This window comes from Brevibacillus thermoruber 423 (assembly GCF_000454065.1).
Taxonomy (GTDB): domain Bacteria; phylum Bacillota; class Bacilli; order Brevibacillales; family Brevibacillaceae; genus Brevibacillus; species Brevibacillus thermoruber.
Genome location: NZ_KE695649.1, coordinates 1 through 56442, shown reverse-complemented (window position 1 = coordinate 56442; position 56442 = coordinate 1). Strand labels below are relative to the sequence as shown.

60 protein-coding genes, 4 tRNA genes and 1 other RNA gene (1 of these 65 only partly in view) are annotated in these 56442 nt (G+C 54.3%); 20 read left to right on the top strand and 45 right to left on the bottom strand.

Annotated features, from left to right (window positions below; translation table 11 throughout):
• From M516_RS22745 to M516_RS0105175, 11 genes are all read right to left on the bottom strand, one after another.
• On the bottom strand, positions 1-963 hold the 5' portion of the coding sequence (locus tag M516_RS22745) for a DNA cytosine methyltransferase (protein ID WP_035288983.1). Its footprint begins 204 nt before the window's first position; only the first 963 of its 1167 coding nucleotides appear in the window; it begins with the start codon at positions 961-963; its stop codon lies off the left edge, out of view.
• A gap of 197 nt (positions 964-1160) precedes the next feature.
• Positions 1161-2765, bottom strand: coding sequence for a recombinase family protein (locus tag M516_RS0105225; RefSeq protein ID WP_029098185.1), 1605 nt, complete (start codon positions 2763-2765; stop codon positions 1161-1163).
• An 89-nt stretch (positions 2766-2854) separates the two neighbouring features.
• Complete coding sequence (locus M516_RS0105220; protein ID WP_029098184.1) at positions 2855-3694, bottom strand: recombinase family protein; 840 nt, start codon at positions 3692-3694, stop codon at positions 2855-2857.
• 290 nt (positions 3695-3984) lie between these two features.
• Positions 3985-4818, bottom strand: a complete 834-nt coding sequence (locus M516_RS0105215) for a hypothetical protein (protein ID WP_029098183.1) — start codon at positions 4816-4818, stop codon at positions 3985-3987.
• Complete coding sequence (locus tag M516_RS0105210) at positions 4815-5705, bottom strand: hypothetical protein (protein WP_029098182.1); 891 nt, start codon at positions 5703-5705, stop codon at positions 4815-4817. The genes M516_RS0105215 and M516_RS0105210 overlap by 4 nt, the downstream gene beginning before the upstream one ends.
• Before the next feature lie 133 nt (positions 5706-5838).
• Positions 5839-6435 carry a JAB domain-containing protein gene (locus M516_RS0105205; RefSeq protein WP_003392950.1) on the bottom strand — a complete coding sequence of 199 codons (597 nt, stop codon included), beginning with the start codon at positions 6433-6435 and terminating at the stop codon, positions 5839-5841.
• Positions 6436-6457: 22 nt separating this feature from the next.
• Entirely contained in the window at positions 6458-7075 is a 618-nt protein-coding gene (radC, locus tag M516_RS0105200) for a RadC family protein (RefSeq protein ID WP_029098181.1), read from the bottom strand.
• A gap of 107 nt (positions 7076-7182) precedes the next feature.
• Complete coding sequence (locus M516_RS0105195; protein ID WP_029098180.1) at positions 7183-7368, bottom strand: hypothetical protein; 186 nt, start codon at positions 7366-7368, stop codon at positions 7183-7185.
• A gap of 261 nt (positions 7369-7629) precedes the next feature.
• The gene (locus tag M516_RS0105185) at positions 7630-7869 is read right to left on the bottom strand and encodes a hypothetical protein (RefSeq protein ID WP_029098178.1); all 240 of its coding nucleotides are present in this window, start codon (positions 7867-7869) and stop codon (positions 7630-7632) included.
• A 133-nt stretch (positions 7870-8002) separates the two neighbouring features.
• Entirely contained in the window at positions 8003-8497 is a 495-nt protein-coding gene (locus M516_RS0105180) for an antirestriction protein ArdA (RefSeq protein WP_029098177.1), read from the bottom strand.
• A gap of 323 nt (positions 8498-8820) precedes the next feature.
• A complete protein-coding gene (locus tag M516_RS0105175; RefSeq protein WP_029098176.1) occupies positions 8821-9183 on the bottom strand; it encodes a helix-turn-helix domain-containing protein in 363 nt (120 codons plus the stop codon).
• 154 nt (positions 9184-9337) lie between these two features.
• Here M516_RS0105175 and M516_RS0105170 point away from each other — a divergent pair, with 154 nt between their 5' ends.
• From M516_RS0105170 to M516_RS0105155, 4 genes are all read left to right on the top strand, one after another.
• Entirely contained in the window at positions 9338-10627 is a 1290-nt protein-coding gene (locus tag M516_RS0105170) for a flagellin N-terminal helical domain-containing protein (RefSeq protein ID WP_029098175.1), read from the top strand.
• A 27-nt stretch (positions 10628-10654) separates the two neighbouring features.
• On the top strand, positions 10655-11314 hold the full coding sequence (locus tag M516_RS0105165; RefSeq protein ID WP_029098174.1) for a zinc ribbon domain-containing protein: 660 nt from the start codon (positions 10655-10657) through the stop codon (positions 11312-11314).
• A 69-nt stretch (positions 11315-11383) separates the two neighbouring features.
• Positions 11384-12706, top strand: coding sequence for a hypothetical protein (locus tag M516_RS0105160; RefSeq protein WP_029098173.1), 1323 nt, complete (start codon positions 11384-11386; stop codon positions 12704-12706).
• A complete protein-coding gene (locus M516_RS0105155) occupies positions 12703-13569 on the top strand; it encodes a hypothetical protein (RefSeq protein ID WP_029098172.1) in 867 nt (288 codons plus the stop codon). Before M516_RS0105160 ends, M516_RS0105155 begins: the two co-directional genes overlap by 4 nt.
• A 262-nt stretch (positions 13570-13831) precedes the next feature.
• Here the strand turns inward: M516_RS0105155 and M516_RS24590 are convergent, their stop codons facing one another.
• Entirely contained in the window at positions 13832-14092 is a 261-nt protein-coding gene (locus tag M516_RS24590; protein WP_081656450.1) for a PDDEXK family nuclease, read from the bottom strand.
• Between the two features lie 426 nt (positions 14093-14518).
• Between M516_RS24590 and M516_RS0105145 the strand changes: the two genes are divergently transcribed.
• The gene (locus tag M516_RS0105145; protein ID WP_029098171.1) at positions 14519-15349 is read left to right on the top strand and encodes a DUF5677 domain-containing protein; all 831 of its coding nucleotides are present in this window, start codon (positions 14519-14521) and stop codon (positions 15347-15349) included.
• A gap of 506 nt (positions 15350-15855) precedes the next feature.
• Here the strand turns inward: M516_RS0105145 and ssrA are convergent.
• The 4 genes from ssrA to secG all read right to left on the bottom strand — a co-directional run bounded on the left by ssrA (position 15856) and on the right by secG (position 19927).
• Positions 15856-16212: a transfer-messenger RNA gene (gene ssrA / locus M516_RS24585) on the bottom strand.
• A gap of 303 nt (positions 16213-16515) precedes the next feature.
• The gene (smpB, locus tag M516_RS0105140; RefSeq protein ID WP_029098170.1) at positions 16516-16989 is read right to left on the bottom strand and encodes an SsrA-binding protein SmpB; all 474 of its coding nucleotides are present in this window, start codon (positions 16987-16989) and stop codon (positions 16516-16518) included.
• A gap of 97 nt (positions 16990-17086) precedes the next feature.
• Complete coding sequence (rnr, locus tag M516_RS0105135; protein WP_029098169.1) at positions 17087-19543, bottom strand: ribonuclease R; 2457 nt, start codon at positions 19541-19543, stop codon at positions 17087-17089.
• A gap of 141 nt (positions 19544-19684) precedes the next feature.
• Complete coding sequence (gene secG, locus M516_RS0105130) at positions 19685-19927, bottom strand: preprotein translocase subunit SecG (protein ID WP_029098168.1); 243 nt, start codon at positions 19925-19927, stop codon at positions 19685-19687.
• 216 nt (positions 19928-20143) lie between these two features.
• Here secG and M516_RS0105125 point away from each other — a divergent pair, with 216 nt between their 5' ends.
• The 3 genes from M516_RS0105125 (at position 20144) to M516_RS0105115 (ending at position 22113) form a co-directional block, all read left to right on the top strand.
• Positions 20144-20539 (top strand): YqzM family protein, encoded by a 396-nt coding sequence (locus M516_RS0105125; RefSeq protein ID WP_029098167.1) that lies wholly within the window; start codon positions 20144-20146, stop codon positions 20537-20539.
• Between the two features lie 77 nt (positions 20540-20616).
• Positions 20617-21354, top strand: coding sequence for an ABC transporter ATP-binding protein (locus M516_RS0105120; RefSeq protein WP_029098166.1), 738 nt, complete (start codon positions 20617-20619; stop codon positions 21352-21354).
• A 12-nt stretch (positions 21355-21366) separates the two neighbouring features.
• Positions 21367-22113 (top strand): ABC transporter permease, encoded by a 747-nt coding sequence (locus M516_RS0105115; protein WP_029098165.1) that lies wholly within the window; start codon positions 21367-21369, stop codon positions 22111-22113.
• Between the two features lie 284 nt (positions 22114-22397).
• Here M516_RS0105115 and M516_RS0105110 read toward each other — a convergent pair whose 3' ends face one another.
• From M516_RS0105110 to M516_RS0105095, 4 genes are all read right to left on the bottom strand, one after another.
• The gene (locus M516_RS0105110; RefSeq protein WP_029098164.1) at positions 22398-23054 is read right to left on the bottom strand and encodes an ABC transporter ATP-binding protein; all 657 of its coding nucleotides are present in this window, start codon (positions 23052-23054) and stop codon (positions 22398-22400) included.
• Positions 23051-24703 (bottom strand): ABC transporter permease, encoded by a 1653-nt coding sequence (locus tag M516_RS0105105; RefSeq protein ID WP_035288971.1) that lies wholly within the window; start codon positions 24701-24703, stop codon positions 23051-23053. Before M516_RS0105105 ends, M516_RS0105110 begins: the two co-directional genes overlap by 4 nt.
• 2 nt (positions 24704-24705) lie before the next feature.
• Positions 24706-25803 (bottom strand): Fe(3+) ABC transporter substrate-binding protein, encoded by a 1098-nt coding sequence (locus tag M516_RS0105100; protein WP_029098162.1) that lies wholly within the window; start codon positions 25801-25803, stop codon positions 24706-24708.
• Positions 25804-26016: 213 nt separating this feature from the next.
• The gene (locus M516_RS0105095) at positions 26017-27021 is read right to left on the bottom strand and encodes an ABC transporter substrate-binding protein (protein WP_029098161.1); all 1005 of its coding nucleotides are present in this window, start codon (positions 27019-27021) and stop codon (positions 26017-26019) included.
• Positions 27022-27117: 96 nt separating this feature from the next.
• Between M516_RS0105095 and M516_RS25435 the strand changes: the two genes are divergently transcribed.
• From M516_RS25435 to M516_RS0105075, 5 genes are all read left to right on the top strand, one after another.
• Complete coding sequence (locus tag M516_RS25435) at positions 27118-27258, top strand: hypothetical protein (RefSeq protein ID WP_193746940.1); 141 nt, start codon at positions 27118-27120, stop codon at positions 27256-27258.
• A gap of 195 nt (positions 27259-27453) precedes the next feature.
• Entirely contained in the window at positions 27454-28464 is a 1011-nt protein-coding gene (locus M516_RS0105090; RefSeq protein WP_029098160.1) for a FecCD family ABC transporter permease, read from the top strand.
• Positions 28461-29498 (top strand): FecCD family ABC transporter permease, encoded by a 1038-nt coding sequence (locus M516_RS0105085; protein ID WP_029098159.1) that lies wholly within the window; start codon positions 28461-28463, stop codon positions 29496-29498. The genes M516_RS0105090 and M516_RS0105085 overlap by 4 nt, the downstream gene beginning before the upstream one ends.
• 20 nt (positions 29499-29518) lie before the next feature.
• A complete protein-coding gene (locus M516_RS0105080; RefSeq protein ID WP_029098158.1) occupies positions 29519-30343 on the top strand; it encodes an ABC transporter ATP-binding protein in 825 nt (274 codons plus the stop codon).
• Between the two features lie 119 nt (positions 30344-30462).
• On the top strand, positions 30463-30648 hold the full coding sequence (locus M516_RS0105075) for a DUF4083 family protein (protein ID WP_238550937.1): 186 nt from the start codon (positions 30463-30465) through the stop codon (positions 30646-30648).
• Between the two features lie 64 nt (positions 30649-30712).
• Here the strand turns inward: M516_RS0105075 and eno are convergent, their stop codons facing one another.
• The 9 genes from eno to rpoN all read right to left on the bottom strand — a co-directional run bounded on the left by eno (position 30713) and on the right by rpoN (position 40988).
• A complete protein-coding gene (eno, locus tag M516_RS0105070; protein ID WP_029098156.1) occupies positions 30713-31999 on the bottom strand; it encodes a phosphopyruvate hydratase in 1287 nt (428 codons plus the stop codon).
• A 110-nt stretch (positions 32000-32109) separates the two neighbouring features.
• Positions 32110-33651, bottom strand: coding sequence for a 2,3-bisphosphoglycerate-independent phosphoglycerate mutase (gene gpmI / locus M516_RS0105065; RefSeq protein ID WP_029098155.1), 1542 nt, complete (start codon positions 33649-33651; stop codon positions 32110-32112).
• A gap of 13 nt (positions 33652-33664) precedes the next feature.
• A complete protein-coding gene (tpiA, locus tag M516_RS0105060; protein WP_029098154.1) occupies positions 33665-34432 on the bottom strand; it encodes a triose-phosphate isomerase in 768 nt (255 codons plus the stop codon).
• A 14-nt stretch (positions 34433-34446) separates the two neighbouring features.
• Positions 34447-35631, bottom strand: a complete 1185-nt coding sequence (locus M516_RS0105055) for a phosphoglycerate kinase (RefSeq protein WP_029098153.1) — start codon at positions 35629-35631, stop codon at positions 34447-34449.
• Positions 35632-35732: 101 nt separating this feature from the next.
• Positions 35733-36737, bottom strand: coding sequence for a type I glyceraldehyde-3-phosphate dehydrogenase (gap, locus tag M516_RS0105050; RefSeq protein ID WP_029098152.1), 1005 nt, complete (start codon positions 36735-36737; stop codon positions 35733-35735).
• A 31-nt stretch (positions 36738-36768) separates the two neighbouring features.
• Positions 36769-38121: a Na+/H+ antiporter NhaC family protein gene (locus tag M516_RS0105045; protein WP_029098151.1), complete on the bottom strand. Its 1353-nt coding sequence runs from the start codon at positions 38119-38121 to the stop codon at positions 36769-36771.
• 24 nt (positions 38122-38145) lie between these two features.
• Positions 38146-39165, bottom strand: a complete 1020-nt coding sequence (locus M516_RS0105040; RefSeq protein ID WP_029098150.1) for a sugar-binding transcriptional regulator — start codon at positions 39163-39165, stop codon at positions 38146-38148.
• Between the two features lie 173 nt (positions 39166-39338).
• Positions 39339-39608 (bottom strand): glutaredoxin family protein, encoded by a 270-nt coding sequence (locus M516_RS0105035; protein ID WP_029098149.1) that lies wholly within the window; start codon positions 39606-39608, stop codon positions 39339-39341.
• A gap of 3 nt (positions 39609-39611) precedes the next feature.
• The gene (rpoN, locus tag M516_RS0105030; RefSeq protein ID WP_029098148.1) at positions 39612-40988 is read right to left on the bottom strand and encodes an RNA polymerase factor sigma-54; all 1377 of its coding nucleotides are present in this window, start codon (positions 40986-40988) and stop codon (positions 39612-39614) included.
• Positions 40989-41262: 274 nt separating this feature from the next.
• On the opposite strand from rpoN, the gene M516_RS0105025 reads away from it, so the two are divergent.
• Together M516_RS0105025 and M516_RS0105015 are read left to right on the top strand one after the other, a co-directional pair.
• Positions 41263-41340: transfer RNA gene (locus tag M516_RS0105025), tRNA-Arg, on the top strand.
• A 253-nt stretch (positions 41341-41593) separates the two neighbouring features.
• Complete coding sequence (locus M516_RS0105015; protein WP_029098147.1) at positions 41594-41983, top strand: AAA-type ATPase lid domain-containing protein; 390 nt, start codon at positions 41594-41596, stop codon at positions 41981-41983.
• Positions 41984-42058: 75 nt separating this feature from the next.
• Here M516_RS0105015 and M516_RS26120 read toward each other — a convergent pair whose 3' ends face one another.
• From M516_RS26120 to M516_RS0104995, 3 genes are all read right to left on the bottom strand, one after another.
• On the bottom strand, positions 42059-42184 hold the full coding sequence (locus tag M516_RS26120; RefSeq protein WP_255309701.1) for a hypothetical protein: 126 nt from the start codon (positions 42182-42184) through the stop codon (positions 42059-42061).
• Positions 42185-42254: 70 nt separating this feature from the next.
• The gene (locus tag M516_RS0105005; RefSeq protein WP_029098146.1) at positions 42255-43469 is read right to left on the bottom strand and encodes a branched-chain amino acid ABC transporter substrate-binding protein; all 1215 of its coding nucleotides are present in this window, start codon (positions 43467-43469) and stop codon (positions 42255-42257) included.
• Positions 43470-43863: 394 nt separating this feature from the next.
• Complete coding sequence (locus M516_RS0104995) at positions 43864-44325, bottom strand: copper amine oxidase N-terminal domain-containing protein (protein WP_029098145.1); 462 nt, start codon at positions 44323-44325, stop codon at positions 43864-43866.
• Between the two features lie 212 nt (positions 44326-44537).
• On the opposite strand from M516_RS0104995, the gene M516_RS0104990 reads away from it, so the two are divergent.
• The 5 genes from M516_RS0104990 to clpP all read left to right on the top strand — a co-directional run bounded on the left by M516_RS0104990 (position 44538) and on the right by clpP (position 47890).
• Positions 44538-44759: a hypothetical protein gene (locus tag M516_RS0104990; RefSeq protein ID WP_029098144.1), complete on the top strand. Its 222-nt coding sequence runs from the start codon at positions 44538-44540 to the stop codon at positions 44757-44759.
• A gap of 123 nt (positions 44760-44882) precedes the next feature.
• Positions 44883-45488: an RNA polymerase sigma factor gene (locus M516_RS0104985; protein WP_029098143.1), complete on the top strand. Its 606-nt coding sequence runs from the start codon at positions 44883-44885 to the stop codon at positions 45486-45488.
• A complete protein-coding gene (locus tag M516_RS0104980; RefSeq protein WP_029098142.1) occupies positions 45475-46035 on the top strand; it encodes a zf-HC2 domain-containing protein in 561 nt (186 codons plus the stop codon). The genes M516_RS0104985 and M516_RS0104980 overlap by 14 nt, the downstream gene beginning before the upstream one ends.
• Positions 46035-47174, top strand: a complete 1140-nt coding sequence (locus M516_RS0104975; RefSeq protein WP_035288960.1) for a bactofilin family protein — start codon at positions 46035-46037, stop codon at positions 47172-47174. Before M516_RS0104980 ends, M516_RS0104975 begins: the two co-directional genes overlap by 1 nt.
• 119 nt (positions 47175-47293) lie before the next feature.
• Complete coding sequence (gene clpP / locus M516_RS0104970) at positions 47294-47890, top strand: ATP-dependent Clp endopeptidase proteolytic subunit ClpP (protein ID WP_029098140.1); 597 nt, start codon at positions 47294-47296, stop codon at positions 47888-47890.
• A 115-nt stretch (positions 47891-48005) separates the two neighbouring features.
• On the opposite strand, the gene M516_RS0104965 is transcribed toward clpP, so the two are convergent.
• The 13 genes from M516_RS0104965 to M516_RS0104905 all read right to left on the bottom strand — a co-directional run bounded on the left by M516_RS0104965 (position 48006) and on the right by M516_RS0104905 (position 56359).
• Complete coding sequence (locus M516_RS0104965; RefSeq protein ID WP_029098139.1) at positions 48006-48239, bottom strand: hypothetical protein; 234 nt, start codon at positions 48237-48239, stop codon at positions 48006-48008.
• A gap of 153 nt (positions 48240-48392) precedes the next feature.
• A complete protein-coding gene (locus tag M516_RS0104960; RefSeq protein ID WP_029098138.1) occupies positions 48393-48572 on the bottom strand; it encodes an H-type small acid-soluble spore protein in 180 nt (59 codons plus the stop codon).
• Between the two features lie 24 nt (positions 48573-48596).
• Entirely contained in the window at positions 48597-48770 is a 174-nt protein-coding gene (locus M516_RS25430; RefSeq protein ID WP_176703301.1) for a hypothetical protein, read from the bottom strand.
• Between the two features lie 187 nt (positions 48771-48957).
• Positions 48958-49515, bottom strand: a complete 558-nt coding sequence (locus tag M516_RS0104950; RefSeq protein WP_029098137.1) for an AAA family ATPase — start codon at positions 49513-49515, stop codon at positions 48958-48960.
• A 194-nt stretch (positions 49516-49709) separates the two neighbouring features.
• Positions 49710-49967, bottom strand: coding sequence for an HPr family phosphocarrier protein (locus M516_RS0104945; RefSeq protein ID WP_029098136.1), 258 nt, complete (start codon positions 49965-49967; stop codon positions 49710-49712).
• Between the two features lie 51 nt (positions 49968-50018).
• A complete protein-coding gene (whiA, locus tag M516_RS0104940; protein WP_029098135.1) occupies positions 50019-50969 on the bottom strand; it encodes a DNA-binding protein WhiA in 951 nt (316 codons plus the stop codon).
• A 6-nt stretch (positions 50970-50975) separates the two neighbouring features.
• A complete protein-coding gene (locus tag M516_RS0104935; RefSeq protein ID WP_029098134.1) occupies positions 50976-51986 on the bottom strand; it encodes a gluconeogenesis factor YvcK family protein in 1011 nt (336 codons plus the stop codon).
• A 74-nt stretch (positions 51987-52060) separates the two neighbouring features.
• Positions 52061-52942: an RNase adapter RapZ gene (gene rapZ, locus M516_RS0104930; protein ID WP_029098133.1), complete on the bottom strand. Its 882-nt coding sequence runs from the start codon at positions 52940-52942 to the stop codon at positions 52061-52063.
• Positions 52943-53177: 235 nt separating this feature from the next.
• Entirely contained in the window at positions 53178-54137 is a 960-nt protein-coding gene (gene trxB / locus M516_RS0104925) for a thioredoxin-disulfide reductase (RefSeq protein ID WP_029098132.1), read from the bottom strand.
• A 75-nt stretch (positions 54138-54212) separates the two neighbouring features.
• Complete coding sequence (locus tag M516_RS0104920; protein ID WP_029098131.1) at positions 54213-55946, bottom strand: tetratricopeptide repeat protein; 1734 nt, start codon at positions 55944-55946, stop codon at positions 54213-54215.
• 177 nt (positions 55947-56123) lie between these two features.
• A tRNA-Gly gene (locus tag M516_RS0104915) sits at positions 56124-56199 on the bottom strand.
• A gap of 2 nt (positions 56200-56201) precedes the next feature.
• Positions 56202-56277: transfer RNA gene (locus tag M516_RS0104910), tRNA-Lys, on the bottom strand.
• 6 nt (positions 56278-56283) lie between these two features.
• Positions 56284-56359: transfer RNA gene (locus tag M516_RS0104905), tRNA-Phe, on the bottom strand.
• Positions 56360-56442: the final 83 nt, after the last annotated feature.

Below are 56442 nucleotides of genomic sequence, written 5' to 3'. Positions count from 1 at the left end.
CATTTCATAAATAGCTTTAACAGAACGTCCATAAAATATAAAATCATCAGGAAAACTCTGAATTCTCGCTATTTCCCTTGCTGACAAAACACGATTCTCTATTGGATGCCAGACACCAGCATTCTCCGGCTTAAATGCCGCAGTAATAGTTCCGGCAATCTCATTGCGGTGAAATCGTCTATAAAAATTCGGCCAACGATATTTTGCCATGTTATCACGGATTTTTTTCAGTCGATCAGGTAGCAGTTCATATGGGATATCTTTCCACGAGCCACCTTCGGGAACTAAACTACCTAGAGCTATAGCTTGCGGGTTCAGACGCAACAGTTGGTCTTGGTTAGGTGTATTTTCTGGTATATCTTTAATACAATTTCCGATAGATAAGTCGAGGCCGTCTATTGGTGCAGGAAACTGGAATTTACCCAATTGATGTTCTAAGGAGACGCCAACAATTATTACCCTTAATCTATTCTGTGGTACTCCATAATCCGAAGCGTTTACTAATTTAAAATGAACTTCGTATCCCATCCCTTTCAGCTCTTCACAGATTTCTTGGATCAAATAACCCTTATCTGTTTTAATAGAGAGTAATCCTCTCACATTTTCCATCATAACAATTTTTGGACGAAGTTCACTAACATACTTCAGAGTAGACTTATATAGGGTTCCCCGTTCCTCATTGGTTCCCTTTCTATTACCAGCATTCGAAAATGGTTGGCATGGAAAGCCTGCTAGTAAAACGTCTAAGTTTTTAATATCAGGGACAGGAATATCGTTAATATCACCTTCAATTATCGGGCCAATATTTTTGGAGTATGTTTCACATGCATCTGGATTTATATCGTTGGCCCAAACAATCTCAAATCCTGCTTTATGAAAGCCTAAATCCATTCCACCACAACCACTAAACATGCTAAGTACAGTATAGCGTTGTTTGGAAATGTCTCGAGTGTTTTTAACCATAATTCTGCCTCCCCATATCAATATAGTTTAACACATTATTCTATTTGAGTGGGATCCTGATCTTCAGTTTCAGTATACCAAACGTATGTTCCTATACGAAAGTTCTCTTATCAAATGAAGGTGGTTAAATTTGAGTATGTCTTGTAATAAAGAAAATTCGAGGGAGTGAACAACTCCCCCGAATCTGTGTCTTAATTTCAGCATTTCCATTCAGCAACAATCATCTTTTGATACAACACTTGCTCGCCATACTTAAGATGCATTGTTATCTGCACCATCTTTGTCTCCCTTTGAATCATCACACTAGAGACAAATTTGCCGACATACTCATTAAGCAGTTGAGGATTCGGCACCTCTTCATTAAGCAAGTTTATCAGGTTTCTGATATCATGCTTAATTGATTCAATAGCAGTTTCGGGAAGAGTCAGCTCTTGATACAAATTCTTCTTGTGAGCATACTCAGCTTCCTTCTCTTTCAACTCTGCCTGCATTTCAGTGATGACATCCGCATAGTACGCTTTTCCACCACCTGTTTGAAGTTCGTGCCGCATTTGCTCAATCCTCTTCTTCAGAAAACTGATTTCCGTTTCCAATCCTGTTAATGACGCGGCAATGTGTTTATTTGAGTCTCTATGGTACTGGTGAATTTCCCTTTCAATCTGGTCATCAAAAGTCAGTCGGAGCAATGCACTTCGTAGTTTATTAGCAACGATTTTCTCTATCTGTTCTTTCCGCCAACCAACGTAAGGGCAAAAATCCTTACCTTTTCGCATATACCCACCGCAGATGTAATACTTTTGTCCGCCGTATTTCCTGGTTGTCGATGTCGAATGGCCGACCATCCGTGAGTTGCATTTGTCGCAGTAAAAGATTCCCCTGAGCCAGAATGGAGAGTTAGGCTTCGTTTGGAACGGCTTATGCGTTTCACCCCCGCCGTTGTTCCTTTCTTTCGCTCTCTTTTGGCATAGATTAAACAACTCCTCAGTGATGATGGCCGGATGTGCATTTTCGGTTACGATCCATTCAGAGCGGTCTTTCCACTTCTTCCCCTTCGTTTGATAGTCTTGTTTGTTCCACACTTTCCGGCCAATATACGATTCATTGAAGATAATAGCCCGAATTGTGCTTGCCGACCATTTCCCGCCTTTCTGTGTGGGTACTCCTTTCTCATTAAGTGTATTGGCGATTTTCTTGTACCCTGAACCTTCGTAAGCATACTGATGGAAAATCCAACGAACAATATCAATCTCTTCCCGCGGGCCGAGTACCCATACCGCTTTTGTTTTGCTGGCTCCCAACGCAATATGTTCGGTACGGTATCCGTAGGGAGGTGTACCGCCGTTGTTGTATCCTTGCTTCGCGTTTTGCGTCATTCCCTTTTTGACCTCAGATGCAAGATTCGCGTTGTAGAATTCACTGATTACCTCAAGCATCCCTTCCAAAAGCAAATCCTGTGGAGTTTCCGCCTCTGTCTGTTCGGTAACGGATATCACCTTAACGCCGCACTTGTTAAGTAACGCTTTGTAGATAACGTGATCATCCCGTTTACGCGAAAAGCGATCAAACTTGTGAACTACAATGGCATCAAAAGGTCTGTTTGGCCTCTTCGCTAATGCGATCATTTTCTGAAACTCAGGACGATTATCAGTCTTTGCTGACTTCGCCTTCTCAATGTACTCACCAACTATGATCCAGCCTTTCTCCTGACAATATTGCTGGATGGCTTTCAATTGAGCGGGAATAGACAATTCCTTTTCTGCTTGACGCTCCGACGATACACGAACATAAGCGACTACTTTCATTGATCAACCTCTCCTTGTATGTTGATTTTTGGGCATAAAAAAAGCAGGTACACCTTTGTTTGGCATACCTGCATGAAAACGATATTTGGTTACTTGCATAACTTACGTGTCATTAGGGATGATTGAGCGGCGTTCCAGAGATCCTGATCAATAATGGCTGGATGACTCTTCTCGGTAACAATCCACTTGCCTTGATCATTTATACGACCGTCAGACCTCTTATTCCACACTCGCCGACCGAGATACGCTTCGTTGCTTAGAATGGACAATACGGTTGAAGGACTCCACTTTTTCCCTTGAGGATACGATCGCTGGTTCAACAAACGTGCGATTTTCTTTCCTCCCATGCCCTCAGCAGCCATGCTGAAGATCTTTTTAACCGTCTGCACCTCATCTTCTGGCCCAAGTTCGTAAGTCACTCTGTTACCGATCTTTCGTAAACGATATCCATAGGGAGCACGCCCACCGCAGTGAAAACCTTGGGTTGCGTTTTCTCTCAACCCCTTCAGTGTCTCATGCTTCAGGTTGACGTTATAAAACTCGCTGATAACCTCCAGCATTCCTTCAAGCAAGACACCATGTGGGGTTTCAGGGTCTGTTGGTTCCGTTGCGGAAAGCACAACAATACCCTGCTTTTTTAGCAGGGCTTTGTATATAATATGATCTTCACGTCTGCGGCAGAAGCGGTCAAACTTGTGCACGAGAATCGCGTCGAACAGTTTGCCAGGCTTTTGAGCCAAAGCAATCATTCTTTGAAAAGCAGGGCGATCCGCCGTCTTCGCCGATTTTGCTTCGTCTACGAATTCTTCAACGATATTCCATCCTTTTGCATCAGCGTAGGCCTTCAACGCCTCTCTCTGTGCCGGAATGGACAATTCACGGTTGGCTTGTTGTTCTGACGAAACTCTGAGATATGTTGCAACATTCATACTGACTACTCCTTTCCGGTATCCTTTCATCTTTAATTTGGAAGAGATACGACAGACTGAACAAGCATATGTCTTCACCTCCTCTCTACTGCTCAACGCCTCTCACCGTTGATTGATTTATTCGCTGTAAATAAAAAAGCACTCATCACATTGGTTAATGTGACAAGTGCGATAGATAGTATCATCTAGCATTCAGTAATCTCTATTAAATGTTCATACTTTGGTCTACATCAAAGAGCGATTTAACCTTAGAGCCTCAAGGATTTTACTGCTCTCGGTCGTGTATACACCTATTGTAAGACAATCAATGTACTACTCTGTTGATGCCCTTGTACTGGTTGTTTGTACAAATGAATAGCGTTTACCTCCTCCTCGTTAACTCCGAGATTCCAAAGGATCGGCAAATAAACCCTAGCCATGTTATCGATGTCCATACCCGCAACCTTTCCACCGATGAACGTCATATTCACCTGAAGGGGGCCGCCAACTCCTGAAAGTTGCATTCCATCGTTCTGTAGGGTCTCCGCCACGTCTTTTTGCAAATCCCAATTGTATGGCTCCCAACGTGTGTCATTGTCGAAGTCGATTAAAAGCGGCTCTTCCTTCGGGACAATATAAATAGGAACATCAGAAAAACTAACCACAGGTGAACCTGTATTCGCACTCAATGGATAAATCCTAACTGACAGATTATCCAAAGGTTGCGTAGAACGACTTTGAACATTTTGGGGCCCGGCGTTTGTGATGCAACATTCATAAATACTGCGGTCATTCCCGATAATCTCTTTGTTGACTCCATCAACAACCGATTTCATTACTTCGATTAATGGCAACTCCTTCTTCGGCCTTCTGGAAACAACATCAATTTCAACACGATACCTTTCAGCAGGAAGCGGGGGAAGCATACCCATCCTCTTCAATTCCGCACGTAACAGCATTGCGACCTTTGCCTGAAAATCCATCATTTGAATGGATTGTAGAATCCCTTCTTCCTTTGTTGAATCGTATTCAATCGACTGAGAATGAGGCTCCCCCAAAATCTCTATTGTAGATGATCCATCATGAAGAAACTCAACTATTTCGGTTGCCACCTTTACTTTCAACTTCCTCCATGTTGTCGTCATATTTCCATATACCCCTTTTTAGATTTCATAACATCGGTTTCGACTTGATGAAGAATTAAATGGGTCGGGCGTAACACAATTCGTTCAACGACTTTTGCATTTGAATTCGGTTGATATGTTCCTACATCACCCGTGTATATCCCTTCCTCAAACCAACACCTAACTGGTATAAATAAACCATCCTTTATCAAAGAAATAACCGTTCTCGATATCACTGTGGTTGAACCTTTTAACGCATAACAGAAGCCTGGATTAAGATCAACTTTACCTTGCTGATCGATTTGCACGATTCTCGGATCGATTCCCCCGTAAAATTCAAGCCAACAATATGCGTACAGTAGCAAAATTGTTTTCAGCTTAGTGATTGTCCACTGACGTTTGGCAAGGGTTGTGTCAGCCAGCATTTTTTCTGTTAATACTGTTTTTGGCACCATAATGTAGCCTTTGTTATGTGCTTTTAACTCATCAAAATCAAAGTTCAGTTCATGACAAGAATAGAATTTTTGTTGACCATAGTGGTAATCTGGAGCGACAAGAATAGTGGAGCGGAACCACTGCTGTTTTCCACTAACACGTTTAATAAAACCTTCTCGCTCAAGCCAGGCTAATGCATTCTGAACCTTCCTTGAATACTTCGGTCTATGTGCAGTTGGCAAGTTATACTTCAGATCCTTGTGAATTGTATCAATGCATCGATATGTCTTTTTGGATGTGTAGTCAAAATGTTTACACAAATATAGATAGATAACAAAAGCGTCACGGTCTTTAAAATCACCATATACCTCGCTTAATATCTGTCTTTGAAAAGGGAACCACGATGGAGAAAGAATAAACTTATTCCTCGCACCGGTGTTTCTGAAATAGCTCTGAAAGTTAGGTATCTGCACAGCAACTTCCTCCAGTCAATTCCTATACTTTAATTTAAACAGAACAGACTCAACATGACCACATCAGGCCTACTAGTCGTTATGGGAATGGGAGCCAGTTACCTTATAACGACTCCCATACCACCAATTCTTCTTATACCCACCCCTTTTCTTTGAAACTAAGATACTCTGAACCTGTCATATGAAGAATATCCAAAATCGATATGCCACACACATCCCCGGCCTCAGTAATTGTTTTAGCCACTGAGATTTGCTCAGTAGTAGGATTAAGGTCGCCCTCCTTTAGGATGTGTACCAGTATCCCTGAAGCGGCGTTCCGCAATATTAGTTCGCGGAAGATAAATCGCTGGCAAGTGGGGATGTCGGCCATCACTTTCTCATCAATAGTAGTTAGGCTCAGGACATGATTCTTAGTCGTTAATGCCAGCAGTACCGCTTGTCCATCGCCGACCATCTCAAACTTTTCCTTGCAATACTGGTAGGCATCTCTAGGCATGCGGATAACGAACCTATCCTGCCTGCCGGGGTTAGAAAGTAAATGTGCAAGTTTCAGGGTAGCATGAAGCTGTTTTCCTTCCGCAGATGAACTGACTATTTCAGATAAATCCTCTTGAGATAGCCCTTTAAGTTGATTCGGGTGATCAAAGTGATGTAACAATGCTTGAATCGTCAACAAGTCGCTCTCCCGTAGTATGTGGGAGCTTACTAGGTTTTTGATGAGTTTCGCCATGCTTTCCGCCTCCTGACTAGATTTACATAAATCCCTGCTCAGCTAAAGAGCAGTACGAATTCATGCCGCAAACAATCGAATCGAGAACTTCCACGCCAATGATTTCTCCTACTTTCTTGAGAGTATTGCTTATGGTTATATCTTCCCTTGATGGAGTAGGATCACCTGAAGGATGGTTGTGCACGAATATTGCCTTCTCTACTTGTGAATGCTTTAACAATGGAAGGAAGGTCTGTCTCGGCGTAACTATTGCCGCATCGATGCTTCCTACGCTGACTACCTTCCAGAATAAAATCCGATTCCGCTTGTCTAAACCGACAACAACAAAGTGTTCTTGAGGTAAATAAATCATCTCAGCCTTGAGAAAGTCGTAAATTTCCTTGGCCGAACGAACAACATGCGGACGAGATATTTCAGTGCAGAGAGTTCGAGCACTAGCTAAAGCGGCCATAATTTTTCTCGCCTTAACTACACCGATGCGAGGAAGGGCTCTCAATTCCTCTTCTGTGGTCTGAAGCAAATCATGGAGTGTTGGAAAGTTGGTCAGCAAAGTGCGAATGGTGTGACTGTCAGGCTTCTCCCGCAAAATCTGTGAAAAGATATCGGCAAGAGCAGGCTTGTTGTCAAATCTATCAATCATCGTCAATTACCTCCGTGAAATGAAAATAAGGAGGGCGGCGAACCCTCCTTGTGTTGTTGAAATGAAATCCTGTACAATACAATCAGCAAAGTTTTTTGGTGTGATCCTTATGGTCGCACCTCTTTTTGTTTTTCTAACTGCTCCAGTTTCATCTCGACTAGCACCAGCTTGACGAGAGTGCGGGCATAAAGCCGCCCCCAAGCGGGACGCAACTCTTTGATACTCCGTAAATGCTTCAACGCCGCCAACAACCACTTTTTCTTCTCATGCAAATCAACACACTTCTCCATCATCCTCACCTCCCTCCAAGGACATAAAAAAATTGCCCTCCTGCCATTAATCAGTGCAGAAGAGCCACTCAGTTCCGTTGTCTTCTCTTTTTCACATACCGCTGTAACTGCTTTGGATAATGCTTTTCAAAGTATCCAATGACAAATCTGGTTGCAACATCCCTCTCAATCTTCCAGAAGCGGATGACGTATGCGTGCAAGACGTGACCGGCCATTCGAATGTCTCCGTTCAGAGCCAACCGATTTAACAACACTACAAGGTCATCAGACAGATTCATTTTGTTCTGTTGCATGTGTTACAGCTCCTTTCTTATTGGTTTCGAGTTCAATCGACCGCAGGATGTCGATCATATCCAATTTAATTTGCAGGGTTTTAAGCTCCTCCCGAACCTGTTGTAGGCTGAACATGTTTCTTGGGTGGTTCATGTCAGAGTTTCTCAGCAACCGTTCCCTGACAAGCAGATCGACCTGTTTCAACTCCAGCCTTTTCAACAAATCCCTCATAGTCATCTCACCTCCTTTCATCGTCCCGTTGTCTTGCAACCCGTCGTTTTCGCTTTTTTCGCAACGACAAATAACCCGCTTTGATTCAAGCAGGCACCATTACACAAATCCTTGTTACAAATAAACGGCGTGATTAAGAATGCGGGCGGACGGCAACTCTCAGCTCGTAATTAATGTGCCAATCATCCATCTTCAAGTCTCTGGCGATACCTTCATAATCGATGTAGCAAACGAGTGAGGAAGGAACGGAACCAAAGCAACCTTCATCGATCATTTCAGCCGCGACATCACATAAGTTGTCCACATCATAATACACACTGTAGTCGCCGCTCTCCAACAGCCGCACAACCTCTTCAACGTTGTCCACGCATTCACAAAGAGCGATAACAACTCTGCTGTCGTATCGAGCCAAAACGGCGGCGGCTTCATTGATCGCAAACACATTGTCATACTCGCTGATGGAGAATGGTGCTTCGTAATCATGAATGGCGTATTCCTCATCTTCGCCCAGAATCTGCTTTAGCCTTTCCTCTAACTCTTCACTTCTCAGCGGCAGCGTTAGCCACTTGCCAACCAATTTACCTTCGTTGTACTTCGCCAGATTGGCAACGTAAATTCTAACCTCCATACAGACTCCCTCCGATTTACCGAATTTTGTTCACCAAAAAAGTCACGCCAATAACCACACTGCTTCTTTCATTCAAAACATCACTGCCTGATCATCCAGATTCACCTCCTCTCAGTGTGGGAAGCATCTCACCTTCCCTGTTCGCTGTCACGATCAGCAGAGCGACAAAAACAAAAAAGGACTGCGATCTACCAATGAATCAGTAGATCACAGTCCATATAGAACCCGGTAGGGCATGAAACGGCAGGCCCCCCTGTTCAAAAATACGGCATGGTGCCGAGAGAAAATGTCTACATTTTTTGCTTATATAGGGCCGCGATTGTTTATCTGTTTTTAGCCTGATCGACGGTATTTATAAAGTCATTTGCGACCCGGTGAATGAATTTGACTTCACTAACATCTCGATCATGCAATAACGCTTGGAGTGATTCAATGACCAAACGCTTTTCAATGAGTTCATTGTCGGTATCGGCGTGCTTGAAGTTAAAAATCTCGATCGGCAAAATCCCTAATGCGTTGATAATCTTCTCTAGTGTCTCTAGTGATATGTTTCGCTCACCACGTTCAATGTCGGAGAGATACGAATATTGAAAACCACATTGATTAGCTAATGCCTCCTGTGTAAGTCCCTTCGATTTTCTGATGTACCGTATTTGCTCCCCGACAAGTTTCAAAAAATCTGACACGCCTATCACCTCTACCACTAGAGTAGAGATTTGATCAGAAACATATTATCTTATCAAAACGTAAATTTACCTTTATTTCTTACCGATAAAGTTAATATAATGAGTTTGTATCTGTGAATTTTTGGTTCGCTAAGGCTTTGGAGGTGACTGTCAGTTGCGGATAAATCATAACGCTACAGCACTGACTTCATTAAATAAACTTCAAAGGAACAATAAAAGTACTGCCATTTCAATTGAAAAACTATCCTCGGGACTCCGCATAAACAAAGCGGCAGATGACGCCGCAGGCCTGTCCATTTCACAAAGAATGAGAGCACGAATTAGAGGTTTGGAACAGGCTGAGCGGAATATACAGGACGGCATTTCTCTTGTACAAACGGCCGAATCGGGTCTCGCCGAGATACAGAATCCGAATCTTCAGAGATTACGAGAGCTTGCCTTGCAAGCGGCCAACGGGACGTTAACTTCGGACGACAGACTACGCATTCAGGAAGAAATCGATCAAATCAAGAACACCATCAATGACATCGCAAACAACACCCACTTCAACGGAATCCACTTACTAAACGTGTCAGATACTCCACCATCGGGACTTACCGTTGTCAATTTGGCCAATGCGGTCAGCATCACCATCTTTGAGCAATCCGGCATCAACACCATCTACGAAGAAACTTTTTCTATCGCCGATCTGGTGAATGGTGTCTACTGGTCTACTCCGGCCCCGCCTCCACAGTCGAGTGAGCCTTATCATTTTTCTGTTGAACTTGCCACCAACACCTTTAAGACACGAGCGGAGACATGGGGATTTGGCAACAATATCACCGCAGTCAGGGTGAACGGACTCACTGGATATCAGGAGACAGAGGTTTACGCAACGAAACTCGTTTCCTACTCCGGTACTCCCTATGTCGGAGTGCCGCCAGAGAATATTCTGGGGAATGACCTGTCCGACTCGCCCAACTTCTCGGATGGAGGCGGCGTATGGACAGAAATCGTTGTTCAATTTGAAGCAACGATAGACCCCAACTCCACCACTCTGCCCAACCAATCCAGAGACGTGATCTTACAGGTTGGCCCTGATGCCGGTGATACATACAAGATCAAGTTAACGGATGCCCGTACCACAGCCCTTGGCATCGATGATATTGCTTTTGATCCGCCCGAGAAAGCGGTAGAAGCGATTGGAAAGATTGACGAGGCAATCAATAAAGTGTCCGCTGAGCGATCAAAGTTTGGTTCGTATCAAAACGCATTGGAACATATTCACAACAACGCATCGAACTACAGGGTCAATCTTACGGCGGCGGAATCAAGAATTACAGATGCTGACATGGCCAAGGAAATGATGGAACTTACGAAGAGCCAAATTCTATCACAAGCATCCCAGGCCATGCTGGCACAAGCAATCCATACCCAGGAAACAGTCATAACCCTGCTTCGATAGTTTATGTAAGAAAGGACGGGCTTTCCCTTGCAACAATTTGTGAGAACCATCAATACCTCCGACGCCTTCAAGATGAAGCTGGAGCAACTGGAACGAGAGTACAGGATTAAACTGGAGAGTATCAACAACGATATCCGGTTAAAAGAGCAGGAACTAGATCGCTATCGAAACGTGGGCATTGGAGGAGAACTGGGCGGCGGGTTTTTGCTCCTGCTTAGCTGGGTCGGGTTTATCATCGGATCACTGGCCTGCCTGATCGGGATCATGATGGCTACCGAAAATTCCAGAAACGATGTTTTGCTCTTTGGAATGATCTTTTGCGTAGTAGGTGTATTTTGCATAATCCTGGGTGCAATTTTTCGCGGAAAAGGGCTTTCTATTCGCAGAACGGCAATGGAGAATCAGAAAGAAGCGACAAAACACTGTGAAGCCATTGAATCTGAACTTGCCAAACTGCGTGAGGAATTGAAACACTTGGAGGATTACTACCAAGCTGAAATGTCTCATCAACGCCAGCTATACGAACGCCATATGCTTAATCAGCAAGAACTGATTGAACAGGAAGTGTCGGCCATTCAACATCATTCGGCATCTACGGCAGACACGAAAGAATGCCCAAAATGTGCCGAGCTTGTAAAGGCAAGGGCAAAGATTTGCCGTTTTTGCGGTCATGAATTCAATGAATAAACACCAGTTAATGAGGGAGTTCCTGTAGCTCCCGTCTTTTGTTTGATGACCATTTTCTGGAGGGATTCGATGGAGTCACATTACTTCTGTAAGAAATGCAACGAATATCACGAGATCGAAAGCCGCATTGGCATGAAACATCTTCCATACAACCTTTCCAAAAATGATCTGACTACCTTCATCAATGTCGCTACGACCATCCCAACATACGAAGTTGTTACCAAGGGAATACCGCATGTCTTTGAAGGGACACATGATTTCGTCCGGGAAGTGAAAATAGCGGAACTGCTTCAGCAAAAATTCCCGAACATGGAAGCCTACAAGACGGTTGACGGCATGAAGGATTGGCTGGTTGATCGTTTGAACGGGAGTGATCAATCTGCGGCGAATGCGTTGAACCGCCTGCAAGGGGATATCGCGGGCGAAGTGGACTTCGTTCGTCAAATGCAAGGCGATCTGCGAAGTCTGTTCACGAAAACGGATTTTGTGCGGAATGTCGATGGAAGAGTTACCAGTAACAATCCCGGCATTGATGTCGTGGAGATGAATCGTCTGACCGGTGATATCGTTAACGAATATCAGGTGAAGACACTACGTTCGCCGGATACTATCGACCAGACATTAAAAGAGTTTTTGCACAACGACCATTACCGCCCCGACATTACACTTGTCGGCCCGCAAGAATTGATCGACCGGGCCAAGGAGATGGGATTGCCGAATCCGACGAAGGTGATGGGCACTCTCGACAGCAACGCAGCCTCGGCGGAAGCGTTGAAAGAGAAGATTCTGAGCGGGGATTTGTCTGTAGGATTTACTCCTGTTGATGTTACGGAAAAACTTCTCGGAGGTGCTGCCATCGGAGCCGCAATCTCCGTTACGGTATCGGGACTCGTCCAGTTCATTCAGTACAAAAACGGGCAAATCTCATGGGAGCAACTGAAGGAGCGGCTAGGGAAAGATGCGTTGAAAGGGAGTATCGCTGGAGGCGTTCTGGCCGGATTGACGTTGTTCATTCCGGGCGGGCTTATCGGACACGGTATTGGCTTCGTGGCCGGAATTACGCTTCGCAGACTGCTTGACAACGCCTTTGGAGAAGGAACTTTCGGTGAAGTTTTGAAGACGGCGAACTCGGTTAAAGCCAACGTGGAGTTGTTGCATCATGGATCAATCTACATCGCCAAGCTGTCCGAAGTGAACGCCGATGTTCTGGAGCGGGCCGTCTCCATCATCAACGATATGGAAGAAGATCGATGGAAAGCGGATGAGATATACACAAAACTGGAGCGGCAACATGGTACCATGACACGAATCGATTACAGTCAAGCCGCCGAAGATATTTTGGATCGGTGCGACGAAATGCGGTTTCGTTTGCTAGGAGGTAAACGTAAATGAACACCATACACCCCCACTCTGCTTCAATCCGTCAACCGCAAGTATCCGTAACTGTTGAAACGGAAGCTCCTGAACATTCACCGGAATCGAATCCAATTCGTGCAGAATACATCAAACGTAGAGAAGTATTTTATCAAGCCAAGAGAGAGTTTGACTTTGCGGTGAAATCCGGTAATAGTGCGGCTGTACGTGCGGCCAGTTCCAAGTTTCAGAAAGCTGAACGTGACTTGTATGCGATGCAAAGTGATTTGAATATTCGACATCACATCGCTGATTTCTTCCATCAAACACCTGATGAAGCATCTTCACCCGGATATAGTGCAGTGAAAGCCGAAGAACCTTCCCTACCAACTCAACAGCAGGTGATTGCGGCGGTAAAACAGAACCCTCGTTTAATTGATCCAACGCAAGTGAGAGCTATTGTACGCAATTCCCTTAATCAATTACTCTCCATTGAACATCGGATCGACAAGATGGAGAATCAAGGGTTCCTTGGGCGTTTATGGGGCGGATTGACCGGCTCCAATCAGCGGGAGATGCTGACTTTAATGCGAGATCTGACATACGCTCAACAGACAACCATCAAACTCGTATTGACGTTGGCAATGGGTCATGCACACAATGTTTCCGTGATCAACGAGATTCTCGATGAATTGGACAAGGCTAAAGGTGTGCATACCCGGACAGCATCACACATTCAGCTTCTTTACGATCAGGTTGTACTTATCAAGGAAATGCAGACAAGGCAACCAGTGTCAAAAACGTCAAACAAGCTGATGAAGGGTATTTTCATAGTAGGTCTCATCTCCGCAACCGTGATTGGTGTGCTCGGATACTTCGTTCTGAAATTTCCACAGTTTTGACACATTCCCATGTACCAAAATGAGCTTTTTGCGGATATATAGTTCACTTTGCGTCAGAAAGGCAGGAAATTATTACTTCAAAGTCTTTTTGCTGGATTTATGCGGTTTGATGCGAGGTACAGAGGGAGAAAACGATAAGAAATTGAATACTTCGCCCAATTGTTTACATGGATAATCCGTAAGAAGTATCTCAATATGGTAAAGTATTTGGAATGGCGAAAATCCCAGGGACAAAAGCGGTATCTAAAGTGATTCGCATTGGTTAATGTATTTCTCTAACCGAGGGGAATTTACACATAAATATGGACTTGATCCCGTGCCAAAAACAAGAATCAATAAAAATTGCAACTTTATATTTCTTTATGGCAAAATCCGTCTTTCTGAGAAGGTTCTGTACATTTTTGCGGTAACGAACGCCGTGGTTCCATAAAGCTCTTGCCACTTTTTTCTCGATTTTTGTCTCCTTAGAGCGAATAGATTGCATATTCTTCCTACGCTGGTCTATAGTTAAAACATCTGTCACATTAATTCACCACCCGACAGAAGCATAACAATTCTGTTGCTTTAGGAATGGGAGTCATTTACCTTGAGTTGATATCGTAGATGGGTATGAACTCAATTTTTGAGGTTCCTGCCAAAGTTATAACCGTTCCATTACAATATATTGTATAAATGAAGAGTATGTAAAATAGTTGTTTCTGTGTTCATAATAATAAATACTCTTTTACAACAGCGAGTCGCAAGGCAAAATTTAAACGGACGTTACGCCATGATCTTGGCCATCTTCGCCTTCCCTTCAGACAACGAGCAAAACCGCTATAGCGACGCATCTCCTGGTGATAAAACCTTGGTGCGAACTCTTTTTGCTGGGTCCAGAACCATTTGTGTTGTTTTAGAACCGTTCAGCATATAACTAACTACGTTTCAAGTCGATATGGGGGATTACATAGTGAGCATTGCATCAAACATGAAAAAGCTTAAAAGAATGTTGAAACAATACATCGAATTGAATAAGACAATTGTTGATGTACAAGCCTTAGCGGTTGTTCCAGCCAAACGAGCAGGTAAGATGCCTGTAAACGAATTAGACATTGAGGAAGACTTCATATTTTTTTGTTTTAGCAAATTTACCAAGACGCTCTTGGCAATCGACAAGCTCATCAAGACCGGGTATTACGAGGATGCCTTAATTCTAACAAGATCTAATTATGAGAACTTTATCAATTCCAAAGCAGTAGTTACTAATCCAGAAATGATATACCATTTAGTTGAATATAAACTTGGCCTTATTGACGAAAAAAGATATAAGTTCGTGGACAGAAAAAAAAGTATCATCGCAAGCGTGGAAACCAATGCCGAGATTGAATACATAAACACTATTTGGAATATTGCGTTAAACGCGAATGAAAAAGATACATACAAACTGGTTTATTCGTACCTCTGCGACATAACGCATTGTAATTTCGTGACTTCGGGATATTACAGAAACGGCACTCAATATTCATATGAACTTAAAAACGAGATTGCACTATATAACGTCTTGCTATGGAACGTCTTTCTAAATATTAAGTTTTACAACGTACTTATCGCTGGAGAAATATTCGAAGTTGAAGAACTAGAAGAAGCCGTTCTCGATTTACTGTTGGACGATATTATTAAATTCGCAAAGATAATCGAGGACGAAATCAAACGTTTCAGAAAAGAATCGAGTGCTGACGATAAAGAGAAGAACGAGTACGAGCGGAAGCTAGACATAATCAAGAAGTCCATGGGGAATTAGGAAGGGAAAAAGCCGGCGTAGCTGCTGATGCAATCATAAGGGAAAACATAGATAACCTCAGAACAACACCGGATATGCCGCATTGGTGGGGCTTTATCACCAGATGAACTAGCGGAAATGATGCTGACGCAGTATGTTTATAAACGTCATGGCAGTTATTATGAAGAAGACACCACCTTAGTATTAGCGTACTGAACATTTGAAAAGCGACCCACAGTTCCATTCTTATTGGTCTGAGGGTTTTATTGTTTGCTGTATTTAATGGCTCTCAGTTTTACCATATCAATAGATACGGAGAACCGTATTATTTTGGATGCTTTTAGCTTTTCCCCTCTCTCATATCGGGTTCGGTTGTCAATGTACATCATGAGAGACACTCTCGCTATTCATAACCAGCACGTCCAACAAACTCAGACATACCAACGCTTTGACACCTCCACGAACCCCACAAAACTCACGTAAAAACACAAAAAGAGCACCTCATGCGGTACTCTCTCTCATGATATTGGTGGAGGCGGGGGGATTCGAACCCCCGTCCGAAAACGGCGACACATAAGCATCTCCGAGCGCAGTCACTCTATTGGGAATTCGGCGGCAAACCTGCGGAGTGACACGCTAGTTTACTGCCTAGCCTGATTGGTCTTCTTCCTTTGGCCCCAGGCGGAGACCTCCGGCGTAGCCCGTTAGAAGTGAGCCCTAATCACGCCACACGGGCCGATGGAGTGTTAGAGCCTCGCTGGTTATTAGGCAGCGAGAGAAAGTTGTTTGTTGCCAGTTATGGCTTTCCGCGTTGTTGACGGGGTCCGCAGCCCCCCGGCTCGCTTCTTATGCTCTACCATTCCCGTCGAATCCAGAACGCCCCCAGGATAGAATGAAAAAGGTGAAAAAAAGTCTAGGCGAAGATGGCAACTGTCCGCACCTAGACTGTCGTTTCGGGGTTCATTGCCTTCTTACTATAGCACACGCGGCATCCAAAACTCAACGTCGATTTGTGCCAGTCCTGCCATCGTGCACCAAGCGCGGGACCTGCGAACAACGGCTTGTCGGCCACCGCTCGGCTGCGGGCAGCGTACCTTGCCTGCGAGTACCCTGCCAGCAGACGCAGCGGCCATTCACAACGATCCGATGCCGCCGCGGGAAACAAGATGAGGTCGTCTCCCGCCTCGTTACACCTTCTGCCGCTCGCGCAGCGCGCGCTCCACTTCCCGCTGGGCGTCGCGCTTCTTGATGTCCTCGCGCTTGTCGTAGTTCTTCTTCCCTTTGACCAGCGCCAGCTCCACCTTGGCCCAGCCGCCCTTGAGGTAGAGGCTGAGCGGCACCAGCGAGTACCCTTTCTCGCGGGTGAGGCCGTTCAGTTTGAGGATTTCCAGACGGTGCAGCAGGAGTTTGCGCGTCCGTTCCGGCTCGTGGTTGTAGCGGTTGCCCTGTTCGTACGGGCTGATGTGCATGTTGTACAGGAGCACTTCGCCGTTGTGAATGCGGGCGAAGCTGTCCTTGAGCTGTACGCGTCCGGCCCGCACCGATTTGATCTCCGTGCCGGTCAGGGCAATGCCGGCTTCGTACACGTCTTCGATGTGATAGTCGTGACGCGCTTTGCGGTTTTGGGCCAGCGTCTTCACACCGGTTTTTGCTTTCGACATGGGAGATCACCTCGCTTGCCTGGTTTCCGGACGGCTGTACAATCCGCCAATATCGTACCTGTTAGTCTAGCAAATTTTGCGCCGTGTGACAAGATGGTTACCGCCGCTTCCGTTTCGCCTGCCCGGCCACGTGTTTCTTTTTCGACTTTTTGGCTCGGATCAGGTCTTCCCAAAACGCCTTTTGCCGGGTCGTCGGCGATTCAGCCGCCTCGTCGAGCGGCACGACGTCGCCCTCGGACGCGTCCGCTTGACCGGCACCGGTCTGCCGGGCCGATTCGGTCTGGCGGCGCTGCTTGCGTTGCTTGCGCAGCACGGCGGGATGGGGCTTTTCCTGCTTGGCGGCGCGTTCTTTGGCGCGCTTGCCTTTGCGCTCGCCGCCGCGCCCGTCGATCACCTTGGGGGTGCGTTCCCGGCCGCGGAAGGTGTTGGGCTTCTTCATCCCGACGATCTCAAAATCGATGGCCCGCTCATCCACGTTGACGTTGGAGACGCGCACCTGCACCACGTCGCCGATGCGGAACTGCTTGCCCGTCCGCTCCCCGATCAGGGCGTACGCCTTTTCGTGGTAATGGTAGTAGTCGTCGGTCAGATAGCTGATGTGCACCAGGCCCTCAATCGTGTTGGGCAGTTCCACGAAGATGCCAAACGACGTGACGCCGGAAATGACGCCTTCGAACTCCTCGCCGATCCGCTCCAGCATGTACTCCGCTTTTTTCAAATCGTCCGTTTCCCGCTCGGCGTCCACGGCGATGCGTTCGCGCTGGGACGCGTGTTCCGCAATGATCGGCATCTGCTCCACCCAATAGGCCAACCGCTTTTCGGACAGCTCGCGGTTCTCCAGCCACTCGTGAATCCGCCGGTGGACGATCAGGTCGGGGTAGCGGCGGATCGGGGAGGTAAAGTGCGTGTAGAAGTCGGTCGCCAGGCCGTAGTGACCCAGGCTTTCCGCGTCGTAGCGCGCCTGCTTCATCGAGCGCAGCATCACCGTGCTGATGATGACCTCCTCCGGCGTCCCTTTCACCTCCTCCAGAAGCTGCTGGAGGGCGCGCGGGTGGACGGAGTTGCCCTTGCCGCGCACGGCGTAGCCGAAGTTGGTGACAAACTCCATGAAGGCCATCAGTTTTTCCGGGTTCGGCTCCTCGTGCACCCGGTACATAAACGGCTGTTTCATCCAGTGGAAGTGCTCCGCCACGGTTTCATTGGCCGCCAGCATGAATTCCTCGATGATCGACTCGGCGATGGATCGCGTGCGGAAGCCGATCTCCGTCGGCGTCCCCTCTTCGTTGACGTAAATTTTCGCCTCGCGGAAGTCAAAGTCGATCGCGCCGCGGTGCATCCGCTTGGCGCGCAGCTTGCGGGCCAACTCCTCCATCAGGCGGAACATCGGCACCAGCTCGCTGTACCTTTCGATCAGCGCTTCGTCGTTCTCTTCCAAAATCTTGCGCACATCCGTGTAGGTCATCCGCTCGTTGGTGCGGATGACGCTGAGGTAGATGTCGTAGGTGACCAGGTTGGCCTCCGCATCCAGCTCCATGTCGCAGGTGATCGTCAGGCGGTCCACCTTGGGGTTGAGGCTGCAGATGCCGTTTGACAGGCGGTGCGGCAGCATGGGAATCACCCGGTCCACGAGATAGACGCTGGTGCCGCGCCGATACGCTTCCTGATCCAGCGCGGAATGTTCCCGGACGTAGTAGCTGACGTCGGCGATGTGGACGCCCAGCAGGTAGTTGCCGTTGGGCAGCTTCTCCAGCGAGACCGCGTCGTCCAGGTCTTTCGCATCCGCGCCGTCGATGGTTACCATCATCCGGTCGCGCAGGTCGCGCCTGCCCTTGATCTCCTCCTCGGAGATTTCGTCCGGCACCGCTTCCGCCTCGGCCAGCACGTCGGCGGGGAACGCTTCCGGCAGGCCATACTTGCGGATGATCGAGAGAATGTCCACGCCCGGGTCGTTTTTGTGCCCGAGGATTTCAATTACTTCGCCTTCCGGGTTGGCGCGTCCTTCCGGGTAGCGGACGATCCTGACGACGACCTTGTGCCCGTCCACCGCCCCGTTGTAGGCCGTTTTCGGGATGAAGATGTCCCTGCCGATCCGTTTCTCATCGGGTATGACGTAGGCGTAGTACGTTTCGTCCTTGAACGTTCCGACCACTTCCGTCACGCCGCGCTCCACGATGCGGATGATCCGCCCCTCCAGGCGGTTGCCGCCCGTTTTCTTTTCCACCCGCACCAGGACCGTATCGCCGTGCATGGCGCCGTTCATGTCGTTGGCATGGACGTAAATGTCGTCCTCTCCGGGCGTGTCAGGGATGACAAACCCGAACCCTTTGGGATGGCTTTGCAGCCGGCCGCGCACCAGGTTCATTTTTTCCGGCACGCCGTAGCGGTTGGTTCGCGTCCGCACGATTTCGCCCCGCTCTTCCAACGCGTTCAGCGTTTTGACCAGTTCTTTAAACGCCTCGGAGTCGGCCAGTCCAAACGCCTCCTCCAGCTCCTTCACGGTCATGGGGTGATACGCCTGTTCCCGCATGAACGCGAGGATGTCCTGTTCTTTCATTCCGTACCCTCCTTTGCCGCGCATACGTTGCCGCGACTTTTCCTCTTCTATGTAGTATTCAGTATTCTCCGATTTCGCCGTAGGCAATCCTAATAGAAAAAAGACAGCAAGTCAAACTTGCTGCCTTTGGCGAGTCGTATGTTACGCACCGCTTCTCAAGAAGTACCCGAGCAGAATGGCAAACACCATGAACAACACGGCAAACACAACCGTCAGTTTGCCGAGCAGGGCGTCAATTCCGCGGGCCTTCTGCTTGCCCATCAGTTGTTCCGCGCCGCCGCCGATCGCACCGGAGAGACCGGCGCTTTTTCCGGACTGCAGCAGCACGACAAGAATTAAGCCAATACTTGCGATCACAAGTAAGATTTTCGCAGCCAATACCATGTGTATTCACCTCAAAGCGAATTTCCCATACGTGAAGAAACCATTACTTCTACTCTACCACAGTTGGATCGGATCAGCAACCCTGGTTGATTGACCGTTTATTATCCAAAAATTGTGTACGTTCTTTGTCTGTTTTTCCGTTTCCTTGCAACTGTCACGATTTTGCCGTAAAATTGCAGTTGTACCGTTATACTTGCCGTAGGAGGTCCTAGTTACATGGCTGGTTCCAACAAAAAAGACATGAATCAAAATGACGTGGTTGACTCCGCGAAGGCCTTTTTTACTTCGTTTGGTATCTTGTTTCTCGTTTTTCTTATTGCTCTTGTCGGTTCCGCCATTTTCCCGCCGAAACACGGCGAAGAGGCCCAAGGTGGCGGAGCGCCAACGGCCAACATTGACGCGGAAGCCGTGTACAAGCAAAACTGTGCATCCTGTCACGGCCAAAATCTGGAAGGAATTGTCGGCCCGAACCTGACCAAAGCAGGCAGCAAGTACAGCGCGGACGATATTGCGAAAATCATCAAGGACGGGAAAGGCGGCATGCCCCCCGGCATCTTGAAAAAACAACCGGAAATCAAAGCAGTTGCCGAGTGGCTGGCTCAGCACAAGTAAATACATAGGCAGCCACGGGCGTTACACACCGGAGACTTCTCCGGTGTTTTCTCATTTCTCGAGAGGAGGAACGGCAGATGGCCCCGCTGCTGGAACTGGAACAACTGGGCAAACGGTCGGCGTCGCAGCCGGACGGCTGGCTGTTTGCCGACCTGTCGGCCGTGGTGGAAGAACCGGCCATCATCCACATCCTGGGGAAGTCGGGACAGGGCAAAAGCACCCTGCTGCGCATCCTGGCCCTGCTCACCCGCCCGGACAGCGGGACCGTCCGGCTGGCGGGAAAACCCCCGGCACAATGGACGCCGGAGCGCTGGCGCATGACGATGAGCTACGTCTCCCAGCATCCGGTCATGCTGCCGGGCAGCGTGGAGGACAACCTGCGGACGGTCAGCCGCCTGCACCAGCGCCCCTTTCCCGCCGATCGGGCCCGGGAATGGATGGAGCAGCTGGGACTGGGCGGACTGGATTGGGCCAAACCGGCCGACCAGCTCTCCGGCGGGGAAAAACAGCGCGTGGCGTTGGTCCGCTCGCTGCTGCTGCAGCCGGCCGTACTGCTGCTGGACGAAGTGACCGCCTCGCTGGATGCGCTCAGCAAACAGGCGACCGAGCGGCTGCTGGCCGACCTGCACCGCCGTGAGGGCACCACGCTCATCTGGATTACGCACGACTGGGAGCAGGCGCGCTCCGTCGGCCAGCGGGTCTGGTTCATGGCAGACGGCCGGCTGCTGGAGGATGCGCCGAGCGATCGTTTTTTTAACGCTCCCCGCACCGAGGAGGCGCGCCGGTTCTTGGCCGCCGCCATTCAAGAGGGATAGGAGGAGATGGGAATGTCATCGATGTCGCTGTGGCTGTCGTTCTCGTTTGTCCTGATCGCGCTGCTGCTTTCCCTCTGGCAGAAGCTCGGCCTGGAAAAGGAGATCGCCGTCAGCACGGTCCGCTGTGCCGTCCAACTGCTGGTAATCGGGTACGTGCTGCAGGCTGTGTTTCACGCCGACCACCCCGTCTATCTGGCGCTGGTGCTCGTCATGATGATCGCCGTCGCCTCCTGGAACGCCTCGCGCCGGGGGGACCGGCTGCCGGGGGTGTACTGGCGCATCACCGCCGCGCTGACGATAACGGCGACGGTGACGATGGGGCTGCTGCTGCTGTTCCGTTTGGTGGAACCCACACCGCAGTACCTGATCCCGATCTCCGGCATGATCATCGGCAATGCCATGATGGTCAGCGGCCTGTTTCTCAATCACATGAAGCGTGAAACGGAAACCGCCCGCGGCGAGATTGAGGCTTTGCTCTGCCTGGGCGCAAACAAGCGGCAGGCGATTCACGACGTGTTGAAACGGGCGGTAACGGCCAGCATGATCCCCACCTTCGACACGATGAAAACGATCGGGCTGGTGCAGCTTCCCGGCACCATGACCGGCATGATCATCGCCGGGGCCAATCCGATCGATGCCGTCCGCTACCAGATTCTGATCATGTTCGCGTTTTCCTCGTCTGCGGCTATTTCGGCCGTGTTGGTCAGCCTGCTTTGCTACCGGCTCTGGTTTACTCGCGAATCCATGCTGCGTCCGTGACGCGTTCAAACGATGCTGCCCTCCTTGCGACGGCAGCTTTTTTTCTACGGCTGACCAATTAACGAACGTTTTCCGCGTGTGGAAGGTATTCTTCAGGAAGCGAATTTACCTAAAGAAAAATCCCCACCAAGTCTACAGCAAAAGAGTTTACTCTTTGCTGTAGACGTAAAGCGGGGATACCATCACTTCGAGTGAGGCTTTCTTGAATTCAGGAGCCAAGGGGACATCCCAATCCTGATCGAATGGCTGATGAAGCTGACTCGGCGAGGACATTCGTCCGATCGTCAGGCGCGGGCGGACACGCGCGCAGGCGATATGCTGACAGCCCGGTCGCAAATCGCCTCGATATCCCGGACATCGTGGGTGACCAACAGACATGTCATGCCGGCCTTTCGCAGAATGTCGCGCAGTTCCGCTCGAATCGTCTCCTTTAATCCAGCGTCCAGATTGCTGAACGGCTCGTCGAGCAGTAACAGGGAAGGTTTGGTCGCAATGGCCCGGGCGAGCGCGACTCTCTGCTGCTGGCCGCCGCTCAATTCGTGGGGATACCGGTTTTCCAAGCCGGCAAGCTGAACGAGATCGAGCATTTCGGCCAAACGGAGGTTTCTCTCTCTCCTGGACAGGTGGTTAAGTCCGAACGTAATGTTTTTCGCCACGGTCAAATGCGGAAACAGTGCGTAATCCTGAAAAACCATGCCGACGCCGCGTTTTTCGGGAGGAACGAACGTGCGGTCGTCGACTACGGTTCGACCATCGAGCACAATTGTCCCATGCGACGGCGTTTCCAATCCGGCGATCAGCCGGAGCAGCGTACTTTTCCCGCTTCCGCTCTCTCCAATCAAGCCCACAATTTCCCCTTTGGCCATCGAAAAGGAGAAACGATCGTATACCGGGGTTTTGCGGTATTCGAAGGACAGGTTTTCGATGCGAACGAATGTCATGAGTTCGACCTCCTCCCGAAGTGGTGAATGGCAACCACTGATATCAGGCTGATCCCGATAATGCACAGCGACGGAATCGAGGCTTCGATAATCTGTTCGTCGCCAGCGTACTGGTATACTTTGGTGGCCAGCGTGTCGAAATTGAACGGTCTCAACAGCAGGGCGAGCGGAAGTTCTTTGACAATTTCCACAAAAGTAAGAATCAATCCGCTTCCCAGCGATCCCGCGATGAAGCGAAGATCGACCCGGAAAAACGTTTCCGTCATCCCCAGCCCCATCACCCGTGCCGCTTCCGTATACGTTTTGCCCGTTTTTTCGAATCCGGTTTCCACCGCGTTGTAACCGATCGCCATAAAGCGGACGACATATCCGCAAATCAGCATGGCTACGGACATGCTAAGCACGAGCCGGTCCTCCCCGAGCCCGATCCGCGCGTAAACCGGGGAAAGCGCATGATCGATTGCGGTAAACAGCGCCAAAATCCCGATCGCAACAATCGTTCCCGGTATCGAATAACCCGAAGTCACGACTCTGGACAGCAAAACGGAGAGCCAAACCGGCAGATGCCGACAGGTGTTGGCGACGACGGCGGACAACATCATGACGATCGCCGCGGCGGCCAGCGACACGAAAAGCGTGCTCCTGATCAAATCCCAGAACGCAGGCGTCAGCACTTCGTCATACGTCCATCCCGCCCATGTGATCAACTGCAGGACAGGAATCAGAAAGGCTAGAGAAAAGATGAACAAACAGAACAAAACCGCCGCCAGCGCGGAAACTCCCCGCAATGCTTTCAGCTTGAGCGGTCTCGTTTTGCTGGTCGAGGGGCTGAAGGATTGGCGCTTTCTGAGCAGGCGTTCGACAATGAGCAGCCCGATTAACACCGCCATCAGCCACGCAGCCAGACGCGATGCCGAATCGAGATCGTACATGCCAAACCAGGTTCGGAAAATGGCGACCGATACGGTGGGAATGCCAAAATAGCTTGATACCCCATAATCGCTCAGCACTTCGAAAACGACCAGTGCCGCCGCCGCTGCCAAGGCTGGCCGTGAAAGCGGCAAAACCACCCGCACGAAAATCCCAAGCGGTTTTTGCCCGAGCAATCTCGCGCTTTCCACATAGGAAGCGCACTGACGTTCCAGAAACGTCCGGGTCATGAGATAAACGTACGGATACAAAAACAAAGTGAAAATAAACACCGCGCCCCGCATGGACATCAGGTTGAACCACTCCTGCGGGAGGACAAGGCCGAAATGGTTGCGCAGCGTCGACTGGACGACGCCTGTATAACCGAACATGGTGCTGTACGTATAGGCCGCGATGTAGGGAGGTACGGCCAGGGGAAGCGTCAGCGCCCAGTTGAAAAACCGCCGGAGCGGAAAGTCGTAAGCGGTTATCAGCCAAGCCAGCGTGATGCCGATCACGACAGTCAGTGCTCCCGTCCACAGGACGAGCTGCAGCGAATTCAGCGCATATTTGAGCAGCAGGTATTCTTTGATGTGCGCCCAATTGTCGTTCGGTTTTTGAAAAAGCGAACTGACGATATGAAGAATGGGCAGCGGTATGACCACTGCCCCGATCAAGCTGATCCACAACCATCCGTTACCGTATCTCTGGATGTTTCGCTTCAACGTCCGCATGCGCATGCTTACTTCCAGCCCGCTTTATCAAAAATCTGGACCGCTTTCGGATTGTTCCGGCCGAGCGCCGCAAAATCGATCTCCTGCATTTTGAAATCGCCCCACGATTTCAGCAGATCCGCCTTTTCGGCCTGCGGATTTACCGGGTATTCAAAGTTCTCTTCGGACGCTATCTTCTGCGCTTCCGGACCGGTCAGGTATTCGACCAGTTTGATCGCATTTTCCTTGTTTTTGCTGTGCTTGGTCAGTCCGATGCCGCTGATGTTGACGTGCGTTCCGGTCGTTTGCTGGTTCGGGAAGAAGACGCGAATCGTCTTGCCGACCTTGGCTTCTTCCGGATCCTTGGAGTTGATGAGCAGCCCGACATAGTACGTGTTCATGATGGCGATATCGCCGATGCCTGCAACGACCGCCTTGGCCTGATCCCGGTCGCTGCCTTCCGGTGGACGGGCCATGTTGGCCACAATGCCTTTCGCCCATTGTTCCGCCGCTTCCTCGCCGTTCAGCTCAATGAGAGAAGCGAGCAGAGACTGGTTATACAAGTTGTTCGAGGAACGAACCAGAATGCGGCCCTTCCATTTTTCGTTCACCAAATCCTCGTAAGTGGATAATTCTTCGGGTTTGACCCGATCCGGATGATAGACGATCACGCGCGCCCGCGTGGACAATCCGACCCAGTAGTTCTCCTTGTCGCGGAGTTTTTCGGGAACGTTTTGATTCACAACGTCAGATTGCAACGGTTGGAGCACGTCGGCTTCCTTGGCCTTGTTCAGCACGCCTCCGTCCACCGTGATGAACAGGTCCGCGCTCGTGCTCGCACCTTCACGCTTCAGACGCTCGATCAATTCTTCCGCGGTGCCTTTGACTACATTGACCTTGATTCCGGTTTGCTCGGTGAATGTGGCGTAAAGCTTGTCGTCGACCTCGTAATGCCGCGCGGTAAAAATGTTGACTTCACCCGGCGATGCAGAAGCCTTGGGCTGTTCCGTTCCCGCCGTGTTTGATGTAGGCCCGTCCGTCTGTGTGGTTGGGGTTGTCCCGCCGCAGGCGGCGGTCATAGCGGCGAAAACGGTGAGTAGAACAAAGACGAATATTCGACGTATCATGATTATCCCCCCAATATTATCAATATTGAAAAATCAATAGCATAATTTGACAAAACTGTCCAACGATTGATCATGCATCGTTTCTTCGCATAGGGCATGAATCACGTCGGCGTCTTTCCTTTCGCATATGGGGAAGGGGAAGGCCGACCACACAATGAAGCAACATGCTGCCGGAATCATTTCCGGCAGCATGCCGTACCTCACATGCTGTTTTTACTGTTGGAGCAGGTATTTCTCCAGTTCGTCCACCACTTTGTTGGCGCAGATTACGCCGCCAGAGGTGTTCCAAATCGTGTCGTCCACCTTGAACGCCTTGTTGTTTTTCACCACGTTCAGGTTTTTCCACAGCGGATCGTTGGTCCACTCTTTTTCCAGCTTGGTCGCTTCGCCGTCTCCCGTCTCGTAGGAGAAGTAGAACATGATGTCGCCGTCCATTTCCGGAATCCGCTCTTTGGTCACTTCGGCGGCGAATTCCTCTTTGTTTTGCGCTTCCGGACGGGCTACGCCCAGGTCTTTCAGGATCGTGCCGGCGAACGTGTCGTTGTAGTAGATGCGTACACGGCCGGGCATGAAGCGAACGAGAGAGACTTTGGTCTTCGCCTTGTCGCCCACTTTCGCCTTGAACTCTTCGATGCGCTTGTTCCAATCGGCCAGCACTTTTTCGCCTTCCGCTTTCTTGTTGAGCGCTTCCGCGTACAGCATGAAGTTTTCTTTCCAGTCGCCGCGCGGTTCTTCCACGAAGACGGTCGGCGCGATGGCAGTCAGCTGCTGGTAAATCTTTTCGTGGCGGAACTTCATGCCGAGGATCAGGTCCGGCTTCAGCGCCGCGATCGCTTCCAGGTTCGGCTGGGACTCGGTACCAACCGTTTTGGTGCCCTCGAGCTGCGGTTTTACGAAATCGTAAAAGGTGGTTGGGTCAGTCCAGGAACCGACCGCACCCACAGGTTTAACACCCAGGGCCACCAGCGTTTCCACCCCCTGCGAGGTGAGGACGACTACGCGCTGCGGGGTGCCTTTGATCGTGGTTTCCCCCATCGCGTGTTTCACGGTGTAGGATTGATCGGAGCTGCCTGCTGCCTGTTCGGCCGGCTTTTGGTCAGCCGGCTTTTGGTCAGCTGCCTGCTGTCCGCCGCCGCAGCCGGTGACGATCAGCAGGAGGGCCATCAGCAGGGCAAAAAACGCTTTGCCGCGTACCGTTCGGTATGTACGAGAAAACATGCAATTGACTCCCTTCCATGATGATAATGAGAATTAAAATCATTTACACCCAATATCCTACTACCACGGTCGGACGAAGTCAACAGGAAAATGATAATGAATCTCACCATCATGTTTGTGCCTGTTTCCGATCGCATCGTCCGCCCTGAACGCCTTGTGACCTTCACCGCTTTCCGGTTTTCCCGGCGATTGCTCGTCCACGCTTTCTCCCGACTGCTCGCCTCAGGCCAGACGTGAAATTCCGCTTTCCGCTGCCGCCTGAGCGGCCGACTGCCGGCTGCTGTGCCGAATGTCTCCTTTCCTATATATACACACTGACTTTTTTCCCACACGAACGGTGATAATGAATCTCAAAATCATTGACAATGCACTCCTGCAAGAACTACACTGGAATGTGAAACGAGTAGAAATCGTCACCCAAGGATGAAGATCATGAAATCGTTACTGCACAACAATCCGCTCAAAATCGCTGGCGTCTGTATCGGCCTGTTCCTTCTTTTATATTTGAGCTACGCCAGCCTCGTCTTCGGCGTCATCGACACCAGTTGGCAGACGGCGATCGACGCCTACACGCACTTCAACGGTTCCAATGAACACATCGTCATCAAGGAAGTTCGCGTCCCGCGGGTGCTGAATGCCCTGGCCGTCGGAGCCAGTCTGGGCATCGCCGGCGCGCTGCTGCAGTCGCTGACGCGAAACCCGGTGGCCGACGTCGAACTGTTCGGCCTCAATGCCGGGGCCGCCCTGTTCGTCGTGTTTGCGGTGACGTTTGTCGGCATCAGTTCCCTTACTGCGTTTACCTGGATCTCCTTTTTGGGAGCGGCGGTCAGCGGGCTCGTCGTCTATCTCCTGGGATCGCTGGGACGCGACGGCCTGACGCCGGTAAAGCTGACGCTGGCCGGCGCAGCCATCACCGCATTGGCCGCATCCGCCCGGCACGGCATGCTCGTCCTGAACGAAAAGGCGCTGGACGAAGTGCTGTTCTGGCTGTCCGGTTCGGTGGGGGGACGCAAGCTGGAGTTTTTGGAAGCCGTCTTTCCGTACATGGTGGCGGCCTGGGCGGGAGCCTTCCTGCTCGCCCGTCCGATCCAGACCCTGCTGATGGGCGATGACGTCGCCAAGGGACTGGGGCAGCGGACCCTGCTGGTAAAAGTCATGACCGGCGTGGTGATCGTCCTGCTTTCCGGCAGTTCGGTCGCCGTGGCAGGGCCGATTGGCTTTGTCGGACTGGTCACGCCGCACCTCGCCCGCTATCTGGTCGGGCTGAACACGCGGTGGGTGTTCTTGTACAGCGGCATCCTCGGTTCCGCCATCCTGCTCGCAGCGGACATCGCCGCCCGTTTCATCGCCAAGCCTGCAGAGGTGCCCATCGGAGCGATGACCGCTCTGGTCGGCATCCCGTTCTTCATCTACGTGGCGAGAAAGGGGCTGGAGAAGAAATGAAGTCGTATCTGCCGCTGCGCAACAAGAAAGGCTCCTTTTCCTTTCACATTCACAAGAAAACGCTGCTGTACGCTGCTGTCTGCCTGCTGCTGACCGGAGCCGTCACGGTAGTCAGCCTGGGGATGGGCGAAATGAACATCTCTCCCCTCAACGTCCTGAAGGCGTTTCTGGGGATGGGAGAGGAGCAGGATGCGCTGATCGTAATGCAGTTCCGCCTCCCCCGCGTCGTCATCGCCCTGTTGGTGGGGGCCGCGCTGGGAGCGGCCGGGGCCATTCTGCAGGGGATCGTCCGCAATCCCCTGGCTGCGCCCGACATTCTCGGGGTAACGGGAGGCGCTGCGGTTGCGGCCGTCGCCTTCCTGCTCTACTTTGAATCGGCCAGCATTCAATGGCTTCCCCCCTTCGCGTTTCTGGGAGCGACGCTGACGACGTTCATCCTGTACGCGCTCGCCTGGAAAAAAGGGGTGACGCCGCTGAGGCTGGTGCTCATCGGCGTGGGCATCAAAATCGCCGCCAGCGCGGTGATCACGGTGCTGATCCTGTTCAGTCCGTTTGTCCTGCAGAACAAGGCCACCCTGTGGCTCACCGGCAGCATCTACGGCGTCGACTGGAACGACGTGAAGATGATCGGCCCGTGGGTTGTCGGTCTGATCGCGCTGGCTGCGCTGCTCGCCCGCCGCGTCAACGTCCAGCAGTTGGGCGACGAAGTGGCGACGAGCGTGGGCAGCCTGGTTCAGTTCGACCGCTTTGCGCTTTTGATCATCTGCGCCGCGTTAACCGGGGCGGCCGTCTCCGTCGGCGGGGAAATCAGCTTTGTCGCCCTGCTGGCGCCGCACATCGCCAAAATGCTGGTTGGCCCCTCGTTTGGAGGCGCCCTGCCGGTTTCGGCCCTGGTCGGCAGCCTGATCCTCTTGATTGCCGATCTGATTGCGCGAACGGCCTTTTCCCCGATCGACATCCCTGTCGGCGTCTTTACCTCGGCGGTAGGGGCACCGTTTTTCATCTACCTGCTCTACAAAAACCGAAACCGGTAAGCTGAAAGGAGAGAAGCAGCGTGCATGCCTTGGAAACCCGTCAGTTGACGTTGTCCTACGGAGAACGGAATATCATCGAAGCGCTCGATCTGCGCATCCCGCGCGGGCAGATCACGGTCTTCATCGGCAGCAACGGCAGCGGCAAATCCACCTTGCTGCGCTCGCTCGCCCGGCTGTTGAAGCCCAAACAGGGGGCGATCCTGCTCGACGGCGAGTCGATCGCCAAGCAGTCGACCAAGGAAGTGGCCAAGCGGCTGGCGATCCTGCCGCAAGGGCCGACAGCGCCGGAAGGCTTGACCGTCCTGCAGCTCGTCAAGCAGGGGCGCTATCCGTACCAGAGCTGGCTGCAGCAGTGGTCGGAGGAAGACGAACGGATGGTGACCAAAGCGCTGGCAGCCACCCAACTGACCGAACTGGCCCACCATCCCGTCGACTCGCTGTCGGGCGGACAGCGGCAGCGTGCCTGGATCGCCATGACCCTGGCCCAGGGGACGGAGACCATCCTGTTGGACGAACCGACCACCTACCTGGACATGGCGCACCAAATCGAGATCCTCGACCTGCTGTACGAGCTGAACCGGACGGAACAGCGTACGATCGTCATGGTGCTGCACGACTTGAATCTGGCCTGCCGCTATGCCCACCACATCGTCGCCGTGCACAACCGGAGCGTGTACGCCGAGGGCAGCCCGGACGAGGTCATGACGGAAGAAATGGTCCGCCACGTGTTTCAGATGGAGTGCCAGATCACTCACGATCCGCTCTACGGCACGCCGATGTGCATCCCGTTCAGCAGAAGCCGGTTGACCGCTGTCGCCGAGCCGAGACAGATGGTTCACGCGTAGGCCCGGCGCCGAAAAATCGGCACAAAAAAACGGCATGACACGCGCCAGCCGAAACGTTACAATGAAGGACAAACGGTACACATTCGCGAGGCGGAAAGGAGATTCTCCCTTTGTCCAGTGTGGGTTTTCCCGGGTTGCTGCTTTTGCTGGTCATGTTTGCGCTGATTGCCCTGTTCGGCGTTGCGCTGGCGCTGTTTATTCGCAAGCTGCTGCAGCGCCAGGCGGACAAACGCGACAGTCTCACGCGCATCGAACAAAAGCTCGACAAACTCATGGAACAACAAGAGAATCGACAGCGGCGATAAGCGAACAAAAAAGGTGCCTTCCCTGTCAGGGAACGCACCTTTTTTGCGTTTGCCACTGCTGCGCTTACTTCTTCAGGTTGTAGAAAGCGGCGCGGCCGCCGAAACGTGCGGTGTCGCCCAGCTCGTCTTCGATGCGCAGCAGTTGGTTGTACTTGGCCACGCGGTCCGTGCGGGACGGAGCCCCTGTCTTGATCTGGCCGGCGTTGGTCGCAACCGCGATGTCGGCGATGGTGGAGTCTTCCGTTTCGCCGGAGCGGTGGGAGATGACCGCCGTGTAGCCGGCCCGTTTCGCCATCTCGATGGCGTCAAAGGTTTCGGTCAGCGTACCGATCTGGTTTACTTTTACCAGGATGGAGTTGCCGGTCGCATTTTCGATACCGCGTGCCAGACGCTCGGTGTTGGTCACGAACAGGTCGTCGCCGACGAGCTGCACTTTGCCGCCGAGGCGCTCGGTCAGCACTTTCCAGCCGTCCCAGTCGTCTTCGGAGAGACCGTCTTCGATGGAGATGATCGGGTACTTGCTCACCAGGTCTTCGTAGAAGGCGATCATTTCTTCCGTGGTCTTCACGACGCCTTCTCCTTCAAAGTGGTACTTGCCGTCCTTGTACATTTCGGTAGCGGCCACGTCCAGCGCCAGGAAGACGTCTTTGCCCGGCTCGTAGCCAGCGGCCTTGATCGCTTCCAGAATGGTGGTGATTGCTTCCTCGTTGGACTTCAGGTTGGGAGCAAAGCCGCCCTCGTCCCCTACCGCCGTGTTCATGCCTTTGGCGGCGAGCACCTTTTTCAGCGAGTGGAAAATCTCCGCCCCCATGCGCAGCGCTTCCTTGAACGATTCGGCTCCGACCGGCATCACCATGAACTCCTGGATGTCCACCGTGTTGTCCGCGTGCTTGCCGCCGTTGAGGATGTTCATCATCGGCACCGGCAGCGTCTTGGCGTTGAAACCGCCCAGGTAGTTGTAGAGGGAAACGCCCAGGGACGCGGCTGCGGCGCGGGCGACTGCCATGGAGACGCCGAGAATCGCGTTGGCCCCCAGTTTGCCTTTGTTCGGGGTGCCGTCCAGTTGGATCATCGCCGTGTCGATGCCCACTTGATCCATCGCGTCCATGCCGATCAGCTCAGGCGCGATGATCTCGTTGACGTTCTCCACCGCTTTCAGTACCCCTTTGCCGAGGTAGCGGCTCTTGTCACCGTCGCGCAGTTCCACTGCTTCGTACGCGCCTGTGGATGCGCCGGACGGAACGGCGGCGCGGCCCATGGAGCCGTCTTCCAGAAATACCTCCACTTCCACGGTCGGATTGCCGCGGGAGTCCATGATTTCGCGTGCGTAAATGTCGGTAATCATCGTCATTGTGACCATCTCCTTTATTATGATGGAGAACCCCGCACCAGCCTGGGACTCGCGGGTGCGGCGTTCGTCGTTGGCCTAGCGGGTGCGCCTTGCTCGTCACTCGCTGCCGTTTACTTGGCAATCAGCGATTTCCCGGTCATTTCCGCCGGCTGCGGCAGGCCCAAAAGCTCCAGCATGGTCGGCGACAGGTCGGCCAAAATGCCGTCCTCCCGCAGTGTCACGCCTTCCTTCGTGACGATCACCGGCACGGGGAAGGTGCTGTGGGACGTAATCGGACGTCCCGCTTCATCCAGCATCAGGTCGGCGTTGCCGTGGTCGGCCGTGATGATCGCCGCGCCGCCCTTGGCGAGAATCGCGTCCACCACTTTGCCGAGGCACTCGTCCACGGTCTCCACCGCCTTGATCGTCGGTTCCATTTTGCCGGAGTGACCCACCATGTCGCAGTTGGCGAAGTTGAGGATGATCGCGTCGAAACGCTCCGCTTCGATCTCTTTCAGCACCGCCTCGGTGACTTCCGGCGCGCTCATCTCCGGCTTCAGGTCGTAGGTGGCCACTTTCGGCGACGGAATCAGGATGCGCGTCTCGCCGGGAAACTCCTGCTCCCGCCCGCCGCTGAAAAAGAAGGTGACGTGCGGGTATTTTTCCGTCTCCGCGATGCGAAGCTGCTTCAATCCGTGCTGTGCCAGCACTTCTCCCAGCGTGTTGTCCAGGTTGGTCGGCTTGTAGGCCACATAGCCGTTCACCGTCTCGGAAAAATGCGTCAGGCAGACGAAGTGGAGGTTGCGCGGATGCCCTTCACCCCGGTCGAAGCCGCGGAAGTCGTCGTTGGTAAACGCCTGCGAAATCTGGATCGCGCGGTCCGGCCGGAAGTTGAAAAAGATGATGGAATCGCCGCTCTGGATGGTGGTGACCGGCTTGCCCTGCTCGTCCACGATCACCGTCGGCATCACAAACTCGTCCATGATCGACTTCTCGTACGATTCCTTGACCGCCTGAATCGGGTCGGTGTAAGCCGGCGCGTCCGCGTACACCATCGCCCGGTACGCCTTTTCGATCCGCTCCCAGCGCTTGTCGCGGTCCATCGCGTAGTAGCGTCCCTGCACCGTGGCAATCCTGCCCACGCCGATCTCGGCGATTTTGGCCTGCAGTTCCTCGATGTAGCCGACGGCGCTGTCCGGGGCCACGTCACGCCCGTCGAGGAAGCCGTGGATGAAGACGCGGTCGACGTTCTGCCGTTTGGCCAGCTCCAGGAGCGCGTACAAATGCTCGATGTGGCTGTGCACGCCGCCGTCGGAAATCAGGCCGAACAGGTGCACCTGCTTGCCGTGTTCCTTGGCGTGGCGGAATGCGCCAATCAGCGTTTCGTTTTCGAAAAAGGCGCCTTCGCGAATCTCTTTGGTGATCCGGGTCAAATCCTGGTACACCACGCGGCCTGCCCCGATGTTCAGGTGGCCGACTTCGGAGTTGCCCATCTGCCCTTCCGGCAGCCCGACAGCCAGTCCGCTCGCCTGCAGCGTGGCGTGGGGATACTGCTGCCAATAGCGGTCAAAGTTGGGCTTGTTGGCCTGCGCCACGGCATTGCCGTAGGTTTCCTCCCGCAGCGCAAAGCCGTCCAGAATGATGAGTGCGACCGGTTTGGGTCGATGTGCCATCTGACTCCCCTCCTTACGACTGACGCTGTCCGGCGGCTCCGGCCACCAACTGCAGGTAGCTTTCCGCCGTCAGGCTGGCGCCGCCCACCAGCGCTCCGTCAATGTCCGGCTGCGCCATGAAGCTGTCGATGTTCTCCGGCTTCACGCTGCCGCCGTACTGGATGCGCACGGTCTGGGCAGCCGCCTGGCCAAACCGCTCGGCGATCGCGCCGCGGATGATCGCGATCGTCTCGTTGGCGTCTTCCGCCGTGGACGATTTGCCCGTACCGATCGCCCAGATCGGTTCGTAGGCGATCACCACGTCCGCCATCTGCGCGGCATCCACGCCGGCCAGCGCCGCTTCAGTCTGCCTGCGCACGACCGCAGCGGTCTCGCCCGCCTCCCGCTGCTCCAGGCTTTCGCCCACGCAGACGATCGGCTTCAGGCCGTGCTTCAGGGCGGCCAGCACCTTTTTATTGACGGTCTCGTCCGTTTCATTGAAATACTGGCGCCGTTCCGAGTGGCCGATGATGACGTAGCGGACGCCGATCTCCTTGAGCATCAGCGGGCTGATCTCGCCGGTAAAGGCGCCCTGCTCCTCGAAGTGAACGTTTTGCGCCCCCAGGGCGATCGGTGTGCCCTTGAGCGCCTCCGCCAGAGCGGCCAGAGCCGTAAACGGCGCGCAAATCACCTGTTCCACGCCAGCCGCAGCGCTGCCCGCTTTCGCCTCTTGGACAAAGCGGACGGCTTCGGCAATCGTTTTGTGCATCTTCCAGTTTCCAGCGATAATTGGGGTTCTCAGAGGAATCTCCCTCCTTATTCGTTGTCCTGCAGCACGGCCACGCCGGGCAGCTCCTTGCCTTCCATGAATTCCAGGGAAGCGCCGCCGCCGGTGGAAATGTGCGTCATCTGTTCCGCCACGCCCGCTTTCTCCACGGCCGCCACGGAGTCGCCGCCGCCGATGATCGTCGTGCCGGAGCAGGCGGCCATCGCCTGAGCCACGCCAATCGTCCCCTGGGCGAACGCGTCCATTTCAAACACGCCCATCGGCCCGTTCCACACCACCGTGCGGGAATCGACGATCACGCCGCGGAAGAGTTCCACCGTTTTCGGACCGATATCGAGCGCCATCCATCCGTCCGGAATCGCGTCGACGGAGACGGTCTGTTTCTGTGCGTCAGGCGCGAAGCGGTCCGCCACCACCACATCCACCGGCATCAGCAGTTGGACGCCGCGCTCCTCGGCCTGTGCCATCAGCGAGCGGGCCAGATCCAGCTTGTCGTCCTCGCAGAGGGAGGCGCCGATGCCGTACCCTTTTGCCTTGAGGAAAGTGTTGGCCATGCCGCCGCCGATGATCAGATGGTCCACCTTGGTCAGCAGGTTTTCAATCACGGCAATTTTATCTTTAACCTTTGCGCCGCCGACAATGGCCGTAAACGGACGCTCCGGACGGGTCAGGGCGCCGCCCAGGAAGCGGATTTCCTTTTCCATCAACAGGCCCGCCACCGCCGGTATGTACCGGGCGATGCCCGCCGTGGACGCATGGGCACGGTGTGCGGCCCCAAACGCGTCGTTGACGAACACATCGGCCAACTGCGCAAAGCGCTGTGCCAACTCGGGATCGTTCTTTTCCTCACCTGCATGGAAACGCACGTTTTCCAAGAGGATCACGTCGCCGTTCTGCATGTTGGAGACGGCCGCTTCCACGTCCGGTCCGACGGAGTCGTCCAGCTTTTTAACCTCTTTGCCGAGCAGCGCGGAAAGATGGGCGGCAACCGGCGTGAGGCGCATCTCCTCGACCACCTGCCCTTTCGGACGGCCGAAATGGCTGGCGAGAATCACCTTGGCGCCTGCGTCCAGCAAGAACCGAATCGTCGGCAGGGCGGCACGGATACGCGTGTCGTCGGTAATCACGCCGTCCTGCATCGGTACGTTGAAGTCGACGCGGCAGAAAACGCGCTTTCCTGCCAGGTTCACATCGCGGATAGACTTCTTGTTCATGAACGATCCTCCCCACAAGAATGGCTTATGTTCGGAAAATAGCGTATGGGAAAAAGGGAGAGGACGCTCTCCCTTTTTTCACAACAGTTCTATTTTACTTTTTACAAGCCACGTTCTGCAACAAATTGGCACAAGTCTACGACGCGGTTGGAGTAGCCCCATTCGTTGTCGTACCAGGAGACGACTTTGACCATGTTGCCTTCCAGTACCATCGTGGACAGCGCGTCGATTGTGGAGGAGGCCGGGTTGCCGTTGTAGTCGGAGGAGACCAGCGGTTCTTCCGAGTAGCCGAGGATGCCTTTCAGCGGGCCTTCCGCCGCTTCCTTCAGCACGCGGTTGACGTCTTCAACCGTCACGTTGGTTTTCAGTTCGGCCACCAGGTCGACGACGGACACGTTCGGCGTCGGTACGCGCATCGCAAAGCCGTTCAGCTTGCCTTTCAGCTCCGGCAGCACGAGCGCCACTGCTTTGGCCGCCCCGGTCGAGGTCGGGATGATGTTGGTCGCAGCCGCACGGGCACGGCGCAGGTCCTTGTGCGGCAGGTCAAGGATCTGCTGGTCGTTGGTGTAGGAGTGAACGGTCGTCATCAGGCCGCGCACGATGCCGAACTTCTCATGCAGCACTTTGGCGAACGGAGCCAGGCAGTTGGTCGTGCAGGACGCGTTAGAGATGACCGTGTGCTTTTGCGGATCGTATTTGTCCTCGTTGACGCCCATCACGATCGTGATGTCCTCGTTGGTCGCCGGCGCGGAGATGATTACCTTTTTCGCGCCGCCTTCCAGGTGCTTCGCCGCGTCTTCCCGTTTGGTGAAACGGCCGGTGGATTCCACCACGATCTCTACGCCGTAATCCGCCCACTTGAGCTGCGCCGGATCGCGCTCCGCCAGCACCTTGATTTCCTTGCCGCCGACGATCAGCGTGTTTTCCCGCGCTTCCACGTCCAGGTCCAGCACGCCGTGTACGGAGTCGTACTTCAGCAGGTGTGCCAGCGTCTGCGCGTCGGTCAGGTCGTTGACGGCGACAATTTCCACGTTCGGGTTGTTCAGCGCTGCGCGAAACACGTTGCGGCCGATGCGGCCAAATCCGTTGATACCCACTTTTACCATAACAATACCTCCTGCTCGCTCATATGGCTTTCTACTTGGTTTTTACAAAAACGCCCGCCGTTTGAAAGGAACGGGCAGTGACTATCGTTACAATCGGCAATAACAGGGGAAAGAACAAATACGGCAGCGTCTCGACGGTGGACACGCCCAAGGTGACGGCCATCACCATCGCCAGGCCGTTCCAGGGAATGAGCACCGGCATCACCAGCGTCGAATCCAGCATCGTCCGGCCGAGCAGCACCTTTCCCGCTTCCAGCCGGGAGAACCGCTCCAGCAGCGTCGAGCCGAGCACCAGCAGCGGAATCGTCTGGTTGCAGCTAATGGCGACCACCAGCAGGGACAGCAGTACGGCCTTGCCGGCGAAGACTGCCGGCCGCTTCGTCTCCCCCATCAGGCGGTCGACCAACGGGGCCAACAGGTTGGCCTTGTTCAGGATGCCGTTCAAAAAGCCGGCCAGGCTAATCAGCACCAGCACGTTCAGGATGGACGCCATCCCGCCTCCGTGCACCAGTTGGTCCAGCGGCGTGCCGGAATGCAGCTCGTATCCGCTCAGGACAGAGCGGACGATGGTCCCGGCGTCCAGCGGCGAGGTCGCCAGCACGAGCGCCGCGGCTGCGGCGATGCCGAACAGCAGGGCCGGGATTGCCCTGACCCGCAGGGCAAACGAGCCGATCAGCACAATCAGCGGAACCAGCGGCAGCCAGCCGACGGAAAAGAACCGGCGCAGCAGTTCCTGGTAATAGCCGATCGTTCCCGCTTCGCCCGTCTGGCTGCGCAGCAGGTCGATCAGCAGGAACAACAGCGCGCACGCCCCCACCGTGAACAGGGCGGGGCTGTTGGTGCGGCGCTCCTCCTCTTCCGTCATGCTGACGCTGCTCAACACCAGCAGTCGGCTGCTGGAGATGGGGGAAAACCGTTCCCCCACCATCGCGCCGCTGATCAGCGCGCCTCCCACGATCCCGCCCGGCACGCCGGCCGTGTGGGCGATCCCCATCAACGACAGGCCGATCGTGCTCAGCGTCCCCACCGAGGTGCCCAGCAGGAAGCTGGTCGCCGCCGTCAGGAGAAAGGAGAGAACCAGCAGGCAGCGGACGTCGACGACGGACAGCCCGTAGTAGATGATGGCGGGAATCGTGCCCCCCATCATCAGGAGGGGGATGAGCAGCCCCACCAGAAACAGGATGAGCAGCACCGGTTTGGTCTGCTTCACGCCGTCCCAGCCGAACGCGAACAGTTCCCTCCAGGAATAGCCAAGGCGATTTACACTAACAAGTGTGACCAAGATGGCGAAAACCATCCCCAGAAACAGCGGAAAGCCGAAACTCAGGCTCAGCGCGATTCCGGCGATCAGCGACAAGACGGGGAGGACCGTCAGCACGTTCATGAAGCGCTCTTCCTTCCGCTGCAGTCATGCGGACAGAATGGCCCGCGCGGCCCCTTCGTCCGTGATGAGTACATTCTGGCACGACTGTTTGGCAAAGGAAAGGATCGCTTTCGCCTTGCTCTCGCCGCCCGCGATGGAGAGCACCGCCTCCGCCTTTTTGACGTCCTCGAGCTGAAGGCCGATCGTCGGCATGCGGTGAACCGTCTCGCCCGCCTCGTTAAAGTAGTAGCCAAACGCTTCCGACACGGCCCCGGCCTGCTCCAGTTCGCGCAGCTCCGCTTCGGAGTAGCTGCGCCGCCTCGCCATCGTGACGGCGTCGCCGATGCCGTGCAGGACGATCCGGGCGTGCTTCAGCAGGGCCAGAACCTCTTTGATCTGAGGTTCCCGCAAGAGGCTCTGCAGCGCTTCCGGATGCAGCCGATCCGGCACGTGCAGCAGCCGGTAGGTTCCGCCGGTCTTGGCCGCCATCGCCGATGCCAGCGTGTTGGCCTGCAGCTCCACCCGCTCGCCCAGGCCGCCGCGGGCCGGGACAAACTGGACGCCTTTAAACGCGGGGGCCGGCGTCAGATGCTGGGCCACGCTGGCAATCGACGTTCCGCCGGTGACGGCGACGATGTCCCCTTCCCGCACGTACTGCTTCAGCACACGCGCTCCGACGCGTCCCAGCTCCTGTTTGACCCAGGGCGAATGGTCGGCGTTTCCCTGGACGACGATCACTTCGGCGATGCCCAGCACGCGCTGCAGCCGCTCCGCCAGCTCGGTCAGGCCGAATAATTCGCCGACCAGCGGTTCCAGCTCATCCAGCACACGCTGTCCTTCTTCGCTCAAGCTCATCCCGGCTGCCGTGACGTGAAGCAGCCCGGTCTCCTTCAACAGATCCACCTCGGCCCGCAGGATGCGCTCCGTGCTTTGGAGCTCCTGGGCCAAAGCGCGCCGGCCGATCGGCTGCAGGTGATCGATCGAGCGAAGCAGCATGTACCGCTGCCGCATTACGTCAATCAGATCGGGCAGCAGTTTTTGTTGCATCTCGATGAAACGCCGCATCTGCCTTCTTCCTCGTCTGCTTGTTTTTGTTCCGGGACGTTTTTTGTCCCGGTATATACATTTTTTGTCCCGGTTGGAGCAAAAAAATAATCTCACTTCCCTTTGAATGTAGCACACCTGTAAAAAACATGCAAGGTCCCTCAGCCCGCCAGAGCCGAGGGACGTGTTGCCGGTTACTTCGAGCGGCGAACCAGCTCCGCTCGCAGTTCTTCCCAGGTGACCACGCTGGTGACGGAGCGGAATGCCTCCTGCCCGTCGATCTCCACGACGGGGATGACCAGCATGTACCGCTCGTGCAGCACGTCATCCGCCTCGATGTCAACCACGGTCAGGCGAAGCGGAAACTCCTGCTCCAGAAGGCGGATCGACTGCTCCACCTGCTCGCACAGATGGCAGTGTTTCCGCCCGTACAGCACGATTTCAAACGGTTTGCCTGCATGCATCTCTCAAAACCTCTTTCGCTTCGCCGACGAGGGGATCATCATCTCTTCCCGATATTTGGCCACTGTCCGGCGGGAAATCTCGATCCCTTCCTGCAGCAGCATCTCGGCCAGCTTCTGGTCCGACAGCGGCTGTTTCCGGTCCTCCTGTTCGATCAGCGCCTTGATCCGGCGCTTGACGCTCTCCGACGAGGCCGCCTGGCCGCTGGCCGTCGACAGCGCCGACGTAAAGAAGTACTTCAGTTCGAAAATCCCCCGCGGCGTCTGCACGTATTTGTTGCTGGTCGCGCGGCTGATGGTCGACTCGTGCAGGTTGACCCGCTCGGCGATCTCCTTTTGCGTCATCGGCTTCAGGTAGTGGACGCCGCGATCGAAGAACTCCCGCTGCATCTCGACGATCGCCTGGGTGACGCGCATCAGGGTCAGCCGCCGCTGCTCCAGGCTTTTCGCCAGCCACATGGCGGCGTTCAGTTTTTCGTGAATAAACTGCCGGGCGTCGTCCTGGCTCTTTTGCTGGCGCAGCATCTTCTCGTAGAAGCTGTTGATTTTGATCCGCGGCGTCGCCACGTCGTTGACCAGCACCACGTAGTCGTCGCCCACCTTTTCCACGGCCACGTCGGGGATGACGTAGCGCGTCTCGGCGCGGGAAAAGGCGGCACCCGGACGGGGGTTAAGCGTGCGCAGCAGATCCGCCATCGCCTGTACGTCCTGCACCGTACAGCCGACCTTCTCGGCGATCCGCTGGTAGCGGCAGTCGGCCAGATCGTGCAGATGATGGCTCACCACCTGCACGATGTTGTCGTCGTCCAAGCCCAGGTGGCGGAGCTGCAGCAGCAGACATTCTTCCAGGCTGCGGGCGGCCACCCCGGCGGGATCAAAGTGCTGCAGGACGGCCAGCACGTCTTCAATCTCGTTCAACGCCACGCCCAGGCGCTCCGCCGCTTCCTCCAGCGGGATTTCCAGATAGCCTTTTTCGTCCAGATTGCCGATCAAAAACAGGGCGATCTTCCGCTGCAGCGGCGTAAAGCCCTTGACGTAGCCAAGCTGCCGTTCCAAATGTTCGTACAGCGTCACCGTCTCTTGATGCACAAAGTCGAGCGGATTGTAAGTGCTTTCATTTTTGCCCGCGGAATATTCGCCTGTGGCCCGATTTCCCACGATCTCCTTCCAGTCGATTTCCGGAGCCGGCCGCTCCTGTTTTACAGGTGCCGCGTCCACCGCCTCTTCCTGCAACTCGATTACGGGATTTTCGTTTGCCTGCTCCTGCAAATAGGAGATCAGATCAACGGCCGAATACTGCAAAATGGTAATCGCCTGCCTCAACTCCGGCGTCATCACCAGCTTCAGCGTCTGCTCCTGATAAAGACCCAGTCCCATGTTCATCGAGTTCGCCCCCCTTCTTTCCATGCAGCAGATTTAGGCACTTCTGTCTTTTCTCATTATATTCGCTCAGTCATGCAATTTTCCTGCCAATATTTTATTTTCGATATGTCCGCTCGCCCAACGGACCGCCATTGATTGCTGTGCGATCCGTTGAAAAACGTGAGAAACGCAGCAGCAGCGGCGGGACTTCCCCGGCCTTCAAAAGATTTTTTGTCATTTTCCATTTTTTGCATTTGCATATGCTTAAAATATGTTCTATAATAAAGATCGTCACGCGCCCGTAGCTCAGTGGATAGAGCGGCGGTCTCCGGAACCGCGTCTTGCGTAGGTTCGACTCCTACCGGGCGCACCATACGTGGCAACAAGGAATAAACGCGATTCTCTGCCAGCCGGAGGGTCGCGTTTTTTTGTGTGTGCATGCCCCCTGCCCCGTTCCGGCGTTTTGGTTACACCGCCCTGCATGCCGTGCGCACCGATCCGTATGGGTACGGCTCAAGGCGGATTTTTTGGACAAACTTTCGCCGGTTGAAAATCGTCCCTCCCCGGCCCATAAAAAAAGCCCCAAGCACCTGCGCGAGGCAAGGAGTCAGGAGCACCATGCACACATGTTTCCTTCACAATTGAAGTTCAACAAGAAGTACGGCGTGGATCGTTTGATTTCGCAGGAGACGCTGGAGATTCTCTCCGGTTACGCCTGCCCGGGCAACGTGCGCCAGTTGGAAAATGTCATCGAACGCCTGGTGATTACGACCGACTCGATCATCCATCCGCGGCACCTGCCTGACTTGATTCACCAGCACACCAAGGAGCGGCTGCCCGATCCGCCCTTTTCGTCACTGGATGAAGCCCTGCGGGAAGTGGAGCGGCAGATGGTCGTGCGCTCCTACCAAAAATGCGGCAGCTCCCGCAAAGTGGCCGCCGATCTGAACGTGAGCCAAACTCGCGCTTCCAGGCTGATTCGCAAATACTGCGGTCATCGTGCCGATTCGGAGTAAGCGGAATCCCTGCAGCGCATCCGCCGACAGCAAAACGCCCTGGAGAATGCTCCTCTCCAGGGCGTTTTGCTGTATTCACTGCGGGTCCTGTTTGTTCAGGTTGCGGTCCCGTTCCGACTTTTGCTTTTGGGACGTCTGCGACTTGCTGCTGTGTCCCTGATTGCCGCCGTATTGGGTGCTGCGGTTGTTGGACATGCGCATCCCGTTCCTTTCTGCAGATGGTCTTCACGCCACCTGTAGTATGTCCCAACCGGCCGGACTCAACCGCCTGTTACTTCGCTTCACCCACGTACACTTTCTGGCCGTTTTCGTATTTGTACACGTAGACGGAAGCAAACTCGTTGTCGCCTTTTTCGTCGAACGCCACTTTGACGAACTGGCCTTGGAAGTCCCTGATCTTGTGCACCTGCTCCAGCACCTGCTCGCGCGTCGGCTTTTGGCCGTTGTTGGCCTTGATCGCCTCTTCCAGACCGTGCAGCAGGACGTTCATCGAGTCGTAACCGAAGGACGTGAAGATCCCCACCTTGTTGCCGGTGGCCTGCTCAAATTCGGAAATCCACTTCTTGCCTTCCTCGGTCGCCCCGATGTCGCCAACGACGGATGTGAACACGACGTTGTTGGCATTGTCGGCGCCGGCGATTTTCACCAGATCGAGGGAGTCGTAGCCGTCGCCGCCCATCACGATGCCCTTGAAGCCTTTGTCACGAAGCTGCTTGATGAGAACGCCGGCGTCGGAGTAGTAGCCGCCGAAGTAGATCATTTCCGGTTTGGCGGCGATGATTTGGTTGATCACGGCACTGTAGTCCTTTTCGCCGGCGGTAATGCCTTCGTAGCCGACCACCTGGACGCCGTCCTTTTCAAACTGCTTCTTCACCTCGTCGGCCAGCCCCTGGCCGTACGCCTGTTTGTCGTGTACGATGTAGGCCGTCTTGACGCCCAACTGGTTCTTGGCGTAAATGGCCGCCTTGGACCCCTGCTGGTCGTCGCGGGCGCAGATGCGGTGCACCACTTTTTTGCCTTCTTCCGTCAAATTGGCCCCGGTCGAAGACGGCGATACCATGACCAGTTTTTCCTGTTCGTACTGGGCGGATGCCGTAATCGACGCGCCGGTAGTCACGTGGCCGACGACGCCGATGACATCCGGATTGGAGATGAGCATCTGCGCGACCGCCACGCCCTGTTTCGGGTCAGCCTGGTCGTCCTGGGCGAGCAGTTGAACGTCAAAGCCCAGTTTTTTGAAATCTTCCTGTCTCTGCTTCAGGGCGTATTCGGCCCCCGCCTTGGCGGTGCTGCCGTAATCGGAGTACTGGCCGGACAGCGGGCCGACCGAGGCGATCACCAGTTTTTGCAGCGAACCGGAGCCGGTGCTGCTGCCGCCGTTGCTCGACTGCTGCTGTCCGCCGCCGGCGCCGCCTCCGCAGCCGGCCAGGGCGGTGCCCAGTGCCAAAACAGTTGCAAGAAAAACAAATGTTTTCTGTTTTTTCATCGTGAGAAATCCCCCTTTTACTTTACGAGCAAACCATTACAAGAAAACAGTGCCACTTGCTCATATTTTAAAATAAATACGAAAATTTGCAACAGATAAAATAGATACAAGATATAGGCGATACCTATAGGAACGATTCCATGATGATGAAAAAGGAAAGCCGCCCCCGGCCGGGAAGCGGCGCATTCGCGTTCGGCATCTTTGTCTATTCCTTGTATTTGCGGGAGTACGCTTTGCTCGTGACATAGAGCGTCAAGGCGATAAACCCGACAAACATGACGACACTGGCCACAATGACCGTCGTTTCCATCTGCGATTCCCCTCTCCCACTGCTTTCTGCCTTATTATACGGGAAAAGGACGAGCGGTTACAACGGATGAATCCGCCAGGCCGCTTACTTCTCCGTCTTGATGGACAGGTTGTAGGTCAGATGCTTGGCGTCGTAGGAGACAGTCGCCCCCAGCTCCTTTGCCACGAACACCAGCGGCACGAGCACGGCGCCGGTCGTCACGCGCGGGGGATTCGGCACGTTGGTCTCCTTGCCGTTTTTGTACGCGAAGGTTTTGTTTTGGTACATGCGCAGCGCGTACTTGTTGTTTTTGGCGATCAGCACGGAATGGGTCATGCTGTCCCAGGCGGCCGTACCGTCGAGGGCAATGGCAAGCGTGCTGGCGTTGACGTAGGCCACACCGTTTTCCGTCACCACGTCCTGCGGGAAGACCAGTTCCTTTCCGTTCAGCACGACTTTGATTTTTTGCTGTTGGACCGGTGCCGCCTGGGCAGAGGCGGCGGCTGCCGCGACGCTTCCGGTCAACAGTGCTGCCGTCAGCAGCATGGCTGGCATTTTGCGAAGCATGGTAACACCCCTTGACCAATGAAATAATTACCAATTTGAAAATATTTGACATTAATCGTTTTATTCCTTCTTTTTTCTCCCAAAAGTTCCCTATGAGCCTTCCTGCTCCAACATGCCACACTAGAAGAAACGGCACATATCCCGCGAACAAACGTTTTTGTGCACAACCTGTTAACAACTCTGTGGATAAGTCCAAGGAGGGAGCGGCTCTCGTGGCGAACGAGCGATTGTACCTCATCTACCAGGAAGCGAACGACGAGGAATGTCTGCTGACCATTCAGCCGTTCACGGACGAACAGGCATTGGCGGAGGCCATCAACAAGCTGCAGGCCCGGCAGGTGGAGGAATACACGATCATCAAGGGGCGGAAAATGAACGCGACGCTTCGCCTGGCTGTCGAGCTTGCCGAAGCGGAAGAGGCGGAGGAAGCCTGAGTCCGCCTCGGGACAACCCTCTTTCCGGCGATCGTTTCTCCTGCTATGTTGGAGAAGGGACCCCGTCTGTTGAAATTTTGGCGGAGGCGATCCCGTATTGTTGTACGGGAGGAGGGATGCGTGATGGATCAGGAACTGGCGCGAATCAACAGCGAAGCCGCCCGGTTGTCCGAGCAGTTTGTGAACGGACAGCCGCGGGCGTTTCACCGGCTGGTCCTGTTGTTTGCGCCGCGCGTGATGCGCATCGTCCGAAAGCTGGTCAGCGGCTATCACGACGGTGAGGACCTGTACAACGAAATTTGGCTGAAGGTCGCGCAGAATCTGCACAAATACGATCCCGCACTGCCCTTTCACTCCTGGCTGTACCGCATCGCCTCCAACACGTGCATCGACTTCCTGCGCAAAAAACGGGAGATCGTGCTGGAGGACGAACAGTTGTTGCTGCACGTACATAAACACCCCGCAGCGCCTGTCAAAAGCCCGGAGCGGTTCCTTGTGGAAAAGGAGACGCACACCGAGCTGACCGCGCTCATGGACACCCTGAACGAAACCGACCGGCTGATTCTGACCCTCCGTTTTGTCGAAGACATGAGCTATGAAGATATCGGCAGCATCGTGGGGATGAACAAAAACACCGTGGGCACCCGGCTGTTCCGGGCCCGCAAGCAGTTGAAAGAATTGCTGGAGAAACATCGGGAGGAAAGGAGAATGGCCGATGCCGCATATTGACGATCTGACACTGATGATGTACGGGGACAACGAGCTGTCCGCCGAAGAAGCGGCCCGCGTGGAAGACCACCTGGCCCACTGTTTTCACTGCCGGCAGTCGTGGGAGCAGTTGGCCGGCGAGCAGCGTCTGCTGGCGGAGACATTTTTCGCCGCGGATACGTCTCTGCCGCCGCTGGAGCTGGACTCGCTGACGGCGGCACAGATTGAAGGCATTGCCATCCTGCACAGGCGCCATCGACGCCGCCTGCTGTGGCGGGCGGTGCTTGGGACGAGCGCTCTTCTGGCTGTTACGGCAGGTTACCTCATTTTTTGGCAGAGCGTGTGGTTTCACTGGGTTTCCTCGGCGTGGAACTCCTGGACATCCCGCTTCTTTTGGGGGTCGGCCCTGTGGCTGAAGGACAACGCCGGAGACCTGTTCGACGTCCCCGGCGCATACGTGGTGGCACTGCCGCTGCCGCTGCTGCTGCTGATCGGTCTGCTCCTGCTGGTGAACATACGCTTCCATCCCTTCCCTCCATCCCGGCTGCGGAATCGGGAGGTTGACTGATGGGACGGTTCAGACAAATCGTATGCCTGCTGCTGTCTGTTTCCCTGCTCGTGCCGGCAAGCGCGGTCCATGCGTTCGGTGCGGTGTCGAGCCAAAGTTACGTGCTGCCGGCTGACGCGGTTCACGACGGCGATCTGGCCGTCAACGCCAGCACGGTCACGATCGAAGGAACGGTGGACGGCGACCTGTACGTGTTTGCGGAAAACGTGCAGGTAAACGGACGCGTCACGGGAGATGTCCTCTCGTTCGCGGCCGCCACTCGGATCGGCGGCACCGTCGAGGGGGATGTGCGCGCCTTCACGCAAAACCTGTCGATCTCGGGCAGGGTGGAACGAAACGTCACCGCCGGTTCCAGCCATATCGTGCTGGAACAAAGCGGCCAGGTGGGCGGCAGCCTGCTGATGTTTACCCCCCATGCCGACCTGTACGGCAAAGTGGCCCGCGAAGCCAACGGCAAGGCGAACACGCTGCGCATCACGGGGGAAATCGGGGAAGGCATCTCGCTTCTCCACTGCGGCTCCCTGCGGATTGACGCGCCCGCCGTGATCGGCGGCGATCTGGTCTACTCCAGTCCGCAGCGGGCTGTGATCGGTTCCGGCGCCGTCCTCAAGGGCAGGGAGCTGTATTCCCCCCCGGCGGTGAATTCCGACCAAAACGTCTTTTCCTATTTCCCCATCCTGCTGGGCCTCTCGTCCCTGCTCAGCACGCTGCTGCTCTGGCTGGCCGTGCGCTTTCTCTTCCCGGCCGGGCTGAGCTGCATCTATAGCCAATTGGACCGGCGCCCGGGACAGGCGCTCGCCTGGGGAAGCGGCTTCGTGCTCGGCCTGCCGCTCCTCTCGCTCGTGCTGCTGGTGACTGTTGTCGGGATTCCGGTGGCGGTGACGCTGCTGTTGGCATTCCTGCTCCTTACCTGGTCGGCAAAGGTGTTTGTCGGCTCCTGGATCGGCATCCGCCTGGCCGAGCGGTTCCGCTGGCGGATCTCCCCCCTGCTTGCCGAGCTGCTGGGCGTGGTGGCGCTGCAGTGCCTGCTGATTATCCCGTTTGCCGGCTGGCTGTTCGCCCTGCCGGTCTGGATGGCCTTCCTCGGGGCGCTGGCCGGCGCGGTCGGTCAGGCGAATAAAACATTTCTGACGCCATAAGGTTTAGGATAGGCGGGATTGGGAGAGAACTGAGAAGAGGGCTTGCAGTTACCTGTTTGACCTTTACTGACCTTTCGTGTATGATAATCTTACCAAGAGAGGAGGAAGGCTCAATGCATATGAACTTGATTCCAACCGTCATCGAACAGACAAATCGCGGTGAACGTGCATACGATATTTATTCGCGCCTGCTGAAGGACCGCATCATCTTTCTCGGAACGCCGATCAACGACACCGTCGCCAACATCGTCGTGGCGCAATTGCTGTTCCTGCAGGCGGAGGACCCGGACAAAGACATCCACTTGTACATCAACAGCCCGGGCGGTTCGATTACCGCCGGTATGGCGATTTACGATACCATGCAATTCATCAAACCGGACGTGTCCACCATTTGTGTCGGCATGGCCGCGTCCATGGGGGCCTTTTTGCTGGCGGCGGGCGCCAAGGGCAAACGCTTTGCCCTGCCGAACAGCGAAGTGATGATTCACCAGCCGCTCGGCGGCGCGCAAGGCCAGGCGAGCGACATCGAAATCGCCGCCAAACGCATCCTGAGAATGCGCGAACACCTGAACAAAATCCTCGCCGAGCGCACCGGTCAGCCGCTGGAGCGGATTCAGAAAGACACGGACCGCGACAACTTCCTCACCGCCCAGGAAGCGCTGGAGTACGGCCTGATCGACAAAGTGATCACACCGGAATCCTCTTCGAAAAAATAATCGGCTTGACGGGATATTCCCCTCGAAGCGCGGCACCCGGCCTGTACGCCGGGTGTTTTTTGTTTGTGGCCTTTTCCTGCGAGATGCTGCCCTTGTTCTTCCTCCTACAGACGGCTTAGATAACGGCCGATCTGTTCGGCATCCTGGCTGATGTCGAGCCAGACTCCCCCGATGGAAAACGCAAAATACAGGCGCTTTTTTGCATGTAGTCATCCTGATAGATACTGCTCTGTTCCTTCAGGACAATCCAGACCAACAGCGAACTGATCAGCACCAAAGCCGCCGCCCCTACCTGCCCATACGTTTTTGCGCTTACTGCCATGCCTAATGATTGATCGTAACGCCGCATCGTTTTCAGATCCTTTTCCCAATGGTTTTGATACTACGAACTATATGAAACATTTACTGAAAACGGAAGATGCGTATTCCCCCTCCCCAGCTACGGAAAGCCAGACATAACTCGAGGGGAAAGGCCGTCATGCCCCTCCCCTCGTTTTTGCAATTACTTCTCCACCAACTGTCCGACCTCGACCGTCATGCTGTTGGCCGGGTTGCCTTCGGCGTGTACGCGGGCCGTCGCGGTTCGTTCATCCACACCGTCGATCCAGACCGGCTGCCCCTTGTACTGGACTTCGATTTTGTCCGAGGAGCGCAGGATTTCCTGTGCGCGCTTCACATCCATGCGTGAATCCCTCCCTTGGTGCTGTCAGCGGTTGTCGCGGGCCGTGCTGGCTCCGGTCATGGTCTCGGTGGTCGTCTCCTCGATCAGTCCGTTCTGGTCGGTCACCTGTCCGCCGCCGAGCCCCTCGTTTACCATGCGGTCAATGTCCATGTCAAACTGGTCGCGTCCTTCGTATTGGGCGTCACGGTTGTTCTCCACACGTCTTCCTCCTTCAGCGCGGCTGTGTACCGGGTGATGGAAGCTCCCATTCGCATGCGGTTGCGGGTGGAAGCCTCTCCTGTTTCATCTGTTAGCATTTCCCCGTCCGGCGGGAAAACATGCAGCTGTCCCGACCGAAAAGACACGTTCCGGGAGGTTTTTATGCGGCTGCGCCAAATCCCCCCGATTAATCAAGGCCCCTCTCGGCAGTCCTTGCCAACACATCGATGCGTTTTCTCACGTAATCGACTATTTCCTCTACCGGTACCCCATCCGTCATGATCTTCTCTTCAAAGCATGTGTCCTGATAGGCCTCCACACACGTTGGGATCTGCCGGTAACACCAGTTCCCCTCCGCTTCTCCTCGCCTTCTGAGCCGTTCATAGAGGGTTTCCTGGTTGGCGATCAAGCAAAAATGGCAGGTTTGTTCATCCAGTTCCTTGAACCCGTTGAACATGTATGAGAAGTATTCCTTATGGATAATCGTCATGGGGACAATCAAATGTTTCCCGTAGGTCATTTTCAGCAACCCGGCGACCTTTACCGTCAGTACCTTCCACAATTCCAAATCCTGAAAATTATCTGTCTTTTCCTCGCGCTGCCTGATCTCTTCCGGAATGATGCGGCGCAGCATAAAACCAACCTCTTCAGGGTCGAACAGCATGCTGTTCGGTATGGATGCAACCAGCCTGCTGGCAACCGTCGTCTTCCCGGCGCCATACGCACCGTTTATCATTACAATCATGGTCGATCGTCCTTTTGCAAGGGATGTGAAACAGCCGAGCAGAGAGCCACCGTCGCACGGAACGGAAAAGAAAAAGAGGCACCGGCAAAGAAAGAAGTCGCTTTGCGTTATGCCTCTATTCCATGAAAGGGGCAGCATTCCAAACGGGACTGCGCTGCATGGAGTCAGAATCGATAGGGAGTGTGCGCTGCGGCCTATTCTTCTTTGCTGACCAGATTGGCCAGGCTGGTGACCGCCTGAGACGCATCCGGGCCTTCCGCCGAAATCGTGATTTCCGTTCCCGAACTGATGGCGAGGCTCATGATGCCCATGATGCTTTTCGCGTTTACCTTTTTGTTTTCTTTCTCCACAAAGATTTCCGATGCAAAGCGGTTGGCCTCCTGCACGAAGAATGCGGCAGGGCGGGCCTGCAAACCGGTTTTCAGTTTGACCACAACCTGCTGTTGAACCATGGATGGACCTCCTCACACAGTGTACTCGTTACCGATTAGTATACCATGCCGCTAGACAGATATATTTTGTTTTTCTCGCAATTTGTCAGCGATTTCGTTGATTTTTCTCAACCGGTGATTGATGCCTGATTTGCTGACCGGACCGCTGGGGAGCATTTCCCCCAGTTCCTTCAGATTGATGTCCGGGTGCATCAGGCGCAGTTCCGCCACTTCCCGCAGCCGCTTCGGCAGGTTTTCCAAGCCGATCTCCTGCTGAATCAGCTTGATGTTCTCCATCTGGCGGGCGGCGGCGTTTACCGTCTTGTTGATGTTGGCGATTTCACAATTGTGCAGGCGGTTGACCGAGTTGCGCATGTCTTTGACGATCCGCACGTCCTCGAAGTACAGGAGCGCCTGATGGGCGCCGATGAGGCTGAGAAACTCGGTAATCTTCTCCCCTTCCTTGATGTAGAGGACATACCCCTTTTTCCGCTCGATACACTTGGCGTTTAGTCGATAGCGGTTGGCCATCTTGGTCAGCGCCTCACAAAAATCCTGGTAGGAAGTGAAAATTTCCAGGTGATAGCTGGACGCCTCGGGATGATTCACCGAACCGCCGGCCAGAAACGCCCCGCGCAGATAAGCCGCCCGGCAGCACGAGGTTTTGACGATCCCCGGCGAAATGCCCTGGACAAAGGACATGTGTTGATCCATAATGCCGAGTTCCTGCAAAATCTCGTGCGCCTTGTGCGGAATCCGCACGATGTAGACGTTGTTTTTCTTCAGCCGCATTTTCTTGCGCACCAAGAGTTCGGCATGTATATGAAACAGCCGCTTGGTCAGGGTGTAGATCCGTCTGGCAATCGCCGCATTTTCCGTCGTCACATCCAGCACCAGCCGTCCCGCGCCGAATTGCAGGCTGCCGTTCATCCGGATCAAGGCGGCCAATTCCGCCCGGCTGCAGCATTCGGGGCTCTCCAGCATGGTCAGTTCCTTTTTCGTCAGTGCGGCGAATGATGACATAGACCCTCACTCCTTCTCTATCTTCTGCATCCTGCGCTTGCGCCTGATCAGGGATACCACCTGTTTGCTTACGGCGTGCGCGTCGTGACGCAGATAACCGTCCTCGAACGTTACCAGCGGCTTCGCCACGACGTGAAGCCCCAGTTGACGCAATCGCTTCAGATCGCAGATGACCGGAGCTGCCCCCTTTTCCGCGTACTTTTCCAAGACATGCGCGGGAATGTCAGCCGAGTTGACGATAACGGTGTCCAAAAACGGACCGCCCACATGACGGTACATCACTTCCACGTGCGCGGACGCGGTATACCCGTCCGTTTCGCCCGGCTGCGTCATGACGTTGCAAATGTATAGTTTCGGTGATGGCGAACGCTTCACGGCATCAAACAGCCCGCGCACCAGCAGGTTGGGCAGGATGCTGGTGTACAGACTGCCGGGACCGATCAGGATCGCATCCGCTTCTTCTATGGCCAACAAGGCCTCGGTTAACGGTACGGCGTCTTCGGGATCGAGGAAGACGCGCTTGATCCGCTTGCCTGTAAGCGGTATCTGCGACTCGCCGACGACGATCGACCCGTCCTCCATTTCGGCCAGCAGCCGAATCGACTGGGTGGACGCCGGCAGCACGTCGCCGCGCACGGCCAGGACACCGCTCAGCTTTTTCACCGCTGTTACGAAATCTCCCGTAATCTCGTTCATCGCTGCAAGTAGTAGATTTCCCAAATTATGACCGGCTAATCCGGTGCCGGTGGAAAAACGGTACTGCATCACTTTTTCCATCAACGGCTCGGTGTCGGCCAGGGCGGTCAGCACGTTGCGTATGTCGCCGGGCGGGAGCATATCCATCTCTTCCCGCAGTCTGCCTGAGCTCCCTCCGTCGTCAGCGACGGTTACAATCGCCGTGATGTGGACCGGTTCATGCTTCAACCCCCGAAGCAGGACAGACAATCCCGTTCCCCCGCCGATCACGACAACCCGCAACTGCTTGCCGGGCTGTGTTCCCATTCTCCTCGTCGGCATATGTCACCTCGTTATATGCTGATACACACAGGCGTTCCTCGCGGATGGCCCTGATCCTTCCTGCCATCCTATGCTCACTTGTTTTTGTCAATGTCTCGATGGCTGACGCGAACCGTGAAGTCTTTGCTGAAGACGTCCCCGATGTGCTCCGCGATCGCCACCGAGCGGTGCTTGCCGCCTGTACAGCCGATGCCGATCACCAACTGGCTTTTCCCCTCCCGCTGGTAATGCGGCAGCGTAAAGGACAAGAAGTCGACCAGTTTGTCGACAAATTCTTTTGTCTCCTTATGATTCATGACGTATTCGGCCACTTCCGGGTCACATCCCGTTTTTGGACGCAGTTCTTCCACGTAGTGGGGATTCGGCAAAAACCGCACGTCAAACATCAGGTCGGCGTCAATCGGCGTGCCGTATTTGAAGCCAAACGACAGCACGTTGATCGTCAGCGGCGATCCCTGCTGCGCGTATTGGCTGATAATCTTTTCACGCAGTTGGGCCGGTTTCATCTGGCTGGTATCGATAATCTGATGCGCCCGCCCTTTCATTTCCTGCAGCAGGCGGCGCTCGGCATGAATGCCTTCCAATGGCGAACCGTTTGGCGAGAGCGGATGGCGTCGACGTGTCTCTTTGTAGCGGGACACCAGCGTCTGGTCACTGGCATCGAGATACAGGATATGAAACGAAATGCCCTCCATCTGGTTCAGGCTGTCGATCGCTTCGGACAGGCTTTCGAAAAACTCTCGTCCCCGCAGGTCAATCACCAAGGCAACCCGTTCGATGCTGCCTCCCGACTGTTTGATCAGCTCCGCGAACTTGGGAATCAGCACCGGCGGCAGGTTGTCGACACAAAAGAACCCCAAATCTTCCAAGCTTTGCACGGCTACGGTCTTGCCCGCACCCGACATTCCGGTGATGATCAGCAAATTGATGGCTCTTTCTTTACCCACTTCCGTCACTCCACTCGCCTCCTACGATTCTGACATAAGCATACCATAACCACTGTCATATTCGTACCCTCTCTACCACCAAACCGGCCGGACTGCATCGCGCTTGCCGCAGGTTGTCCTTTCGGATTCGGTAAAAAAAAGACGCGGCTGAACGCAGCCACGCAAGTTTGGTTCGTATAGATAAGGGGGTCAATTCATCGTCTCTAGTGTACCGCCCAAATGTTTCACTCATGTTACAAGGAAGTTAAGACATTGTGACATTTTCTTCCGCCAGACGTTCATTCAGCTCTTCCACGTAGTGCTGAGCCGATTGAGCGGCGATGGAACCGTCGCCGGTAGCTGTCACGACCTGGCGCAGCATTTTTTCCCGCACGTCCCCTGCGGCAAAAATCCCTTTTACCTTGGTGTGCATGCGCTCATCGGTCAAAATGTACCCGGCTTCGTTGGTGATGCCCAACCCGCGCACGCACTCCGACAGCGGGTCCATGCCGACGTAGATGAACACGCCATCGGCCGGGAATTCGCGCTGCTCGCCCGTTTTGACGTTTTCCAGCAGCACCGCCTGCACTTTGCCATCGCCGCGGATTTCCTTGACGACCGTGTCCCAGATCACGTCGATTTTTTCATTGTCAAACGCCCGTTTTTGCAGGATTTTTTGGGCGCGGAACTGATCCCGCCGGTGTACGATGGTCACTTTGGAGGCAAACCGGGTCAAAAAGACCGCCTCTTCCACGGCCGAATCGCCGCCGCCGACCACGACCAGTTCCTTGCCGCGGAAAAACGCTCCGTCACATACGGCGCAGTAGGAAACGCCGCGTCCGGACAGTTCTTTTTCCCCGGGTACCCCGAGCAGGCGGTGTTCCGCACCGGTAGCCACGATCACCGATTTCGCCAGGTATTCCTTGTCGCCGGCAATCACGCGCTTGTACGGGTATCCGTCCTGGATTTCCTTGATTTCGCCGTAAGCGTACTCGGCGCCGAATTTTTGTGCGTGCTCAAACATCTTGGTGGACAGGTCGGGGCCGAGAATCGACCCGAAGCCCGGATAGTTTTCAATCTCTTCCGTATTGGCCATCTGTCCGCCCGGGACGCCGCGCTCCAGCATCAGCGTGCTCATGTTGGCGCGGGAGGTGTATACGGCAGCCGTCATTCCGGCGGGGCCGGCTCCGGCAATGATGACGTCGTAAATTTTTTGGTCGCTCATGTCCACTGCCTCCTCATCATGCACGATTGTGCCTTTCTCTCATTCGCTTAATTAAACTTATTATAAAATGAGAATCTATTTCAGATCAAGTGCTGCCAACGCTTTGACACACTTGGCTACCGTTGCCGGAGAAATCCCGTATTTTTCGGCGAAAAACGCCTGGGATTGCTTCTGATTGTTCACCGTTCCGTATAGATATTCCAGCGCGGCCACCCACGCCACCGTTTTCCGCACCTGAACCGGTTTGGTGACGCTCTCTTTGTATCGGCGCCAGACCTTGAGGCACCATTCGCCCAAGTCGGGCCGGCCGTTTTCCGTCAGGCAGCGGCAGATGCAGTCTTCCACGCTCTCCATCCCCGGCTGGGTCGGGACACTGTTCGCGCGTCTCGCCGCACCGTTCGTCGTACGGTTCCCCTCGCCTGCTTTGACGGCATCACGCTCCGCTGTGTTCGGCTTGCCCTTGACGCGTTCCACCGAGGTGCCGGGGAGGCAGTCCGGTAACGCCGCTCCCATGTCGGCCAGCGCCAGCAAGGCCAGCTTCTGCAGCTGCGGATCGTCGGTCTGGTGGTAAAAATGGCGCACGGCCGCTTCCGCCTCGTCATCGCCGATCAAGGCAAGCGTTTGCAGGACGGCAAACTTCACTTCATCCCGTCCATGCTGCAGCGCCCACAGGAGCGAGGCGCGGATCATCGGGTCCCGCTTGAGGTGTTCGACACCGTCAACCGCCGCTTTTTCCCAGGACACCTCACGCTGCGGTGGATGGTACTGATACGGGATCAGTAGGTTATTCTCCCCTTCTTCCTGCGCTTTTACCATCTGAATGTAGTGGTCCGCCACTCCCGCGTCCGGGTCCAACTGCTTGGCCTTCTGCCACCAGCGCAGCGCCTGCTCCCTGCGGCCGGTCATGTAGGCGGAGATGGCCGCATAGTGGTACGTGCAGGCTTCGTGCGGACGCCCCGTCTTCAGCATCCGGTAGTACAGGCGGTACGCTTCCTCATGCTGCCCGAGCACGCCCATCGTCGTCGCCAGCTTGTACATGTGCTCCGGGTGATACGGGACCACTTTTTTTAGCATCTGGATCAGCCCGACCAGTTCCTGCACGCGATTGTGGTGGGAAAGCAGGACGGCCAGGTTGCACAGCGCATGCAGGTTGCCGTTTTCCCGCTCCAGCGTCTGTTCGATCGTCGCCATCGCCTGGGCAAAATCGCCCACGTAGTAGTAGGCCAGCGACAGATTGTTCCAGGCCGGCATGAACGACGGATCAGTCTCCACAATTTCTTTCAGCGTCTCCAACGCTTCTAAAAAGCGCCCTTCTTCCAGGCTTTGTCGAGCTCGTTCGTGTTTGTTGTACACGTCCTCGCTGTCACCGGAAAGGAAGTGGCGCGGCGGCAGGTCCAGTTCAAAGTAAATGTAATCGAGCAGTTCTTCCGCTTCGTCCCGATACGGGCCGTTTTCATCCTCTTGCAGGTAACGGATCGCCATCTCTTCGGCCATCTGGTAGTCTTCCAAGTTGGCGTAATTGTTGGCCATGTAAAAGTACACTTCCACCATGGACGGATCATACTTTTCGATAATTTCATACAAGACGTCGTTTGATGCTTCAAATTGCCCCGTTTCTGCCAAGACACTGGCCAGGTGGCAGTGGTATTCGGCATTGGTTGGCTCCAGCTCGATTGCCCGGCGAAAGCAGCGAAGGGCCTTCTCGTAATCGTAGCGATGCAGGGAACGCAGACCGCGTTCCACAAAGAATTCCGCATCTTGCTTGAAGTCAACAACGGTGGCTTTGATGATACCCTTGTTATGTTTCATAGAACCTCCAACATCACGGGAGCAGTACCTTCATGTATCGTACCAGAAGCGCTCCCGCGCCACAAGTTGATTCGGCCGGCAAAGTGCCCCGCAACCGGCCAAAAAGCAGGAAACACCACTGGCTTTACAGCGAGTGGTGTCATCTATCCGTTGTATCAATTGTGTGCGAATAAAAAATGGAGCGGACGACGGGTCTCGAACCCGCGACCTTCGCCTTGGCAAGGCGACGCTCTACCAATTGAGCTACGTCCGCACTGGTGAGCCATGAAGGACTCGAACCTTCGACCCTCTGATTAAAAGTCAGATGCTCTACCAACTGAGCTAATGGCTCACAACATGGTGGCTCGGGACGGAATCGAACCGCCGACACGAGGATTTTCAGTCCTCTGCTCTACCAACTGAGCTACCGAGCCGCTTTGTTTTGTAGATGGCGGAGCTGACGGGACTCGAACCCGCGACCTCCGGTGTGACAGACCGGCGTGAACTCCAGCTTCAC

Excerpts from the sequence above, each read along its gene's own strand:
- M516_RS0105225 (WP_029098185.1), bottom strand. The coding sequence starts at position 2,765 with ATGAAAGTAGTCGCTTATGTTCGTGTATCGTCGGAGCGTCAAGCAGAA.
- M516_RS0105220 (WP_029098184.1), bottom strand. The coding sequence starts at position 3,694 with ATGAATGTTGCAACATATCTCAGAGTTTCGTCAGAACAACAAGCCAAC.
- M516_RS0105215 (WP_029098183.1), bottom strand. The coding sequence starts at position 4,818 with ATGACGACAACATGGAGGAAGTTGAAAGTAAAGGTGGCAACCGAAATA.
- M516_RS0105205 (WP_003392950.1), bottom strand. The coding sequence starts at position 6,435 with ATGGCGAAACTCATCAAAAACCTAGTAAGCTCCCACATACTACGGGAG.
- radC (WP_029098181.1), bottom strand. The coding sequence starts at position 7,075 with ATGATTGATAGATTTGACAACAAGCCTGCTCTTGCCGATATCTTTTCA.
- M516_RS0105195 (WP_029098180.1), bottom strand. The coding sequence starts at position 7,368 with ATGATGGAGAAGTGTGTTGATTTGCATGAGAAGAAAAAGTGGTTGTTG.
- M516_RS0105185 (WP_029098178.1), bottom strand. The coding sequence starts at position 7,869 with ATGAGGGATTTGTTGAAAAGGCTGGAGTTGAAACAGGTCGATCTGCTT.
- M516_RS0105180 (WP_029098177.1), bottom strand. The coding sequence starts at position 8,497 with ATGGAGGTTAGAATTTACGTTGCCAATCTGGCGAAGTACAACGAAGGT.
- M516_RS0105160 (WP_029098173.1), top strand. The coding sequence starts at position 11,384 with ATGGAGTCACATTACTTCTGTAAGAAATGCAACGAATATCACGAGATC.
- M516_RS0105155 (WP_029098172.1), top strand. The coding sequence starts at position 12,703 with ATGAACACCATACACCCCCACTCTGCTTCAATCCGTCAACCGCAAGTA.
- smpB (WP_029098170.1), bottom strand. The coding sequence starts at position 16,989 with ATGTCGAAAGCAAAAACCGGTGTGAAGACGCTGGCCCAAAACCGCAAA.
- rnr (WP_029098169.1), bottom strand. The coding sequence starts at position 19,543 with ATGAAAGAACAGGACATCCTCGCGTTCATGCGGGAACAGGCGTATCAC.
- secG (WP_029098168.1), bottom strand. The coding sequence starts at position 19,927 with ATGGTATTGGCTGCGAAAATCTTACTTGTGATCGCAAGTATTGGCTTA.
- M516_RS0105125 (WP_029098167.1), top strand. The coding sequence starts at position 20,144 with ATGGCTGGTTCCAACAAAAAAGACATGAATCAAAATGACGTGGTTGAC.
- M516_RS0105120 (WP_029098166.1), top strand. The coding sequence starts at position 20,617 with ATGGCCCCGCTGCTGGAACTGGAACAACTGGGCAAACGGTCGGCGTCG.
- M516_RS0105115 (WP_029098165.1), top strand. The coding sequence starts at position 21,367 with ATGTCATCGATGTCGCTGTGGCTGTCGTTCTCGTTTGTCCTGATCGCG.
- M516_RS0105110 (WP_029098164.1), bottom strand. The coding sequence starts at position 23,054 with ATGACATTCGTTCGCATCGAAAACCTGTCCTTCGAATACCGCAAAACC.
- M516_RS0105105 (WP_035288971.1), bottom strand. The coding sequence starts at position 24,703 with ATGCGCATGCGGACGTTGAAGCGAAACATCCAGAGATACGGTAACGGA.
- M516_RS0105100 (WP_029098162.1), bottom strand. The coding sequence starts at position 25,803 with ATGATACGTCGAATATTCGTCTTTGTTCTACTCACCGTTTTCGCCGCT.
- M516_RS0105095 (WP_029098161.1), bottom strand. The coding sequence starts at position 27,021 with ATGTTTTCTCGTACATACCGAACGGTACGCGGCAAAGCGTTTTTTGCC.
- M516_RS25435 (WP_193746940.1), top strand. The coding sequence starts at position 27,118 with ATGAATCTCACCATCATGTTTGTGCCTGTTTCCGATCGCATCGTCCGC.
- M516_RS0105090 (WP_029098160.1), top strand. The coding sequence starts at position 27,454 with ATGAAATCGTTACTGCACAACAATCCGCTCAAAATCGCTGGCGTCTGT.
- M516_RS0105085 (WP_029098159.1), top strand. The coding sequence starts at position 28,461 with ATGAAGTCGTATCTGCCGCTGCGCAACAAGAAAGGCTCCTTTTCCTTT.
- eno (WP_029098156.1), bottom strand. The coding sequence starts at position 31,999 with ATGACGATGATTACCGACATTTACGCACGCGAAATCATGGACTCCCGC.
- gpmI (WP_029098155.1), bottom strand. The coding sequence starts at position 33,651 with ATGGCACATCGACCCAAACCGGTCGCACTCATCATTCTGGACGGCTTT.
- M516_RS0105055 (WP_029098153.1), bottom strand. The coding sequence starts at position 35,631 with ATGAACAAGAAGTCTATCCGCGATGTGAACCTGGCAGGAAAGCGCGTT.
- gap (WP_029098152.1), bottom strand. The coding sequence starts at position 36,737 with ATGGTAAAAGTGGGTATCAACGGATTTGGCCGCATCGGCCGCAACGTG.
- M516_RS0105045 (WP_029098151.1), bottom strand. The coding sequence starts at position 38,121 with ATGAACGTGCTGACGGTCCTCCCCGTCTTGTCGCTGATCGCCGGAATC.
- M516_RS0105040 (WP_029098150.1), bottom strand. The coding sequence starts at position 39,165 with ATGCGGCGTTTCATCGAGATGCAACAAAAACTGCTGCCCGATCTGATT.
- M516_RS0105035 (WP_029098149.1), bottom strand. The coding sequence starts at position 39,608 with ATGCATGCAGGCAAACCGTTTGAAATCGTGCTGTACGGGCGGAAACAC.
- rpoN (WP_029098148.1), bottom strand. The coding sequence starts at position 40,988 with ATGAACATGGGACTGGGTCTTTATCAGGAGCAGACGCTGAAGCTGGTG.
- M516_RS0105015 (WP_029098147.1), top strand. The coding sequence starts at position 41,594 with ATGTTTCCTTCACAATTGAAGTTCAACAAGAAGTACGGCGTGGATCGT.
- M516_RS26120 (WP_255309701.1), bottom strand. The coding sequence starts at position 42,184 with ATGCGCATGTCCAACAACCGCAGCACCCAATACGGCGGCAATCAGGGA.
- M516_RS0105005 (WP_029098146.1), bottom strand. The coding sequence starts at position 43,469 with ATGAAAAAACAGAAAACATTTGTTTTTCTTGCAACTGTTTTGGCACTG.
- M516_RS0104995 (WP_029098145.1), bottom strand. The coding sequence starts at position 44,325 with ATGCTTCGCAAAATGCCAGCCATGCTGCTGACGGCAGCACTGTTGACC.
- M516_RS0104985 (WP_029098143.1), top strand. The coding sequence starts at position 44,883 with ATGGATCAGGAACTGGCGCGAATCAACAGCGAAGCCGCCCGGTTGTCC.
- M516_RS0104980 (WP_029098142.1), top strand. The coding sequence starts at position 45,475 with ATGCCGCATATTGACGATCTGACACTGATGATGTACGGGGACAACGAG.
- M516_RS0104975 (WP_035288960.1), top strand. The coding sequence starts at position 46,035 with ATGGGACGGTTCAGACAAATCGTATGCCTGCTGCTGTCTGTTTCCCTG.
- clpP (WP_029098140.1), top strand. The coding sequence starts at position 47,294 with ATGAACTTGATTCCAACCGTCATCGAACAGACAAATCGCGGTGAACGT.
- M516_RS0104965 (WP_029098139.1), bottom strand. The coding sequence starts at position 48,239 with ATGCGGCGTTACGATCAATCATTAGGCATGGCAGTAAGCGCAAAAACG.
- M516_RS0104960 (WP_029098138.1), bottom strand. The coding sequence starts at position 48,572 with ATGGATGTGAAGCGCGCACAGGAAATCCTGCGCTCCTCGGACAAAATC.
- M516_RS0104950 (WP_029098137.1), bottom strand. The coding sequence starts at position 49,515 with ATGATTGTAATGATAAACGGTGCGTATGGCGCCGGGAAGACGACGGTT.
- M516_RS0104945 (WP_029098136.1), bottom strand. The coding sequence starts at position 49,967 with ATGGTTCAACAGCAGGTTGTGGTCAAACTGAAAACCGGTTTGCAGGCC.
- whiA (WP_029098135.1), bottom strand. The coding sequence starts at position 50,969 with ATGTCATCATTCGCCGCACTGACGAAAAAGGAACTGACCATGCTGGAG.
- M516_RS0104935 (WP_029098134.1), bottom strand. The coding sequence starts at position 51,986 with ATGCCGACGAGGAGAATGGGAACACAGCCCGGCAAGCAGTTGCGGGTT.
- trxB (WP_029098132.1), bottom strand. The coding sequence starts at position 54,137 with ATGAGCGACCAAAAAATTTACGACGTCATCATTGCCGGAGCCGGCCCC.
- M516_RS0104920 (WP_029098131.1), bottom strand. The coding sequence starts at position 55,946 with ATGAAACATAACAAGGGTATCATCAAAGCCACCGTTGTTGACTTCAAG.